Genomic DNA, 57671 nt, shown 5'->3' with positions numbered 1-57671 from the left:
CCACGTTCTCGTCCGAGCCCGCGAGCCAGTATTGCAGCGTCAGGAAATAGGCTCGCACGTCCTGCGCGGTGCCGGGAATGAAGCGCAGGATCTTGGGCAGGCGGCGCAGCATCTTCATCTGCCCCGCGCCCGAATTGGGCTTGCCGTCCTTGCCCGAAGAGCCGCGCAGCTTCTTGAGCAGCGCCAGCGGCCCCTTGGCCGGCGCATCCATGCGGTAGCCGCCCATCTTGGTGAGCCGCACCACCTCGCCCGCGCTCATCAGGCAGACCATCGCGTCGCAATCCTCGCGCCGCGCCTCGAGGCTGGGGAGGATCATGCGGATGTGATCGTCGAGGAACAGCATCGTCGCGATCACGATGTCGGCCGAGGCGATGGCGGCCTTGACCGCTTCGAGATCCTCGGCGTTGCTGCCCCATTCGCTGGCCGCGTGGAGCGAAAGGTCGATGCCTTCCTTCGCCAGCGCCTCCTCGGCCCGGTCGACCGCGCCCTTGAGGTGATTGTCGAGCGTGACGATCACCACCCGGACGGGCGCGCGCGGGTCCACCGAGGAGGCCGAGGCGACACTACCGTGCATAATGCGCCTTGGCGTCGTAGAGCGTTTCGAGATCGATCTGGCGGCGCCCCTCGGCGGCCGCGAAGTTCTCGGTGTTGCGACGGGCCTTGCCGCGCACGAAGAAGGGGATCTTCTTCAGTTCCCGCTCGGCCTCGGCGGTCCAGAGCGTGCCGACTTCCTCGGCCATGGCGGGGGCGGGGATATCCTCGACCGGGGCTTCGGAGACCGCGTCGGCCACCGGCGCCCTGCGCGGGCTGTGCGCCGCGTGGTGCGATGCGCCTGCCTCGTCCGAGAATTCGAAGTCCTCGCGGAACATGGTGAGCAGGTGCTCCTCCAGCCCCATCACCAGCGGGTGCACCCAGGTGTCGAAGATCACGTTGGCGCCCTCGAACCCCATCTGGGGCGAGTGGCGCGCGGGGAAATCCTGCACGTGCACCGGCGCGCTGATCACGGCGCAGGGGATGCCAAGGCGCTTGGCGATGTGGCGCTCCATCTGCGTGCCGAGCACCAGTTCGGGCGCAGCCGCCGCGATCGCATCCTCGACCGCGAGGTGATCGTCGGTGATCAGCGCCTCGACCCCGCACCGCGCCGCCTCGGCGCGCACGTCGCGGGCGAATTCGCGGGCGTAGCAGCCGAGGCCGCAGACCTCGAAGCCCAGTTCCTCGCGCGCTATGCGGGCGGCGGCGACGGCGTGGGTGGCGTCGCCGAAGATGAAGACGCGCTTGCCGGTCAGGTAGGTCGAATCGACCGACCGGGACCACCAGGGCATCCGGGAAGAGGTGTCGCCGAGGGCAGGCGTGGGATCTGCACCTGCCAGCTCGGCGACGTCGGCGATGAAGGAGCGGGTTGCTCCCACGCCGATAGGGACGGTCCGCACACAGGGTTGAGCGAAAGTGCGCTCGAGCCAGCGGGCGGCCTCATCTGCGATTTCGGGGTAGAGGACGATGTTGAAGTCGGCGGCGCCGATGTTCCTGATGTCCTCCGGGGTGGCGCCCAGCGGGGCGACGAGGTTCACCTCGACCCCCAGCTGGACAAGGATCTTGCGGATCTCGACCAGATCGTCGCGGTGGCGGAAGCCGAGCGCCGTCGGGCCCAGAATGTTGGCGCGCGCGGGGCGGCCCTCACGGGGTTCGCGCGTCACCGACCTGTCGGCGAGGGTGCGCACGATCTGGTAGAAGGTTTCGGCCGCGCCCCAGTTCTCCTTGCGCTGGTAGCTGGGGAGCTCGAGCGGGATCGCGGGGCAGGGCAGGCCCATCGCTTCGGCAAGGCCGGCCGGATCGTCCTGGATCAGCTCGGCGGTGCAGGACGCGCCGACGATAATCGCCTGCGGGTTGAACCGCGTCACCGCCTCGCGCGCGGCATCCTGGAAAATCTGCGCGGTGTCCTTGCCGAGATCGCGCGCCTCGAAGGTGGTGTAGGTGACCGGCGGGCGCTTGCCGCGCCGCTCGATCATCGTGAACAGCAGGTCCGCATAGGTATCGCCCTGGGGCGCGTGGAGGACGTAGTGCAGCTTCTCCATCGCCGTCGCGACCCGCATGGCTCCCACGTGGGGCGGTCCTTCATAGGTCCAGACGGCGAGCTGCATGGTCTAGACCTCCAGCAGATCACGGCGCCGTAGCGGCCGGGCGAAGAGTTCGGCGAGATCGGCGGCCTGATCGAAGCCGTGGATCGGCGAGAAGACGAGTTCGATCGCCCACTTTGTCGTGAGCCCCTCCATCTCGAGCGGGTTGGCGAGGCCTAGGCCGCAGACGGTGATGTCCGGGCGGTCAGCGCGCACGCGGTCGAGCTGGCGCTCGACATGCTGGCCTTCGGACAGGCGCACCTGCGCGCCGAAGCTTTCCAGCTCGCGTGCGAGGTGGGCGCGGTGAAGGTACGGCGTGCCGACCTCGACCAGCTCCATGCCGAGTTCGTTCTGCAGGAAGCGCGCGAGCGGCACTTCCAGCTGCGAGTCGGGCAGGAAGGTGATGCGCTTGCCCTCGAGCTGGGGGCGCAGTTTCGACAGGGCGATGCGCGCGCGTTCGCGGCCCGGAGCGATGACCTGTTCGGTCAGCGCGGGATCGACACCGAATTCACGGGCAGCGGCGCGCAGCCAGTCGGAGGTGCCCTCGACACCGAAGGGAAACAGCGCTTCGATCCGCTTCGCCCCGCGACCCTCGAGCGCCATCGCGGTGTCGCCGAGGAAGGGCTGGGCAAGGATGTAGCGGGTGTTCGGGCCCACTGCGGGAAGATCGCGGGCATTGCGCGCGGGCAGCACGCCGACGCTGGCGATGCCGAGATCGGCGAAGAGGCGCAGAAACTGGTCTTCCACGATGTCGGGAAGCGAGCCGACGATCAGCAGCTCTTTCGGCGCGTCGGCGGGGAGGGCCCGCATCACCGGCACCAGCGCAGCGAGGCAGGCATCTTCGCCCTGGGTGAAGGTCGTCTCGATCCCGCTGCCCGAATAGTTGAGGATCCGCACCCGCGGCATGTGCACCGCGCCGAGGCGCTGGGCGGCCTTGGCGAGATCGAGCTTGATCACTTCCGAGGGGCACGAGCCGACGAGGAACAGCGTCCTGATGTCCGGCCGGCGTTCGAGCAGGCGGTTCACCACCCGGTCGAGCTCGTCCTGGGCATCGACCATGCCGGCAAGGTCGCGCTCTTCCATGATCGCGGTGGCAAAGCGCGGTTCGGCGAAGATCATCACCCCGGCCGCGCTCTGGAGCAGGTGGGCGCAGGTGCGCGAGCCGACCACGAGAAAGAAGGCGTCCTGCATCTTGCGGTGCAGCCAGATGATGCCGGTGAGGCCGCAGAAGACCTCGCGCTGGCCGCGTTCGCGCAGGATCGGGCGCTGGGCGTCGGCAGCGGGGCGGGCCTGCTCGGCCGCGCAGCCATCGAGGAGGTCGAGCGCATTCATGCGGCCACCGCCTGGCGCGCGGGTGCGCCTTCCAGCCGTGCCATGCGCAGCTTCCACAGGAACTGTCCGGCGTTGATGACGTAGGCGCCGTAGCCCGCGAGCGCGACCAGCATCCGCTGTTCGAGCGTCCCCAGTCCGCCGAGCAGCATGACGAGGTAGAGCGTGTGCAGCGCCAGCACGAGCATCGAGAAGACGTCTTCCCAGAAGAACGACTCGGCGAAGAGCCACTTCCCGAACACGACCTTCTCCCAGATCGAGCCGGTGATCATGATGGTGTAGAGCACCAGCGTCTTGATCACGATCGAGACGTCGGCGGCAAAGGCGCCTTCGCCTGTCGCAAGCGTGCGGATCACGAGGCCGAGGCTGACGAGGAAGACGAGAAACTGCACCGGGGCGAGCACGCCCTGCACGACCGTCCAGACCGAAGCGTCCCGCCGTGCCCGCTCTTCCGCGGTGTAAAGTACGCGGGAATTGCCCCTTTCGTGGCCCGCCCCCTTCACCGTGGTTCCGGGTTCGACCGGGGATGCCTGATCCATCCGAGTCATTTGTCGCGTCAGCCTTTTCTCTCAGACTCGGATCATTACGCTTTCCAACTTAAGTGTCAATTGAATTGGACGTTCAGTTTTGTTGACGACTGATCCAACATGGGTAAGGCCGTTTGCGTGCCAAGCGAAAAAGGCGTAGGTAGGAGTCGCTGGCTTTTCGGGATCAGAGCCAAGGCCGTTTCCTAGGGGACGGTCACTACCTCCTGCGGAAGGTTCGTCCGCACGACCTGGGGAGGGTCTGACGAATGGGAGAGTCCAAGGCTTCGGGGATGTTCGGCGCAGGATCGGCGGTGCTGCGGGGTGTGATTTCGGCACCGCTGGAACGGGTCAGACGACGATCTTCCGCAGCTGCGGACCAGCCCGACTCGGTCAACACCATCATCGAAAGCGAGATCATCCCGCGCCTGCTGATGGCGCATTCTTCCGGGGAGAACCGCAAGCGGTCCCGTCTGCTGCGCACCATCACCCCTGACGAGGCTTCGCGCTTTGCCGTCCTGCCGCTGCGGCTCGAGGCCGCGGCCCTTCTGGAGGAGGTCGACGCCTTCATCGCCAAGGGCGCCAGCGTCGAGACCATCTGCCTCGATCTGCTCGCCCCCGCTGCCCGCCGTCTCGGCGAGCTGTGGGACAACGACGAGTGCGATTTTCTCGACGTGACAATGGGTTTGTGGCGTCTGCAGGAAGTCATGCGCGAGGTCGCTGCGCGGGCGCCGGTCGATCTGGCGGGCCTTGCCACGCCCCGTTGCGCGCTGTTCTCGCCGATGCCGGGCGATCACCACAATTTCGGCACGCTGATGATCGAGGAGGTCTTCGCCCGCGGCGGCTGGCGCAGCGAGGCGCTGGTCAAGCCCGAACGGCGCGAGCTGCTCGACCGGCTGGCCCACCAGCCCTTCGACCTCGTAGGATTGACGCTTGCCCGCGATTGTCCTAGCGCCGCGCTGAGCAATCTCATCAAGGCGGTACGCAACGTGTCCGCCAATCCTCACATCATCGTGCTGGTCGGCGGACGAATGATCAACGAGAATCCCGGAATGGCGATGGAAGTGGGGGCAGACGGCACGGGCGCGGACGCGCTCGCCGCGCTCGAACTCGCGAACGCGCTGGTGAATACTGCTGCTGCCCGTGATCTGAACCTCCGGTAGGTTCGAGAACGGCCATGCTCACCCGCAAGCACTCGATCGAAGGCAAGCACCCTTTCGGGAAGGCGGCGGAGCTGTTCAACACGCTCGATGCCGATGCGGCGATGAAGCTGGCGATGGTGGCGGGCGACGTCACCCTCGTGCTCGACGACACCGGCACGATCCTCGATGCGGCCTTCGACCCGCGCGAGTTCCCGGGCTTCGCCAACATGGTCGGGACCAACTGGATTGAGACCGTCACCGACGAATCCCGTCCGAAAATCATGGAGATGCTCGCCGCTGCCCGGCGCGGTGAGGTGCAGCACTGGCGGCAGGTCAACCACCCCTCGCGCGACGGCGACGTGCCGATCCGCTATGCCGTGCTCAGCGTCAATCGCGGCGAGCACCGCATCGCCTTCGGTCGTGACCTGCGCGAGGCGGGCAAGCTCCAGCAGCGCCTGCTGCAGGTCCAGCAGTCGCTCGAACGCGACTATCTGCGGATGCGCCAGCTCGAGGCACGCTACCGGATGCTGTTCGAGCGGTCGACCGAGCCGGTGCTGATCGTCGAGGCCGGTACGCTCCGTATCCGCGAGGCCAATCCGGCCGCTCACGCGCTGATGGGCGCCCGTCCCGCGGGGCTGCCGGGCAAGAAGCTGCTGACCTTCATCGACAAGAACTCGCACGATGCGGTGCAGGCGCTGGTCGGCGCCGCGCTGGTGTCGGACACGGTCAGCCCGGGGCGCATTCGCATCGCTCGCGGATCGCGCGAGGTGATGGCCTCGGTCAACGGCTTCACCCAGGATCGCGGGCAGTTCCTGCTGGTCCGGCTGGTGCCCGCGAGCGACCGGGCCACAGGCGAATTCTCCCCCGTTCTGGCGCTCGTCGACCAGATGCCCGACGCCTTCGTCGTCGCCGACAGCAACCTCGAGATCGTCACCGCCAATGCCGCCTTCGTCGAGATGCTCCAGGCCGCCAGCGTCGACCAGCTGCGCGGCCGGCACCTGTCGGAATCCATCGGCCGGCCGGGCATCGATCTCGACCTGATCGAAGGCCAGATCGACCAGCATGGCGCGGCGCGCAATGTCGCCACGGTGCTGCGGGTCGGCCATGATGTCGACGGCGAACCGATTGAATTGTCGGCGGTCCGCACCTCGGGCGAGGATGGCTACTATGCCTTCGTGATCCGCCCGATCGGTCGCCGCCTCCGCGACCTGCCGCCCGGTGCGCAGGATCTGCCGCGCTCGGTCGAGCAGCTCACCGACCTTGTCGGCCGCATGAGCCTCAAGGACATCGTGCGCGAGAGCACCGACCTGATCGAGCGGCTCTGCATCGAGGCGGCGCTGAGCTACACCTCGGACAACCGCGCCTCGGCCGCCGAGATCCTCGGCCTTTCGCGCCAGAGCCTCTATTCCAAGCTCCACCGCTACGGCCTCGGTAATCTCGCTGGCGACGGCGAGTAGGGCGTGCGGGCCTAGGGGCCGTTCCCAACCGCGAAGACCACCGCACGACAGCGCAAAGACGCGCCGACGACAGCGGTATGCGCGGCCCATGGCAAAGGCATGGCGGACTTCCCATGCAGGCACCTGCCGGGACTCGGGCGATGGACCCCGCGCAATCCTTTGTATTTCGACTGTCAACACGGCCTGCTTGTCCCGATGTGACATGATTTCTGCGCGTTTACGAATCTGAATGCGAAAATCGGGGTTTGGCGGAAATGTAGTGTCCAAATAAGTTGACGCTTATGCCTGTCAGGCATAGCCTCGCGATATGGAGCACTCGGTACCCTCGACTCGCACCGTGCCCAACCCGGCCCGGCGTCCCGGAGGCGCCCCGCGACCGCGCGATGTGCTCGAACTCCTCAAGCCGATCACCTGGTTCCCGCCGATGTGGGCCTTCATGTGCGGGGCCGTGTCCTCGGGCGCGGGGCTGGAGGGGCGCTGGTGGTTCGTCGCGGGCGGCGTGGTGCTGGCAGGGCCGCTGGTGTGCGGCACCTCGCAGGCCGTGAACGACTGGTTCGACCGCCATGTCGATGCCATTAACGAACCGCACCGCCCGATCCCCTCGGGCCGCATTCCGGGCCGCTGGGGGCTTTATATCGCCATCATCGCCAGCCTCGTCTCGGCGAGCGTCGGCTGGCTGCTCGGCCCCATCGTCTTCGTCGCCTCGCTGGTCGGCCTCGCCTTCGCCTGGGCCTATTCCGCCCCGCCGCTGCGCTTCAAGGCGAACGGCTGGCTCGGCCCGCTGGTGTGCGGGCTGACCTACGAGGGCCTCTCGTGGTTCACCGGCGCCACCGTGATGCTGGGCGCGATGCCCTCGGCGGAAGTGATCGCAGTGCTGGTGCTCTATTCGCTGGGTGCGCACGGCATCATGGTCCTCAACGACTTCAAGGCGGTCGAGGGCGACCGCCAGACCGGCCTCACCTCTCTGCCGGTGGTGCTGGGCGTGAGCGCGGCGGCGCGGCTCGCCTGCGTGACGATGGCCGCCGCGCAGGTGGTGGTGATCGCGCTGCTGGCGGCGTGGGGCTACACGATCTCCGCCGTGGTGGTGACCGGCGTGCTCGCCGCGCAGATCGCCGCCATGCCGCGCCTGCTGCGCGATCCGGCGAAGTATGCGCCGTGGTACAACGGGGTAGGCGTGACGCTCTACGTGCTGGGGATGCTGGCGGCGGCGCTCGGCCTCGGGGGGCAGATCTGATGCACGCCCCGCTGGCCTCGCCCGAAATCAATACCGAGAAGGGCTTCGGCTGGCTGGCGATCATCCGTATCGGGCTGGTGCAGGCTGCGATCGGCGCGCTGGTGATGCTCGCCTCGACCGTGCTCAACCGGGTGATGGTGGTGGAGCTGAAGCTGCTGGCGACGATCCCCGCCGGGCTGGTGGCGTGGCATTATGCGGTGCAGCTGGGCCGCCCCCTGTGGGGTCATGCCTCGGACAAGGGGAATAATCGCACCGTCTGGATCGTCGGCGGGCTTGCCGTGCTGGCGGCGGGGGTGGTGCTGGCGACGCAGGCGACGCTGATGATGCGGGAGTCCTTCGGCGCGGCCTTCGCGCTGGCGGTCTTCGCCTATGCGCTGATCGGCGCAGGCGTGGGCGCGGGCGGAACCTCGGCGCTGGCGCTGCTCGCGAGCGGGGTCGCGCCCGAACGGCGCGCGGCCGCCGCGGCGGTGACCTGGACGATGATGGTCGCAGGGATCGTCGCCTCGGCGATCACCGTGGGCCAGCTCCTCAAGCCCTTCAGTTTCGACCGGCTGCTGCTGGTGGCGGGCGGGCTGGCGCTGGCGATGGTGGCGCTGACGGTGCTGGCGACATGGCGGCTCGAGCGACAGGCGGGCCGCTTCGGCCATGCCGCGCGCGAGGGCGAGGTGCCCGATTTCCGCGCGGCACTCTCCGAAATCTGGCACGAGCCTGCGGCGCGGCGCTTCACGGTGTTCATCTTCGTCTCGATGATCGCCTTCTCGATGCAGGACCTGATCCTCGAGCCCTTCGCGGGGCTGATCTTCGGCCTCTCGCCGGGAGAATCGACCCAGCTGGGCGGGCAGCATCAGGGCGGCATCCTCGCCGGCATGATCCTGACCGGCGTGGGCGGCAGCGCCTTCACCGGCAAGCGGCCCGATGGCCTGCGCGCCTGGGTGATCGGCGGTTGCGTCCTCTCGGCCGCGGGGCTCGCGGCGCTGGGAGTTGCGGCGGTGAGCGGGCCGCCCTGGCCGCTCGGGATCAATGTCTTCGTGCTCGGCTTCGGCAACGGCGTCTTCGCGGTTGCCGCCATCGGCGCGATGATGGGGCTGGCCGGTGCCGGCGAGACTACCCGCGAGGGCGTGCGCATGGGCGTGTGGGGCGCGAGCCAGGCGATCGCCTTCGGGCTCGGGAACCTGCTCGGGGCGGGGGGCGTGGACTATGCCCGTCACGCGCTGGGCGCCGACGGGCCGGCCTTCCAGCTGGTCTTCGCCATCGAGGCGGCCGCCTTCGTGCTCGCGGCGCTGCTGGCGGTCAGGGCGACGGGGGGCGCAGCCTTGCGCGAGGCACGCACGGAACAAAGGGAAGGGGTCTACGCATGAACCAGACGATCTACGATGCCGTGGTGATCGGCGGCGGGCCCTCGGGTTCCACCGCCGCGACCGACCTTGCGCTGGCGGGCCATTCGGTGCTGCTGATCGAGCGCGGGGGGCGGATCAAGCCCTGCGGCGGCGCGGTGCCGCCGCGGCTGCTCGCCGATTTCGACATTCCCCAGTCGCTGCTGGTCGCCAAGGCGCGCTCGGCCCGGATGATCGCCCCCTCGGGCCGCGCGGTCGACATGCCGGTGGGCGAGATCGGCTATGTCGGCATGGTCGACCGCGAGGAATTCGACGAATGGCTGCGCGAGCGGGCCCGCCATTCCGGTGCCGAGCGCCTCACCGCGACCTTCGAGAAGATCGAGCGCGACGACAAGGCCCACCCCATCGTCACCTTCCGCCGCACACGGGGCGGCCCGCTCGAGAGCGTGCGCGCCCGCGTGGTGATCGGCGCCGACGGGGCGCGATCGGCGGTCGCCAAGCAGTGCCTTCCGGGGGCGGAGCGCGTGCCTTGCGTCTTCGCCTATCACGAGATCATCAAGTCGCCGCCCAAGAACACCGACCAGTTCGACGCCTCGCGCTGCGATGTCTTCTACCAGGGCCGCCTCTCGCCCGATTTCTACGCCTGGGTCTTCCCCCATGGCGAGACCGCGAGCATCGGGGTGGGCAGCGCCAACAAGGGCTTTTCCCTGCGCGGCGCGATCGCCACGATGCGCGACGATCTCGGGCTCGACCGCTGCGAGACGGTGCGCCGCGAAGGCGCGCCGATCCCGCTGAAGCCGCTGAAGCGCTGGGACAACGGCGCCGATGTGATCGTCGCGGGCGATGCCGCAGGGATCGTCGCGCCGGCCTCGGGCGAAGGGATCTACTACGCCATGGTCGGCGGCCGGATGGTGGCCGAGGCCAGCGCCGCCTTCCTCAGGACCGGCGAGGCGAAGCACCTGCGCTCGGCCCGCAAGGCCTTCATGAAGGAGCACGGCAAGGTGTTCTGGGTGCTCGGGGTGATGCAGTATTTCTGGTATTCGTCCGACAAGCGCCGCGAGCGCTTTGTCACCATGTGCGACGACAAGGACGTGCAGGAGCTGACCTGGCAGGCCTACATGCACAAGAAGCTGGTGCGCGCAAAGCCGCTGGCGCACATCAAGATCTTTCTCAAGGACACCGCGCACCTGCTCGGCCTGAGGCCCGCCACCTGAGGCGAGAGCGCGCGAGGGATTGCAGGTGAGGACGGCGCGACCTAGGCTCTGGTTCATGAACCGGATGATGATCATTCCGGTGACCGTCGCCACGGTCGCCGCGCTGTGCGTGGCGGCGCTGGGCGCGACCGTCACCGATCTCGGGCCGTGGTACCAGGCGCTCGCCAAGCCCGCGTGGAACCCGCCGGACGTGGTCTTCCCGATGGGCTGGACGGTGATCTACGCGCTGATCACCGTCGCCGGGATCACCGCCTGGCGCGCGGCGCCGAACACGGCGGCGGCGGAATGGGTGATCGGCCTGTTCGCATTGAACGGCTTTCTCAACATCAGCTGGTCGATCCTGTTCTTCCGCTTCCAGCGTCCCGACTGGGCGTTCTACGAGGTCGTCCTGCTGTGGCTCTCGATCCTCGCGATGATCCTCTATTGCGGGCGCTTCTCTAAGAAGGCGGCGGTGCTGCTGGTGCCCTATCTGGCATGGGTGACCTTCGCCGCCGCGCTCAACCGCGCGGTGGTCGAGCTCAACGCGCCCTTCGGCTGAGGCAGGCGCGGCGCGCATGGCAGGCCAGGGCCTCGTCGAATTGCTGTTCGAAGGCGGCCATGCGGCCGACGTGATCCTTGCCGTGCTCGCGGCCGAGGCGGTCTGGCTGCGCGCCGCGCGCGGCTGGCGGTGGAGCGCGGTGCTCGGGCTGCTGGGGCCTGCCGCGCTGATCGTGCTGGGCCTGCGCGCGGCGATGACGGGGGCGGCATGGTGGTGGATCGCGCTGCCGCTCGGCGCCTCGCTGCCGCTCCACCTCCTCGATCTGCGCGCCCGGCTGGGCTCGGCACCGCCGCCGCCCTGACCGCGCCTCCTTTCGCTTCCCATCACAGGCAAGGAAAAACCCGGCCCGGCGCTGTGCCGGACCGGGTCCATGTTCCTGCCTTATGGGGGCGGGGGAGGGGCCTTTCGGCCCCGTCCCTCACTTCTGGCCGGCCGAAGCCTGCGCCGCACCGGTCGGATCGTAGTGGATCGTGTCCGGAGCATAGTAGTGTTCCTGGGCCCACAGGTACCAGTTGTCGACCACGGTGCCGGTGAGCAGGATGCCGATGCCGCCCGTGAGGGTGGTCAGCACCGCGAACCACCAGGCCCAGCGGTGGATGGATTCGAAGGTCGCGTTGAACCCCATCACCCAGCGCCAGAACAGCGCGCCGCGTTCGGCGGCCGTCCCGCGGTCGGTGATCTGCTCGATCTCGCGCTCGCCGCCGTAGCGGCCGAGGGCCAGGATCGTCGCCCCGTGCATCGCGAACAGCACCGCCGACCCGTAGAGGAAGACGATCGAGAGCGCGTGGAACGGATTGTAGAACAGGTTCCCGTAGACCAGCGAGAAGTTGTTGGTCCAGTTGAGGTGCTCGAAGATGCCGAAGGGCACGGCTTCCGACCACTGGCCCAGCAGCATCGGGCGGATGAAGCCCAGCACCAGGTAGAGCCAGATCGCCGAGGCGAAGGCCCAGGGGATGTGCATCCCCATGCCCAGCGCCTTGGCGCGGCGGTAGGTGCGCACCCACCACAGCAGGATCGAGACCGTCAGGAAGAAGCCGGCGAGGATCCACCAGCCGCCTTCCTTCAGCGGCACGAACGGGCTGAAGCCGTATTCGGGCCCCGGGGGGTTGAGCGAGAGCCAGAAGAACTCGCGCATGAAGCCTTGCGGGCTCCAGTTCACCTGCGCCCAGAAGTTGAAGCCGATGATCAGGATCGCCAGCGTGCCGCAGACGAGGCTGAGCGTACCGGTCCAGCCGAGATAGATCGGCCCCCACTGCGCCTGGCCGATCTTGCCGAACCAGTAGGAGTAGCCCGTGGCCGGGATGCGGATGTCTTCCTCGGGCGCAAGCGGGATACCCATTTCGGGTGGCCCCTTGACCTGCACCTGCGTGAAGATGTTCTGATAAGTCGCCATGGTTCAGGTGCTCCTTACGACCAGATCGGGATCTTCGTCCAGAAATCCCAGAATTCGATCCAGCTGCCGACATACAGAGTGCCGGAGATGACGATGCAGATGGCGCTCCAGAACCCGGCGTTGAGCGCCAGGAAGAGCCCCACCCGGTGGATGCCGAGCGTGCCGACCGAATAGCCGATGAAGTCACGGAAGTAGGTGTCTTCGTATTCGGGCGACTTGACGTCGGTGCCCCCGCTCGGATTGACCGCCGACAGCACCAGGCCGCCGTGCAGCGCGAGCGCGAGACAGTTCGTGAAGAAGAACGTGATCGCGAGCATGTGCACGGGGTTGTAGTGGAAGTTGCCGAAGGCGTAGCCGACGTTCGAGACCCACTCGAGGTGGGTCCAGATCCCGTAGGGGAAGCCGTTGCCCCACGCGCCCATCCACAGCGGACGGATGACGTTGAGCGAGACATAGGCGAACACCGCCACGCTGAAGGCGATCGGCACGTGGTAGCTCATGCCGAGCTTGCGGGAGATTTCCGCCTGCCTGAGCACCCACGAGCTGAACGCGATGACCGCGCAGCAGGTGATGATCTGCCAGTATCCGCCCTCCTGGAGCGGAGCGAGGCTGAGGCCGTATTCGATCGGCGGCGGGTTGATCGAAATGAGCCAGGGGTTGAGGGTCGGACCTTGTGTGGCTGCGGCAAAGATCAGCATGGTGCCCAGAAGGGCGCTGATTGCCGTCGTCACTCCAAAGAATCCGACATAAAACGGCCCGACCCAGAAGTCGAAAAGGTCGCCGCCGATCAATGTGCCACCGCGGACGCGGTATTTCCGCTCGAAACTAAGGAGCGCCATAGGTCCATCCTCCCCGCCACTGGGGCGGGTGCTATAGGTTGTCGACGAGTGTTAGGAGGCAGGCAGGCGAACCTGCCCCCTCACATTTTCGAGACGAACTATCCCGCCGCCGGAGCTTCCGACGATTCGATAGCCGCCTGGGCCGGCGCAGCGCTGGCGTCTTCGAGCCAGTTGTAGCGTTCGGTGCTGAGCAGGATGAAGTGGATGGTGAACGCCAGGACGGCGAGACCAACGTGCAGCGCCACGAGGGTGCGGCGGATGTCGAAGTAGAACCAGAGTCTCCACATGGTGAAGTTCCTTTCAGATTTTTCGGATCACGGTTCCGACCGAAAGCGGACCGGCAAGCCGGTGGCGTTCAGCCGAACAGCCGGTCTTGGATCAGAGCGGCAGCCAGGGCTTGTTGGCCCAGAGCAGCGCATGGGCGACAAGCGCGATCACCACGTAGATGGTGAAAGTGCCCATGAAGCCCTTGTGGATTTCCTGAGCCTCTTCAGGGGTCAGGTGAGTCCCGATGCGTTCATTCATTGGGTTGTCTCCGTTCAGTTGGGTGTGAATGGAAGCCCGAAGGCCCCCGTCGGCATCCCCGCGTGATCCCCCACGTGGATTGGAGAGCCCCCGTAAGGGGGGCATGGGCTGGCGCTGCGGCGGTGATGCTCCGCAGCAGCGACAAAGGCGTGTGGCGGGCGTGCATCGTCATCATGCTCCCGCTCCTTCCAGCAGCGCCTCTTCGAGGCAGTCTGCCGTGACCGTTTCGGTTCCCCGCTGGCGCGCGGTCCGCTCCGCCGCATCGCGCAGGCGCTTGGCGGCGGAAATGCGGATCAGCACCGGCTGGGCTTCGACGAGTGTATCGAGCCGCGCCTTGGCGGCCTTGTCCCAGATCAAGGGAGCTTCCACCCGGGCGGGCGTCGCGTCGACCTTGTCCATCTCGGTCCCGAGCGGGAGGATGTGGAACAGCGCGTCGAACAGCGCATTGCACACTTCCTGCACCAGGTATGTCGCGCCGGAATAGCCCATGAAGGGCGTGCCGGTGTGGCGGCGGATCGCGGCGCCGGGGAAGCTCGCCGGGATGTACATCCCGCGCGCCCCGCACTCGGCCATGTACATCCGCTCGTTGTAGCTGCCGAACACCACCAGCGGCGGGTTGGCGCGGATCGCGGCGCGCACGTCCTCGTTCTTCGGCTTCACGCCCGCACAGCGGGAGAAGGCGAAGGCGCAGGGCAGGCCCATGTCGTCCTCGAGGAAGTGGCGGATGCCGCGCGCGTAGGTCTCGTTGGCGACGATGCCGAAGCTCGCGGTGCCGAAGAAATCCTGCGTGACCGAGCGCCACAGGTCCCACAGCGGCTTGATGGTGGTGTGCTTCTCGCGCTCGATGAAGGGCTCGGGGTCGAGGCCGAGCTCGGCGGCGAGCGCCCGCAGGAACTTGGTGGTCTGCGACAGGCCGACCGGCGCCTGGAAATAGGGCCGCTCGAGCGTCTCGCACAGGTTGCGGCCGAACTCGCGGTACATGCAGACATTCGCGTCCGCCGCGGCGAGCTTGGCGATGTCGGCCAGATGGGTGCCGAGCGGGAAGACCACGCCGACTTCCGCGCCGATGCCTTCGACCAGACGCCGGATTTCGGCAAGATCGGAGGGCATGTTGAACATGCCGTAGGACGGGCCGATGATGTTGACGACCGGCTTCTCGCCCTCGCGCCGCTCGCGCCGGGCGGGCATCTTCTTGGGGCCGAACTCCGTCCACAGCCAGGTCAGCGCGCGGTCGGCCGACTGCCACTGGTCCTCGTCGATGGTGCGCGGCAGGAAGCGCTTGATGTTGGTGCCCTCGGGCGTGACGCCGCCGCCGATCATCTCGGCGATCGAGCCGGTGACGACCACGCAGGGCAGCTCCGGATCGAGCGTCTTCCACGCCCGCTTCATCGCGCCTTCTGTGCCGGTCTTGCCGAGCTCCTCCTCGGCGAGGCCGGTGACGACGATCGGCAGCTCGTGCGGCGGCAGGGCATCGGTGTAGTGCAGCACCGAGGTGACGGGCAGGTTCTCGCAGCCCACCGGGCCGTCGATGATGACCTGCAGCCCCTTCACCGCGGTGAAGACGTAGGTGGCGCCCCAGTAGCCGCCGGCGCGGTCATGGTCGAGGACGAGCGTCATGTGCCGATCGCCTCCGATGCCTTGCGCGCGGCCTCGTTGAGGGCGGCATACTTCTTGCGGAACTTGGGCCGGTCGACCGGCACGTCTTCCCACACACCCGCGGCGTGCTCGGTGCCGACGCCCTCGAAGAAGTCGCGCATCGCGTCGAAACGCGCCTTGTTGCCCATCGCGGCGTTGATCACCGTGGCGAGGCTGCCTGCCCCAGCCGGGCCCATCAGCGGACGCGCCGAGATGAGGTTGGTGAAGTAGAGCGCCGGGATGGCCTTCGCCTTGGCGTGCTGCACCACCGGGGTGGTGCCGATGGCGAGGTCGGGGCGATATTCCTCGACCGCCGCGATATCCTGTTCGAGGCTTGCGCGGAACTGCACCTGCACGCCGCGCGCTTCGAGCCATTCGCGGTCGGCATCCGACCACTTCGTGCGCGGGCAGGCGGAGCCGACATAGCGCACATCCGCGCCACTCTCGACCAGCAGGCGGGCGACCAGCAGCTCCGAGCCCTCATAGCCCGATACCGTGATGCGGCCCTTGATCGGCATGTTCGCAAGAGCGCCCTTGCAGGCGCCGATCATCGCGTTCTTGACGCCGTCGACCTGCGCTTGCGGCAGGCCCATGACATCGCCCAGCGATTGCAGCCAGGCGGCGGTGCCGTCCGCGCCGACCGGGGCCGAGCCGATCACCGGGCGACCCGCGGCTTCGAATTCGCGGATCGAGGCGGTGTAGAAGGGGTGGATCGCGGCGACGACCGCGCAATCCAATGCGGCATAGAGCTCGCGCCATTCGCGGGTCGGGACCACGGGGCCGGCGGCAAGGCCGAGGGGCGCGAGCATCTGCCCGATCACCACCGGATCGGCCGGGAACATCTCGCCCAGCAGCGCCACGCTCGGCCGGTCGGCACGCTCGCGCGGGGCCGCGACGGGGCCGGCCATGACTTCCTCGCGCGCATATTGGAGCATCGCGCCGGCGAGGACGTCCTTCGCCTCGGCGTGAGTGGGGATGCCGAAGCCGGGCACGTCGATGCCGATGATCCGCACCCCCTTGATCTGCTTCTTCAGCAGCCTCAAGGGCACGCCGCTCGCGGTCGGCACGCACAGGTTGGTGACCACGATCGCATCGTAGAGATCGGGATCGGCCATCCCTTCGACGGCTTCCTTGATGTCCTCGAACAGCTTGCCGGTGACGAGCGTTTCCGAGGAGAAGGGCACATAGCCGACCGTCCGCCGCGCGCCGTAGAAGTGCGAGGTGAAGGTCAGGCCATAGACGCAGCAGGCCGAGCCCGAGAGCACGGTCGCAGTGCGCCGCATTCTCAGGCCCACCCGGAGTGACCCGAACGCGGGGCACATGGATTGGGGTTGGTCGTGGGGGCCGACCGGATAGTCGGCGGCATATTGATCGAGGATCTCGCTCTTGCCCGCGGCGCGCGCGGCCTCGCGCATTGTGTCCTTCGAGGCGCAGCCGCCCGCCTCCGCGCCGGGATCCAGGGCGATCCGGTCAGGGGTGCGTTCCGCGTCAAAGGCGCTGTGGTCGCTCATGCCTCGTCGTAGATCACTTCGAGGCTGGGGCGGGTTTCGAACACCCCGCCGCGCATGTCGGCCTGGGTGGCGGGGACGAGTTCGACATTGCCGCCGACGACATCGGCGCTGAACAGGCCCAGAAGGCCGTCCTGATCGAGCGGGGTGGGGCGCAGCGGCGGAGCGCTGGCGACATTTTCCGCCAGCTCCTCGAACAGGCTGCCCCATTCGCCGCCGGGATAGCCGATGATCTGGTAATTGGCGCTCTTGCGGCGGATGTCCTCGTTGGCGGGGATCGCAGTGAGCACCGGGATGCCCACGGTCTTGGCGAAGGCATGGGCCTCGCCCGTACCGTCGTCCTTGTTGACGATCATGCCCGCCACGCCGACGTTGCCGCCCATCTTGCGGAAGTATTCGACCGCCTGGCATACGTTGTTCGCCACGTAGAGCGATTGCAGGTCGTTCGATCCGACCACGATCACCTTCTGGCACATGTCGCGCGCGATCGGCAGGCCGAAGCCGCCGCACACCACGTCACCCAGAAAGTCGAGCAGGACGTAATCGAAGCCCCAGTCGTGGAAGCCCAGCTTTTCGAGCGTTTCGAAGCCGTGGATGATGCCGCGCCCGCCGCAGCCGCGGCCGACCTCGGGGCCGCCGAGCTCCATCGCGAAGACGCCGTCGCGCTGGAAGCACACATCCTCGATGCGCACTTCCTCGCCCGCGAGCTTCTTCTTCGAGGAGGTCTCGATGATCGAAGGGGTGGCCTTGCCGCCGAACAGCAGGCTGGTGGTGTCGGACTTGGGATCGCAGCCGATCAGCAGCACGCGCTTGCCCTGCTGGGCCATCATGTAGCTGAGATTGGCGAGCGCGAAGCTCTTGCCCGAGCCGCCCTTGCCGTAGATCGCGATGATCTGCGTCTCGCTCTTCACCTCGCCGGTGTGGACCGGATCGGGCTCGTGGCTTGCCTCTTCGCGAAGGTGGGCGGCCTGGGTATCAAGCACGGACATCAGCATTCGCTCCAATCGAGGACCATCTTCAGGCAATCGGGATCGCTGAAGGCTTGGGGGTAGGCGTCGAGCGCCTCTCCGGCAGGGCGCCGGTTGGTGACGAGACCCTTGAGGTCGAGCCTGCCGCATTCGATCAGCGCCCGCGTTTCGGCGAGGTCGCCCGGCTGCCATTCGGCGGCGACACGGAAATGCGCCTCGCGCATGAAGGCGGCCGGGAAGGCGAAGCTGACGCGTTCGGAATAGAAGCCCGCGAGCACGATCTCTCCGCCCTTGGAAAGGCGCATGACGAGATCGTCGATCAGGCCGGCATCCCCGCTGGCGTCGTAGATCGCGTGATAATCGCGCCGCTCGTCGGCGGCGGGGTCGATGACGGTGTAGCCGGCCGCGCCATTGCGGCGGGCGGGATTGGTTTCCCACACCGTCGGCGCCGCGCCGCCCAGGGCGAGCGTCAGACGGGCGAGCAGGCGGCCGAGCACGCCGTGCCCGACGATCAGGTCGGGCAACGACTCGCGCCGGGCAAAGCCGCCCTTGATCGCGTGGAGCGCGGTCGCGGCGAGCGCGCAGAGCACGCCGGCCTCGCCGAGGTGTTCGGGAATGGGCAGCGCCCGGGCCGAGGGCACGATCACCCGCCGCGCCGTGCCGCCGAAGAGGCCGCGCGCATCGGTGTAGCAATTGGCCCCGGGCACGAAGACCCAGTCGCCCAGCCGTGAGCGGGCATCGGGCCCGGTCTCGACGATGCGGCCGACCGATTCATAGCCCGGCACCAGCGGATAGCCGAGCCCCGGGAAGGGCGGCATGCGTCCGGTGAAGAGGAGCTTTTCGGTGCCGGTGCTGATGCCGCTCCAGGCGATCTCGACGAGAACGTCCGAGGCTTCCACCGGCTTCATTTCGAGCGACCGGAGAGCGAGGCGCTCCGGTGCTTCGAGAATGACGGCCAGCGTGTTCATGTCCTCGGTCCTCCCTGAGGGGTCAATTCGAGGCGCGAACGCCGAGTCGAAAACCCCGCAGCTACGTTCTCCCAACTGTGTGCTACGCCTTACGTTCCCGACTGTCAAACAACTTGGACAAATTATGCTCAGGCGGTGGCGATGATCACGCTTGCGTTGACCGGTTGCGCGGTCGCGACGAGGCGAGCGCGGGCAAAGCCGGCCTGGCGGCACATGGCGATGATCTCGGCCGGGCTGCGCGGGCGCCCCGAGCCCATCGCCCAGAGGTAGAGGCCGAAAAAGGCCTCGCCCATCGGTTCGGCGCCGGGGATGCGCGCCATCGGCTCGGCGATCAGCAGCCGCGCGCCGGAGGCGAGGCTGGCGCGGATATTGGCAAGCAGGCTCTGCGCGGGCGCATCGTCGTGATCGTGGAGGATCCGGATGAGCGACACCATGTCGTAGCCTTGCGGTATGGAATCGCTGAAGAAATTCCCGGGGTGCGCGGTGACGCGGTGTGGGCCGAGCGCCTCGCCCAGCACCGCGGCCCCGGTCGCGGCGACCTCCGGAAGATCGAACAGGCCGAGCTTCAGCTGCGGCCAGGCCGCGCCGATCTGCCGGAGGAAGGCGCCGTGTCCGCCGCCGACATCGAGCAGCCGCTCGACGTCGCGGAAGGTGACCGCAGCCAGCACCTCCTCGGCCACGAAGTGCTGCGAGGCGGCCATCAATGCCGAATATTCCGCCGTGTCCTCGCCCCTTTCGGTCACGCCCTGAAGCGCCCCGGCATAGGTCCAGAAGCGCGAGAGCGCCGTGGGCTCGGCCCTGTCCGCGCGCAGCAGGGCGAGCGGATCGGCAAGGTCGGCATAGAGCAGGCGGTGATGGCGCACCATCGCCTGCACGCCGGGATTGGTCGCGAAAACAGCGCCTTGCTCTCCCAGCATCCAGTGGTCCGGCACCGGCTCCTCGGACAGCATCAGCGGGCGGCCCGCGCGCAGTAGGGTGAGCGCGGCGCTCTCCGACAGGTCCATCCTTGCGGCGACATCGGCGGCGGACAGCGGGCCGTCCGTCAGCACGTCGAACAGCCCGCCTTCGACATAGGCGCGCAGGACTTGCGAGTAGGCAAAGCCTGCCAGCAGGTCGAAGGCGCCATTGGCGCGGCTGCGCGCGATCCACCGGATCAGCGGCAAGCGGGCGGCCCAGTGCTGGAATCCGGCGCTCGAGAACAGCCGGTTGCGGCGGGCCACGTAACCGAGCTTGAAGGCGGCCCAGCGGCTCACTGTCGGGGTGCTTCACGGGCCATATGTCTAAAAGATTGGACATGTAGGCGCGTAAGGTCAATGATAATCGCGGTTGTTGACGGAGCGAGGACAGGTGCACGCGCGAGTCGCCGTGATCGGAGCCGGGATCGGCGGCCTCACCAGCGCCGCCCTGCTCGCCGCGCGCGGCGCCGATGTCATCGTGCTCGAGAAGGAAGCCTGGGTCGGCGGCAAGGCACGCCGGGTCGAGGTCGATGGCGCCGCAATCGACGGCGGGCCGACGGTCTTCACCTACCGCGCCGTGTTCGACGAGGTCTTCGCCGCCTGCGGGGCGCAGCTTGATGACCATGTCACCGCCCGCCGCGCCGAGGTGATCGCCCGCCATGCGTGGGACGATGGCGGCCATCTCGATCTTTTCGCCGACCCCGAAGCGAGCGCCGCGGCCGTGGCCGCCTTCGCCGGGGAGGATGCCGCGCGGGGCTACCGCGCCTTCGCCGCCGAGGCCGCCCGGATCTTCGGCGTGCTGGAGGAACCCTTCCTGCGCGGAGACAAGGCCTCGACGCCCTTGCCGATGATGTGGCGGATCGGGCCGTGGCGGATCGGCGACGCGCTGGCGATGCGCCCCTTCGACGGGATGTGGACCGCGCTCGGAGAGCACTTCGCCGACCCGCGCCTTCGGCAATTGTTCGGGCGCTATGCAACCTATTGCGGCTCCTCGCCCTTCGCCGCGCCCGCGACGCTGATGCTCATCGCCCATCTCGAGGCGCGCGGGGTGTGGCTGATCGAGGGCGGCATCCATGCGCTGGCAAAGGCGCTCGCGGGCCTTGCCGAGCGGCAGGGCGCGCGGGTGCGCACCGGCGCGCCGGTGGCCGAGATCCTCACGGCGCAAGGACGCGCCAGCGGGGTGCGCCTTGCATCGGGCGAGGTGATCCCCGCCGACATCGTCATCTGCAACGGCGATCCCGGCGCGCTCGCCACCGGGCGCTTCGGCGAGGCGGCGGCGCGCGCGGTGCCCGCGATCCCGCAGGCCAAGCGCTCGCTCTCGGCGCTGGTGTGGTATGCCCATGCCGAGACGCGCGGCTTCGAGCTGACCCACCACAACGTCTTCTTCTCGCGCGACTACCCGCGCGAGTTCCGCGAGATCGCCGCGGGCGGCACGCCGTCCGAGCCCACGGTCTATGTCTGCGCCATCGACCGCGACGCCCAGCTTGGCGCGCCCGCGCCGCAGGGCCGCGAGCGGCTCCAGATCATCGTCAACGCCCCTGCCGACGGAGACGTCCACACCTACACACCCGAGGAGAGAGAGCGATGCACACGGGCCATGATCGCCACGCTGAAACGCTGCGGCCTGCAACTGGAAGACCCGCTGCCGCATCGGCTCATGACCCCGCAGGACTGGGAGCACCTCTTCCCGGCCACGGGCGGCGCCCTCTATGGCAGAGCGTCGCACGGCTGGGCGGCCTCCTTCCAGCGGCAGGGGCCGAAGACGCGCCTTCCCGGGCTGTACTGCACGGGCGGGGCGACCCATCCGGCGGCTGGGGTGCCCATGGCAGCCTTGTCCGGGCAGCTGGCCGCGCGGGTGATCGCGAAGGACCTCGCTTCGACGAGGACATCCCCGCGGGCGGCTACAGCTGGTGGTATGTCGACGCGATCAGCGACGACGGGCAGCACGGGCTGACGATCATCGCCTTCCTGGGCAGCGTCTTCTCGCCCTATTACAAGAAGAGCGGTCGGAGCGACCCGCTGGATCACTGTTCGCTCAACGTCGCGCTCTACGGCCCGCAGGCGCGTTGGGCGATGACCGAGCGGCGGCGCGATACGGTTGCGCGCGATGCCAGCACCCTCGCCATCGGCCCCAGCAACGTGCGCTGGGAGGGCGGGGCGCTGACCATCGACATCGTCGAAGGCGACACGCGGCTGTTCGTGCCGTGGCAGCGTCCGGTGCGCGGCACGGTGCGGGTGTGGCCCGAGATGCTCAACCGCACCGCCTTCGCGCTCGACGGGGCGGAGAGCCACATCTGGCACTGCCTTGCCCCCTGCGCGCGGATCGAGGTCGAGATGACCGCCCCGGCGCTCAGGTGGCAGGGCCGCGCCTATCTCGACCACAACCGGGGGGCCGAGCCGCTCGAGACCGGCTTCAACACGTGGCACTGGTCGCGCGCGCATCTGACGGAAGGCGCGCTGGTATGCTACGAGGGCGAACGCGGAGACGGTTCGCTGTTCGCGAGCGCGCTGCGGTTCGATGCCAGGGGCGTGCCCGAGCCGGTCGAGTTGCCGCCCATCGCGGCGCTCCCCGACAGCAAGTGGGGCATCGCCCGTCGCACCCGCTCCGACATCGGCGTCGCCGAGGTGCGCCGGACCTGGGAGGACACCCCCTTCTACGCCCGCAGCGAGCTCGCCTCGCGCTTTCTGGGCGAGGAGGTGGTGGCGGTGCAGGAAAGCCTCGACATGCGCCGCTTCGCCTCGCCGCTGGTGCAGTTCATGCTCCCCTACCGGATGCCGCGGCGCAAGGGTTAGGCGGGAGCGCCCAATGCAAAGTCCGACGCGAGGCAGTGTCGGTCAACTCTGGTCGAAGATACCGGCCTTCAATTCTTCATAGAATGGCAGGTTGGAAGTAAAGCCGGCAGGGCACAACTGGAGTGAGTTGGGATATCCCTACTTCCTCTAACACGCTCCAGATCGGCAACGGGGGAACCACCGGCTCGCTGGGCACGGGCAACATCGTCAACAACGCTGCACTGGTGTTCAACCGCTCGAACGACGCGACGTTCGGCAACCTCATCTCCGGCTCGGGCAGCCTGACGAAGCGCGGGGGCGGCACGCTCACCCTCACCGGCAACCTCTCGCAAGGGTCGGTCCAGATCGATGGCGGGACCCTGGCCCTGTCGGGAACCAACACCTTCACCGGCGGCATCACGGTCGCCGGCGGCACGCTGCGTCTGGCGAGCAACGGCGCGGCGGGCGGCGCGACCGGGGTGATCCGCACCACGGGTTCGGTGATCGACTATGCCAACGGCGTGAACATGGCGACGCCGATCGTCCTCAACTCCAGCACCACGCAGCTCCAGGTTCTCTCGGGAAGCGCGACCCAATCGGGCGTGATCTCGGAAATCGGGGGGGCGCGGCCGCTGGAGAAGATCGGCGCGGGCAACCTGCGGCTGACAGCGGCCAACACCTACTCGGGCCTGACCACCGTGTCGGCGGGCACGTTGACGATCACGAATTCCGGCGCGCTCGGGACTGCGGCGGGCGGCACGACGGTCAACAGCGGCGCGACGCTGGAGTTCAACGGCGCGGGAGTGGGCATCGGGGACGCGCTGACCATCAGCGGTACCGGAAACGGCGGGATCGGTGCGCTGCGCTTCACCTACAGCGGCTCTCCCACGTTCGACACCGCGGTTTTCAATAACGTGGTTTCGCTGGCAGCAAACGCCACCATCACCTTTACCGATCGCACCTTCCTCAACAGCATCGGCGGTTTCCAGCTGGGCAGTTCCACGCTGACAGTCGTCAGCGAGGGAGCCGGTAATTCCACGATCCGCATGACCGGTGCGATCTCGGGCACCGGCGGAATAATCCAAGAGGGTAACGGCCTTCTCGAGCTGATCGGCAACAACACCTTCACCGGTCCGGTCACGGTCAACGGGGGCGACCTGCTCCTCGAGTTCGGGGCGGCCGTGGCGGACTCGGTGGCTATCAGCATGGCTGCTGGCACCCGCCTGTTTGTCGTCGGATCGGAAACGATCGGATCACTCTCCGGTGCGGGCGCGCTCCGATTGAGCTCGAACGGCACGCTCACGACCGGGGGCAACAACGCATCGACGACGCTGTCCGGAAATGTCAGCGGCAACGGCAGCATCACCAAGGTCGGGACCGGCACCTTCACGCTGACCGGCGCGAACAGCGCGGTGGGCACCACCACGATCAGCGGCGGCACGCTTCAGATCGGCAACGGGGGAACCACCGGCTCGCTGTGCACGGGCAACGTCGTCAATAACGCTGCGCTGGTGTTCAACCGCTCGAACGACCTGACGGTCGGCAACATCATCAGCGGCACAGGGACGCTGACGAAGCAGGGCGCGGGCGTTCTGACGCTGACCGGCGCCAACACCTACACCGGCACTACCACGATCAACGACGGCACCCTCGTCATCGGCACCGGCGGCAGGCTGGGCAGCGGCAATGTGGTGAACAACAGCCTGCTCACCTTCAACAGTGCAGACGCCATCACGGTCGCCAACACGATCAGCGGCACCGGCCGGGTGTTCCAGACCGGCAGCGGCACGCTGACGCTGACCGGCGACAACAGCTACGCCCTCGGAACGCTGCTGAGCGCGGGCAACCTCGTCGTCGGCAGCAACACCGCGCTGGGAACCGGGCTGCTCACCACGCTGGGCGGCACGCTGCAGCTCGGCATCGAAACCACCCCGGGTGTCAGTGCAGGGCCGATCACGCTGGGCAACCGGATCGAGCTGCTGGGCAACACCATTGTCGATCTGGTGGGCGACACGGCAGGGGTGAACGCCTTTACCGGACTATACGACAGTGCGGGCACCAGTGCCACGCTGAACGGGGTGATCTCCGGCACCGGCAGAATGACATTCGTGGGCGCAGGCACGCTCACCCTCAACGGCAACAACACCCTGAGCGGCGGTATGAGCTTTGGTCAGGCGCTGGTCCAGATCGGCCATGCCAACGCCTTCGGCACCGGTTCGGTCGTTCTGGAGAGCACCGCCGGGCTGCGCAACACCAGCGGCGGCGCGCTGACGATCGGCAACAACATCGCCGCCACCGGCATCGGCAACACCATCGGCGGCACGGCCGATCTTACCCTGCTCGGCAACCTTTCCGGCAATGGCGTGCTGAGCAAGGTGCAGGGCGGCACGCTGTCGATCAACGGCGACGTCAACGATTTCGTCGGCGGGCTGATCATCAACGGCGGCACGGTGCTGGTCAACGGCACGATGGGCAATGCGGGCGCGGCCGTGGTCGTCGGCAGCGGCGGGACGCTCGGAGGCACCGGCACCATCGCCGGCAGCGTGAATGTGAACAGCGGCGGCACGCTCGCCGCCGGGCAGAGCCCGGGCACCATCACCATCGGCACGCTGACGCTGAATGCGGGATCGAACACGATCTTCGAACTGGCGCAGGCGGGCGTTGCCGGAGGGCCGAACAACGATCTCATCCGCGTGACGGGCAATCTGGCGCTGAACGGCGGCAGCATCAGCATCGTGCGCGGCGTCGGTTTCGGTGCCGGGCAATATACCCTGTTCGAGTTCGGTTCCCAGAGCGGGCTGCTCGGCAATCTGACCCTCAACCCGCTCGGCGGCGGGTTCGCCGGAAGCCTCGCGCTCGGTGCCAACACGGTGCTGATGAATGTCGCAGGCGCTGCCGATCAGGTGCACTGGAACGGCTCGACCCTCGCCCCGACCGGCGCGATCGTCGGCGGCAGCGGGACGTGGGACCTCACGAGCAGCAATTTCAGCAATGCCACCGGCACGGTCAGCGGACCGTGGGCGGGCAATGGCGCGCTGGCGATTTTCGGCGGCGCCACCGGCGGCACCGTCACCATCGCAGCCGACACCGTGCTGTCCCCTTCGGGTCTTCGCTTCCAGACCAATGGCTACGTCATCGCCGGAGCCAGCGCGGGCTCGGGCCTGGCCCTTGCCGGGCCGACCGGGATCGAGACGACCGCCGGCAGCGGTGCGACGATCGCCGTCGGGATCTCGGGCGCGGGATCGCTGACCAAGACCGGTCCGGGGACCCTCACGCTGACGGGTGCCAACACCTATGCGGGCAACACCAGCGTCGTCGGCGGCACGCTGCAGATCGGCAATGGCGGGACGAGCGGAACGCTGGGCGGCGGGAATGTGCTGAACGACGGCGCGCTGGTGTTCAACCGTGCAAACGACATCACCGTTGCGAACGTCATCAGCGGCAGCGGCACGCTGACGAAGCTGGGCGCGGGCACGCTGACGCTGTCGGGCGCGAACACCTACACCGGATCGACCACGGTCGCGGCCGGTACCTTGCAGATCCTCGCGGGGGGATCGCTCGCATCGGGTGTGATCAACAGTGCCAACCTGACCAACGCCGGCACGATTTCGGGCTTCGTCGTCAACTCCGGCGTGCTGGGCTCTACCGGCGTGCTGGGCCGAGGCCTGGCCAACAATGCCACGGGCAGCGCCTTTGTGTCGGGCCAGCTGATCGGGACTGTCATCAACGCGGGCAGCATCACCCTGACCGGCACCACCACCGGCATCGCCGATGTCAGCCAGAATGGGGGAACCTTCAACCTCAACGGTTTTGACACGACGATCCAGAGCCTCGCAGGCTCAGGCGGAACGCTGGCGCTGGGGAGCGCGACGCTGACCATTACCGGCACCGGTTTTCCCAGCAACACCTTCGATGGCACAATCACCGGCACGGGAAGCCTCATAAAGAACGGCCCCTCGGCCTTCTCGCTTTCGGGCGCGCAGAGCTACACCGGCCTGACCACGATCAACGGCGGTTCCCTGATCATCGGTGCAGCAGAGTCGCTCGCCGGCGCGGTCCAGAACAACGCCGGCTTCGGCAATGCCGGCACCATCGCGGGTCTGGTCACCAACGCGGGCACGCTGAGCTCGACGGGAACGCTAGCCGCCGGACTGACCAATACGGCAGGTGCGAGGGCGAACGTGCGCGGGAGCGTCAACGGCGTCATCACCAATGCCGGCACGGTGTCGCTCATGTGTGTGACAACCGGCATCACCACGCTCTCGCAGAGTGCGACCGGCGTAACCAACCTGTTCGGCTTCAACACCGCTGTCGACGCCCTGAGCGGCGGCGGGACGGTGACGTTAGGCAGCGCGATCCTTACGGTTGGAGGCACAAGCAGTTCGAGCACCTTCGGCGGAACGATCACCGGCAGTGGTGGTCTGACCAAGGTCGGCACCGGCACGCTCACCCTGTCGGGCGCGAACACCTACACGGGCGCAACCCGCATCGAGGGCGGCACGCTGGCGCTTGGCGCGAACAATGTGATCGCCAATGGCTCGGCGGTGCAGATCGCCGGCGGCACGCTGGCGCTGGGCACCTTCGCCGACACCGTCGCGAGCGTCGACCTCTCCGCGGGCAGCATCACCGGCGGCCCCGGCAGCGCGCTCGGGGTTACGGGTGATTACGTGCAGTCGGGCGGCACGCTGGCGACCGGCGCGACCGTCAATGTCGGCACCAGCGCCAGCGGCGTGATCCGCCTGTCGGGCGGGACGATTGCGGGCACGCTCAATGGCGCCCGCGCCGGGGTCGGTGCGGGGATCGTCAACGGCGGCAGCGTGCTCGTGACCGGAGGCATGGCGCTCGCCGGCAATCTCAATGTCGGCACTACCGGCACCGGCACCCTGAACATCACCGGCGGCGGCATCGTCGGCAATGCGCAGGGCTGGATCGGAGAAAGCGCCGGCTCGGTCGGCACGGTGAATGTCGCAGGCGCAGGCAGCCGCTGGGACAACAGCAGCTCACTGATAGTCGGCTTCTCGGGCACCGGTGTCCTGAGGATTTCCGATGGCGGCATCGTCACGGCAGCTGGCGGCGTCGCAGGCCTGAACGCAGGATCGGATGGCACGCTATCGGTTTCGGGCGCCGGAAGCCGCCTGGTGATCCAGAGCATCTCCTCGCCGGGACTCCTCAGCGTCGGGGACGCCGGCAATGGCCGATTGGAGCTGACGGACGGCGGCGAGATCTTGTCCGTCAACAGCTCCATAGGCCGGCTCGCCGGCGGACGGGGCTCCGCACTGGTGAGCGGGGCGGGCAGCCGCTGGACAACCTCCGCAACCTTCTTTGTCGGCGGTTTCGGCGAAGGCACACTCGACATTGTCGACGGTGGCCAGGTGGCATCTTCCAGCGCCGTGATCGGCGTGCCCGCTGGGGCGAATGGCACGGCGCGGGTTTCCGGCATTGGAAGCCGATGGGACGCTTCGGGCTCGATTTCCCTCGGCAACATCGGCACCGGGACGCTGACGATCTCGGATCGCGGGGCGGTGTCCGGCGCAAGCATGACCATCGCCAGCGATGCGCGCGGCACCGGCACGCTGATCTTCGGCGCCGCCGAAGGCAGCGCGGCGGTCGCAGCGGGCACGCTGACCACGCCCACCATCGCGATGGGGCCGGGCGCGGCGAGCATCATCTTCAACCACGCCGCGGCCGATTTCGAACTCGCCGCCGCGATCTCCGGCACGGGGACGCTGCGCCAGCTGGCAGGCGTCACCACCCTGTCCGGCGCCAGCACCTTCACGGGGCTCACCAGCGTGCTGGGCGGAACCCTGCGGGTGACGGGTTCGCTCGCGTCCGACGTGCTGATCGGAGGTGCTACGCTGGAGAACACCGGCACCATCGGCGGCCTTGTGACCAACAACGGCACGCTGGTCTCGACCGGCACGCTGGGCGGCGGTCTGGTCAACGCGGGCGGGGCCACGGCGCGGATCAGCGGCGTGCTTGCGGGCGCAGTCGACAACAGCGGGACAATCGCGCTCACGGGCGCGACCTCGGGCGGTGCGGCGCTGACGCAGAGTGTCACCGGCACGCTCGACCTTGCGGGCAACAGCCTCGAACTGGGCAGCCTTGCGGGCGAGGGTTCGGTGCGGCTGGGCAGCGGGACGCTGACCACGGGCGGCGACGACAGCTCCACCACCTTCGCGGGGGTGATCTCGGGCAGCGGCGGGCTGGTCAAGACCGGCAGCGGCATCTTCACGCTGAGCGGGGTGAACACCTTCACCGGCCTCACCACGGTCAGCGCAGGGACGCTGGCCATCGGCGCGGGCGCAGCGCTGGCGGGCGGGGCGAGCAACGCTGCGACCCTGACCAATGCCGGGACCATCGCGGGAGCCGTGAGCAACACCGGCAGCCTGACCAACACCGGCACCATCGGCGGCCTTGTGACCAACGGCGGCACGCTGGTCTCGACCGGCACGCTCGGCGGCGGCCTCGTCAACGCGGGCGGGGCGACGGCGCAGATCGCCGGCGTCGTGAGCGGCGCGGTGAGCAATGGCGGCACCATCACCCTGACCGGCACGACCACCGGGATCGGGGCCGTGACACAACTGGCCGGAGGGGTGTTCGACCTTGCCGGCTTCAGCACCACCATCGGCAGCCTTGCGGGCGAAGGATCGGTGCGGCTGGGCAGCGGGACGCTGACCACGGGCGGCGACGACAGCTCCACCACCTTCGCGGGAGTGATCTCCGGCAACGGCGGACTGGTAAAGACCGGCAGCGGCACCTTCACGCTGGTCGGGGCGAACAGCTTCACCGGCCTCACCACGGTCAGCGCGGGGACGCTGGCCATCGGCGCGAGCGGGGCGCTGGCGGGCGCGGTCCTCAACAACGCGACCCTCGCCAACGCGGGCAGCATCGCGGGCGCGGTGACCAACACGGCGGTGTTCTCGAACACCGGCAGCGTGGCCGGGCTGGTGACCAGCAGCGGCACGCTGACCAACGGCGGCACGCTCGGCGGCGGGCTGGCCAACCTCGTGGGCGGCAACGCCAGCAACACCGGCAGCATCGCAGGCGGCGTGACCAATGCGGGCACCCTTGCCAACAGCGGCACCATCGGCGGGCTGGTGACCAACAACGGCACCCTCGCCTCGACCGGCACGCTCGGTGGCGGGCTCGTCAACGCGGGCGGGGCGACGGCGCAGATCGCCGGCGTCGTGACCGGCACAGTGAGCAATGGCGGCACCATCACCCTGACCGGCACGACCACCGGGATCGGGGCCGTGACCCAGGTGGCGGGCGGGGTGTTCGACCTTGCCGGCTTCAGCACCACCATCGGCAGCCTTGCGGGCGACGGTTCGGTGCGGCTGGGCAGCGGGACGCTCACCACGGGCGGCGACGACAGCTCCACCACCTTCGCGGGGGTGATCTCGGGCAGCGGCGGGCTGGTCAAGACCGGCAGCGGCATCTTCACGCTGAGCGGGGTGAACACCTTCACCGGCCTCACCACGGTCAGCGCGGGGACGCTGGCGATCGGCGCGGGCGCGGCGCTGGCGGGCGGGGCGAGCAACGCTGCGACCCTCACCAACGCCGGGACCATCGCGGGAGCCGTGGGCAACACCGGCAGCCTGAGCAACACCGGCACCATCGGCGGCCTCGTGACCAACGGCGGCACGCTGGTCTCGACCGGCACGCTCGGCGGCGGCCTCGTCAACGCGGGCGGGGCGACGGCGCAGATCAGCGGCGTCGTGAGCGGCGCGGTGAGCAACGGCGGCACCATCACCCTGACCGGCACGACCACCGGGATCACCGGGCTGGTGCAGGTTGCAGGTGGCCGCTTCGATCTGGCCGGCTTCGCCACGACTCTGGGCGGGCTGTCGGGCGAAGGTGCCGTTCTGCTCGGCAGCGGCGATCTGACCGTCGATACCGGTGCGGGCAGCACGCGCTTTGCCGGGGTGATCTCGGGCAGCGGTGGCTTGACCAAGCGCGGTGCGCAGACCCTTGCGCTCGCAGGCGCGAACACCTTCACCGGCCTCGTCACCGTCAGCGGAGGCACGCTGCTGGTGGAGACGGGCGGATCGCTGGCGAGCGCGGTGCTCAACAACGCCGATCTCGCGAATGGCGGGACGATTGCCGGGCTGGTGACCAACAACGGGACGTTCCTCACCGCAGGGCGGGTGATCGGCGGGCTGGTCAACAATGGCTCGGTCCAGCTCGCAGGCCAGATCGACGGGGCGGTGACCAACAATGGCCGGATCACCAATATCGGCGGTGCCATGCTGCTCGGCCGCTTCACCCAGGCTGCGGGCGGTAGTCTGAACCTGTCCGGGTTCAGCAGTTCCCTCGGCAGCCTCGCAGGGGGCGGCACGATTGCGCTCGGGTCGGCTACGCTGTTCGTCGGCGGCGACAACAGCTCCTCGACCTTCGCGGGGGTGATCTCGGGGAGCGGCGGGCTGGTCAAGACCGGCAGCGGCACCTTCACGCTCGACGGCGTGAACACCTATACCGGCACGAACTTCGTCAACGCGGGCACGCTGGTGGTCGGCAGCGGAGCGGCGGTTGTGCCGGTCCCGGCTGCGGCTCCGGCTGCCGCGGCGAGCGGAGCCGCCAGCGGGGATGTTGTCCCTGCGGTCGCGGCTGCTGCCTTGCGCCCGGCCCTGTCGGCCGGTGCGAGCGAGCTGTCCGGCGGGCCTGCCCTCGTCACGCTCGGCAGGGACGGCGCCATGACGACGAGCGCTCTGGCGACCGTCGATCTGTCCGCTCCGGCCATCGACGTGCTGACGGCTCCGGCCGCAGGCGCAGCCGTGCCCGCCAGCACCACCCTGTCGGCGGCAGTGATCGCCGGCAGCGTCGTCAACAACGCCGTTCTGGTCAACAACGGCACGATCCTCGGCCAGGTGAGCAACGCGGCGGGCGCATCGGCGCGCAACCAGGGCGTGATTGCCGGCACCGTCTTCAATGACGGCAGCCTTGTGTCCACGGGTACGCTGGGCAGAGGACTGGTCAACAACGGCACCGCGCAGATCGCCGGCGTGCTCAACGGCGATGTCGTCAACGCGGGCCGCATCGATCTGACCGGCGCGACCACCGGCATCGCCATCCTCGAGCAGGCCGCGGGCGGCAGCTTCAACCTCGCCGGGTTCGACACCCGCGTCGGCGCGATCAGCGGCGCGGGGGCGATCATCCTCGGCAATGCGAGGCTGACCACCGGGACCGACGGGATCGCAACGCTGTTCGGCGGGGTGATCAGCGGCACCGGCGGGCTGACCAAGGTCGGCACCGGACGGCTCGTCCTGACCGGGACCAACACCTACACCGGCGGAACGACCATCAGCGGCGGCGTGCTGCAACTGGGGAATGGCGGAACGACCGGTGCGATTGCCGGACCGGTCGTCAACAACGGGGCGCTGGTCATCAACCGGAGCGACGCCTTCACCTTCGCCAACGTGATCAGCGGCACGGGGATCTTCGTCCAGGACGGCACCGGCACCACCACGCTGACGGGTGCCAACACCTACCGCGGCGGCACGCTGGTCAGCCGGGGCCGGCTGGTCGGCAACACCGTCTCGCTCCAGGGCCTGATCGAGAACAACGCTGCCCTCGAATTCGCCCAGACCTCGGCCGGAACCTTCGCCGGTTCGCTGGTCGGGACCGGCGTGTTCGACAAGACAGGGGCGGGCCTGCTGACCCTCACCGGGAACAGCAACGGCTTCACCGGCGGCACCTTCGTGCGCGCGGGCGAGCTGCGCGTGACAGGCGGGCTTGCCGGCTCGCGCGTCACCGTGCTCTCGGGTGCGACCCTGTCGGGCAGCGGCACCATCGGCGGGCTCACCGCGAACAGCGGCAGCATCATCGCCCACGGCGCGGACGGGCCGGGCGTGCTCGGGGTGAACGGCGCGGTCAACCTGCAGGCGGGCAGCACCCTCCAGCTCCAGATCCGTGCGAACGGGCTGTCCGACGCGATCGTGAGCAACGGCGCGGCGAGCCTCGGCGGGACGGCGGCCTTCACCAATCTCGGCGGGGTCTATGCCTTCAACTCCGAGATCGTGCTGCTCCAGGCCGATGGCGGGCGCACCGGCACCTTCAACGCCGCCACCGGGTTTGCCGGCTTCGGGATCCTCTACCGTCCCGAACTGGTCTACACCGCCACCCAGGCGCGGCTCCGCATGGCGCCCAACCTGCTGGCGAACATCGTCGGCAGCACGCCGCTCACCGCCAACCAGCGTTCGGTCGTGAACCGCATCGATGGCGCGGTGACCGCGGGCTACAACCCGCAGCCGCTGTTCAACGTCTATGCCTTGCCGACGGCCCAACTGCCGGGCGCCTTCGACCAGCTTTCCGGCGAGATCTATGCGACCGCCGCCGGGGTGGGGATGGAGCAGGAGCGGCTCGTGCGCGAAGCGGTGCTGGGGCGCGTCAATACGCTTGCCATGGCCGCCCGCGGCGCGCCGGAAGCCGGGCAGGGCGCGGGCGCCTGGGCGCAGCTGTTCGGCGGCTGGGGCGACGGCGATGGCGACGGCAACGCCGCCCGCTTCGAAGCCGACCGGATGGGCTTTGCCACCGGCATCGACTTCGGCAATGCCAACGAGAACGGCAGCTGGCGCGCGGGCCTGTTCGGGCTGCGGATCCAGAGCGATGTCACCATCGACGCGCGCGGATCGAGCGCCGAGGTCCAGCAGTCGGGCGGCGGGGCCTACGCCGCGATCAGCACCGGCGGCCTGACCGCGACGGTCGGCGGCTATCTTGCCGAGGTCGATCTCAGGGCGTTCCGCAGCATCGCCCTGCCCGGATTTGCCGAGGACAATGTCGGGACCACCGAAGGCAGGGGCCGTCAGGCCTTCGCCGAGCTGTCCTACACGCTGACCGCCGGCAAGAGCCAGTTCCGTCCCTTCGTGGGCGGGGCGATCGGATCGTTCCGGCTGGATGCGCTGACCGAAAGGGGCGGAGCGGCCGCGCTGGCCATGACCCGGCAGCGTTATTCGACCGGCTCGGTCACGGCCGGGGTCGATGCGATGGTGCCGGTCGGCAAGCGGCTGGACGTGCTCGGCACGCTGGCGGGCCGTGCACAGCTGGGCGACCGCGATCCCCGGGCACAGCTCGCTCTCGCCGCGGCCCCGCAGCAGGGCTTCGCGATCGAGGGCGTGCAGCTCGACAAGTTCGCGCTTGCCGCGCGGCTCGAGGCGAGGCTGAAGCTCGAGGACAACCTCGAGATTTCGGCCGGCTACAACGGTCTGATCGGCAGCACCATCACCGACCACGGTGCACGCGCGACGGTGCAGGTCAGGTTCTGAAGCAGCCGATTGAGGGGCAGGGCGGGTTCCGCCTTGCCCTGTCGGCTGCCGCGGAGGAAGGATCAGGCGCGGCGGCCCCGGCATCGAGGCCGCCGCGCCCCCCAAGTCTTGTAGTTAACCCGATGGTGAAGTTTCCGCGCCAATTATGCTGCGCGGCTTCGTCCCCTCATGCTCTGCCACCCGAGGACCTGACGACAATCGGCAGACCACTTGCGGGAAATGCCGGATGTTTACGGGGCAGACGGGCATGAACGGATTGAACATCTCCAACGACACGTCGCTTTTCGAAGTGCCTGCCGTGCTCAACGCAGGCGGCAAGCTGACGGATCACTGCGCCCGGGAAGCTGTCGACAAGATCGACACATACGGCTTCGTCATCTTCACCGATCTGCTGTCGCACGAGGAAGCCGATGCCGCGCTCGACATGGTCCGCCAGGCCGCCGACGATCCCGAGCGCAACCTGTGCACCTTCGCCAGCGAAACCGACAACCGCTACAAGCGCCGGGATTTCTGCTCGCTTCCCTCCACGCCGTTTCTCAACAGCTTCGCCGGCACCCTGTGCCAGCGGCTCGAAGGCGTGATCTCGGAATATTGCCGCCCGTCCCACCGGCTGCTCGAAGCGGTCACCCTGACCAGCTATCTGGGCTCGTCGCACCAGTATTTCCACCGCGATCCGCCCAACGTGCTCAGCTTCTTCGCGGCCTTCGAGGATGTCTCCGAGGACCAGGGCGGGACCGTGTTCGTGCCGGGCACCCACAAGTATGCCGGCGTCGAGAAACGGCATGGCGGCTTGGGCCTCGAGCTGATGGACCTGTTCATGGTCTGGTCGAACATCCACGTCTTCCGCCACAATTTCCGGAAGTTGTGGGACATGCGCAAGGGCCGGGGCGCGTCCCTGGCGCCGGGCGAATTCCGCGACCGGGTGTTCTCGACCAAGTGGGACGAATACCAGCCCAATATCCTGCGTTTCCTGACGAACCGGAACACGCATCTGAGCCTCAATACCTTCGGACCACGCACCTTGCGCGATCTCTATCGCCACCGCGCGGCCATCAGGGACAATTTCCACATCGTGCGGACCGCGCCGCGCAAGGGCACGGTGATCGTGTTCCGCAGCGACACGATCCATGCCGGACCCGACAACCGCTCGCCGAACCCGCGGCGTCTCTACGGCATGAGCATTTCGCGCGACATCATCGATCCCGAATACCTGTTCGACGGCTATTCGCCGCATCCCTCGCTGATCGCGCAGCCCCTGACCTTCGGCGATCTGCTGAATTTCCCGCCCCTCACGGTGCTGCCCAAGGCAGCCGAGCAGCTGGAGCAGATCCCGGCCGAGTGATCGCGCCGCCACGAAAGCCGTGGCCGGGCATCAGGCAGGAGGCGGGGCTGTGTCCTGCTCGGTCGCCTCGCGCGCGGCCTTTTCGGCGCGGGTGCGCTTGAGCTTGCGGTCCATCGCGATCCACTGCCACGCGCCGAAGCCGATCGCGAGGCCGTAGAACAGCACGATCTCGATCCAGCCGAAATTGCCCATCGCGCCGTTCCCGTTCCTAACCTTGCTCCGCGAGGAAGGCGGCGATCCGGGCTGCGGCCTCGCCGGGGGCTTCCTCGTGAGCCAAATGGCCGAGGCCGGGGAGAAGTTCCAGCCGGGCATCGGGCAGCCAGCCGGCGGCATCGCGCGCCCAGTCGGGCGGGATCGCAGGGTCGTTGGCGCCGTGCACCAGCAGCACGGGATTGCGGACGTCTCCCATCCGTTCGCGCAGGGCGGGCAGGTCCCAGTTCGCCATCATCGCCAGCGCCCCGCCAGCATGGCCGGGGTGCTTGAGCAGGGTGCGGTAACAGGCCAGCCCCGCCGGATCGATCCGCGAATGGGTCGAGCGCCACAGGAACCGCCCCGCGCCGCCGGTCAGATCGACCGTGCCGGCAAAGATGCGCGGCACCAGCGGGTTGATGAACAGCGCCTTGGCGACGGCGGGGAAGATCTGGGCGAAGGGTCCGGGGAAGGGCCGCAGCGCCGCGCTGAGGCCGACGATCGGCCCGCCATAGCCGTGATCGAGCCCGAGCTGGAGCGCGATCGCCGTCCCCGCCGAATGGCCGACGATGGCCTCGGGCGCGATCTCCAGCGCCTTCAGCAGCCCCGCGACCTCGCGCGCCATCGCGGGCAGGCTCATGGCATAGGCATCGTGGCCGGTGGTGAAGGCGTGGCGGGGCAGATCGGGGGCGATCACGGTGTAATCCGACGCCAGCAGCGGCATCAGCCCGCGCCACGAATGCACCGATGCGCCCGTGCCGTGGAGCAACAGCAGCGGCGGGCCGGATCCCATGCGCTGCACGTGCCAGCGGGTGCGCCCCACCTCGACGAAGGAACTCGCCTCGCGGTGCGGCCAGATCAGGCCCTCGGCATTCCAGTCGAGCGCGCTCATGCCGCCTTGCCGACCGGCTGGACGGCGTTGATCGCCGCCTGCAGCATCCGCGCATCGGCGCGGGGCAGGGCGAGGAAGCGGCCGCCGAGCGCCCTGGCGAGGGTCGCGCCTTCCGGGCCGGGGCGGGCGGAGATGTCGACCACCAGCGCGTCGATCCCGCGCGCCGCGATGGCCTTGGCGGCGGTCTCGGCATCGGCGGCAGCCTGCACGCGACCGGGCGAGCCGTCGGCGGCGATGTTGGCGCGGCCGTCGGTCAGGATCACCAGGGCGGCGCTGCGCCCGCGGGCGATCACCGCTTCGGCCACCTCGCGCGCGGCGTTCAGGCCCAGCGCGAGCGGCGTTCCGCCCCCGCCTGGCAGTTCCGCCAGCGTGCGCCGGGCGCGGGTGAGCGAGCGTGTGGGGGGCAGGAGCAGCTCGGCACTCGTGCCCCGGAAGGCCACGAGTGCGACCTCCGAGCGGGTTACATAGGCCTGCGCCAGCATCAGCTCGACCGCGCCCTTGGCCTCGGCCAGCCGCGCCGCCGCCGCCGAGCCGCTGGCGTCGACCGCGAAGATCGTCACGCGGGCCGCGCGCTCCTCGAAGCGGCGGATGCGCAGGTCTTCCTTGCGCATGATGATCGGGCCGGCGGTGTCCGCGCCGGTCTCGCGCCGCCTGACGGCCTGCCACGGGACGGCGGCGCGCAAGCTGTCGATCAGCGCCAGCTTCGCGCCCCCGCGCGGCATCCCGGCCCGCGCGCCGAGCGGCTTGCCGCGCGTCGCCGCCTTGCGCTTCTGCCCGGTCCCGCTCGATGAGGCGCGGCGCGGGGCTTTGCCTTGCGCGAGTTGCTCGAGCAGCCCGGCAGGGATCGCCGCGCGGGCGGCCTCGACGAGGATTTCGGAGAGGTCGGGCTCGGGCTGCTGGCGGTCGTTGTCGGATTCCGTATCGGGCGATCCATCAGGGGGCGGGGGCTCCTCGGGCGGGGCCTCGGGGGCCTCCTGCGGGGGGAGGCGGGTGGCGCGCGGGGCAAGAACAAGCCGCACCGCCCCCGCATGATCGGATGTGTTCGTAACCGAGCGCCCCGCCAGCGCTGCCAGCCCCCGCGCCGTCTCGGCAACGAACACAAGGGCGCGCAGGCTGTCGACCCCCAGCGCCTCGGCGGTCGCCGCCAGCGCCCTGAGGTCGGCCTCATCGAGCGGCCTTACCGCCGCGAGGCTCCCCCGGGCAGGCTCCAGCGTCACCCCCTGCCAGCGGCGCGAGGCGGCAAGGTCGCAGGGGAAGGCGAGCCGTTCGGTGAGGCTCGCCGGGGGCGCCTCGTCGGGCTCGGCGGCATCGTCGAGCAGGACCAGCGCCGTCCCGCCTTCGTCGAGCGCCTGGGCGAGCCGGCCGGCAACGCCTGTGTCCATCCGCTCGGCCATTCCGGCGATAAGCGCCCTGCCGCGCGCTTCCTCGATCAGGCCGGTCTGGCGGACCGGCTTTCCGGCCGCGAGGCTGGCGGCAAGATCGATCCCCCCCAGCAGCCGCTCGTCGTCGACATGGCCGGGCAGGCGGCGCAGGGGCACGGCCTCGGCGAGGGCGGCGACCAGCGCCTCGCGTGCCGGGCCGGGGCCGCGCAGGACAAGGCCCTTGAAGGTCGCGGGGGCCAGAGCGAAGAGCCGCGCCGCCAGCACCGCATCGTCGAGCGGATCGGCGGGTTCCGCGATCATCCGAACAGCTCGGCAATCGCCCGGGTGATGCGCACGGTGGAGCCGGTCTCGTCGAGCACGTCGCGGCGCAGCCGGTGCCTGAGCGCAGAGGGCGCGATGGCGACGAGGTGCTTGCGGGTGACGCTCTTCGCGCCTTCCAACGCTGCCAGCGCACGGGCGGCGCGCATCAGGGTAAGCTCGCCGCGCAAGCCGTCCGCGCCCACCGCAAGGCACAGGTTCGCAGCATCGCGCAGCACGTCCTCGCCGGGGGTGAGCTTGGGAAGCCGCGCCTTGCCCTTGGCGACGCGCTTGAGGATGGCCTCGTCCGCCTCCGCCCAGCGCGCGGCGAAGCCTTGCGGGTCGGCCTCGTTCTCGGCGACCAGCTTCATGATCGCGATGCGGGTCTCGATGTCCTTGGGGGTGCGCACCTCGACCGAGAGGCCGAAGCGGTCGAGCAGCTGCGGGCGCAGTTCGCCCTCTTCCGGGTTGCCGCTGCCGATCAGCACGAACTTGGCCGGGTGGCGCACCGACAGCCCCTCGCGCTCGACCACGTTCTCGCCCGAGGCCGCCACGTCGAGCAGCAGGTCGACCAGATGGTCTTCGAGCAGGTTGATCTCGTCGATGTAGAGGAACCCGCGGTGGGCCTTCGCCAACAGCCCCGGCTCGAACGCCTTCTCGCCCGACCGCAGCGCCCTTTCGAGATCGAGGCTGCCGATCACCCGGTCCTCGGTCGCCCCCAGCGGCATGTCGACGAAGGGGACGGGACGCTTGACCATCCTGCCGGTGCCGCAGACATCGGAATAGCGCGCCTGGTCTTCCTTCGAGCAGCCATAGGGGCAGCCCTCCGCCGCCATGATCGGCGGCAGCAGGCCGGCGAGGGCGCGGGCGGCGGTGCTCTTGCCGGTGCCGCGGTCGCCGAACACCATCACCCCGCCGATGCTCGGATCCACCGCCGCGATCAGCAGCGCCTGTTTCATCTCGTCCTGACCGACGATTGCGGAGAAAGGAAAGCGTGCCATGCGGCTCACCTTGTGAACCTTCGCGAAGGTTTGGACAAGTCCAGTGACAAGCTGGCTAGACAGTTTTCTCAGTCTCCGTTCGCCTCGAGCGAAGTCGAGAGGCCGGTTGCAAGGTAGGGTGTCTCGACTTCGCTCGACACGAAAGGAGGAGGAGTCTTACCGCTTCCCCAGCCGGTTCAGCACCAGAACCGGCAGAAGGCCCGCCGCGAGCAGGATCAGAGCCGGGATCGCTGCCTCGACCAGCCGCTCGTCGCTGGCGAGGCGGTAGGTGCGGGTGGCGAGGGTCTCGAGATTGAAGGGGCGCAAGATCAGCGTCGCGGGCAGCTCGCGCAGGGTGTCGATGAACACCAGCGCCGCAGCGCCCGCGAGGCTGGGGGCGAGGAGCGGGGCATAGATGCGCGCCAGCACCCGCGAAGGGCCCGCGCCGAGGCTCCTTGCGGCGGCATCGAGGCTGGGGGGAATGCGGGCGAGGCCGCCGCTGACGGTATTGTAGGCGACCGTCAGGAACCGCACCGAGAGGGCATAGACCAGCACGGCGCTTGTGCCCGTCAGCAGCAGTCCTCCGCTCCAGCCCAGGCTGTCCCGCGCGAACCGGGCCATGCTCACGTCGAACCCGCCCAGCGGCGCGAGCAGGCCGACCGCGAGCAGCGCGCCGGGGAGAGCATAGCCGAGCGTCGCCAGCCGGATCGCCCCCGCCGCTGCGCGCGATGCCGAGCGGGCGCGGGCGAAGGCGAGCAGGAGCGCGCAGGCAAGGCACAGCAGCGCAGTAGCGAGCCCCAGCCACAGGCTCCCCCTGAGGTAAGTCGGGAGATCCCCGGCGGCGGCGCGCGCCGTCTCGCTCATGGCGAGGCTGGCGAGCCAGGCGGCGGGCACCACGAAGCCGAGCAGCACCGGCAGAGCGCAGGCGGCGAGCGCCAGCCCCTTGCCGAGCGGCGACAGCACGACCAGCGGCTCCGCATCCACGCCCCGCGCAGCGAGCCCGTCGCGGCTGTCGCTACGCCCGCGCCGGGTGCGGGCCTCCCAGGCGACCAGTGCGATCACGAAAAGCAGCATCACCGCCGCGAGTTTCAGCGCAGCCGCCTTGTCGCCCATCGCCAGCCAGCTCCTGAAGATGCCGGTAGAGAAGGTGGGAATGGCGAAATACTCGGCCACCCCGAAGTCGGCGAGCACCTCCATCAGCACCAGCGCAAGGCCGCCCGCGATGGCGGGTCGCGCGGCGGGCAGGGCGACCCGCCAGAAGGCGCGCGAGGGGCCCGCGCCGAGGCTGCGCGCGGCGCGGAACTGGGTGAGGCTCTGGGTGGCGAAGGCGGTGCGCGCCAGCAGGTAGACATAGGGGTAGAGCACCAGCCCCAGCACCAGCGCCCCCCCGCCCAGCGAGCGGATGTCGGGGAAGGCATAGTCTTCCACCCCCCAGCCGGTCGCGGCGCGCAGCGCGCTCTGCACTGGCCCGGCGTAATCGAGGATGTCGGCATAGACATAGGCGGCGAGATAGGCGGGCAGCGCCAGCGGCAGGACCAGCGCCCAGCCCAGCACCCGGCGCCCCGGAAAGCGCGTCGCGGCGATCAGCCAGGCGCAGCCCGTCCCGGTCACCGCCGCGATCCCGCCCGCCAGCAGCATCAGCAGGGCGGTGTTGGCGATGTAGGTTGGAAGGACTGTCGCCGCGAGATCGCCGACCGTCTCGCCCGATCCGGCGCCGCCGCCGCCCGCCAGCGCCGTCCACAGCACCGCCGCGATCGGCAGACCCGCGAGCCCCGCGATTGCCAGTGCGGCGAGCGTCCAGCCGGTCCCATCCGCAGCCCTGCTTGCGGAGTCGGGCGCAATTTGCCTAAGGCGGCTCACCTCGTTTCCTGCGGACAGCGCCATTGAGCCTCGAATTTCGCCATATTGCCCATGCCTACGGTGCGGTGCGGGCGTTGGAGGACATCTCCTTCACCGCTCCGACGGGAGAGATCACCTGCCTGCTTGGCGCGTCGGGTTGCGGGAAGTCAACGCTTTTGGGGCTCGCTGCGGGCCTCCTGCGGGTGCAGCAGGGCGAGGTCGCGGTGGATGGCGCGGTGATGGCCGATGCGCGCCGCAGCCCGCCGCCCGAGGCGCGGCCCGTGGGGCTGGTGTTTCAGGACGGCGCGCTGTTCCCGCACATGACGCTGGCCGCCAATGTCGCCTTCGGCCTGCCCCGCGCACGGGCGGGCGAGGCCGATGCGTGGCTGGCGCGGGTCGGCCTTGCCGGCATGGGCGCACGCTATCCGCACGAGCTGTCGGGCGGCCAGCAGCAGCGCGCCGCGCTCGCAAGGGCGATGGCGCCGGGCCCGCAGGTGCTGCTGATGGACGAGCCTTTCGCCAGCGTCGACATCGTGCTGCGCCGGGCCCTGCGCCGCGAGTGCCGCATCCTGCTGCGCGAGGCGGGGACGACGGTGGTGCTGGTCACCCACGACCCGGCCGAGGCGCTCGACATCGCGGACCGGATCGCGGTGATGGAGGCAGGCCGCATCGTCCAGTTCGGCACCCCGCCCGAACTGCACGATGCCCCCGCCACCGCCGCCGTCGGCGCGATCTTCGGGGGCGCGCAGGTGATCGCAGGGCGACGCGCAGGCGAAGGGCTCGACACCCCCTTCGGCCTGTGGCCGCTGGCAAGCCTCGCGGGCGAGGTGCCCGATGAAGGCGCGCTCGATCTACTGGTGCAGGCCGACCGGCTGGTGCCGGTTGCCGATGTGCGCGGCTGCCGGGTGCGCGACGTCCACCCCCTCGGCGCGCGGTCGCGGGTGCTGCTCGAAGGTGCCGAGGGCGCGGGCGTGACGGTCGAGACCGCGCTGCCGGTCGATCCCGCGAAGACCTACAGCGTGGTCCCCGATCCCGGCAGCGTGCGCGCCTTTGCGCGGCATTAGGCCTTGCGCGGCATTGAATAATATTGCAAGTCATTCGCAACAAATCAGCCGAAAGCCTCTCTCCCATGAAACCGATCTTCCTCGCCGCCCTTGCCAGTATCAGCTTCGGCACGCTCGCCGCCTGTGCCGGCGAGGGTGGGGACGCGGGCGAGGCGGTGCCGATCACCGGCGAAGTCAACATCTACTCCTCGCGCCACTACGACACCGATCTGGCGCTCTACGAGGACTTCACCCGCGAAACCGGCATCAAGGTCAACCGCATCGAGGCCGATGCCGACGCGCTGATCGAGCGGATCGGGGCCGAGGGCGAGTTCAGCCCGGCGGACCTGCTGATCACCGTGGATGCCGGCCGGCTGTGGCGCGCCGAGGAGGCGGGCATCCTCGCGCCGGTCGAGTCGGCGGTGCTCAAGGAGCGCCTGCCCGCCAACCTGCGCCACCCGCAGGGCCTGTGGTTCGGCCTCTCCACCCGCGCGCGGATCATCATCTACGACAAGGCCAAGGGCGCGCCCGAGGGCCTCGCCAACTACGCCGATCTCGCCGATCCGAAGTTCAAGGGCCAGATCTGCATGAGGTCGTCCTCGAACATCTACAACATCTCGCTGCTCTCCAGCATCATCGCCCACAAGGGCGCGGACGCGGCGGAGCAATGGACAAAGGGCGTCGTGGCCAACTTCAAGCAGCCGCCGCAGGGCAACGACACCGCGATGATCGAGGCGGTCGCGGCGGGGCAGTGCCGCATCTCCGTGGTCAACACCTATTACCTCGCGCGCTATGCTGGGGGCGATGCCGGGGCAAAGGCGATCTTCGACAAGGTCGGGGTGATCTTCCCCGACCAGGCGGGCACCGGGACGCACGTCAACGTCAGCGGCGCAGGGCTGATCAAGACCGCGCCCAACCGTGAGAATGCCGTCAAGTTCCTCGAGTACCTGACCTCCGAGAGCGCCCAGCGCTACTTCGCCGACGGCAACAACGAATACCCCGCGGCCATCGGCCTCAAGGCCAATTCGGCCGTGGAGCGGCTCGGCAGCTTCAAGTCGGACACGCTGAGCGTCGCCGACATCGGCAAGGGGCAGGCCGAGGCGGTGCGGATCTTCGACCGCGCCGGCTGGAATTGATCTGGCGCAATTCAAGGCCCGCTTTCACGCCCTAACGCTAATCTGTCTTGAAGGGCGCGCGCTTGTCGTCCATTTGCGCCCCCATTTCCGGCTGCGGCATCCCCCGCGGCGCAGACCTGTATCCGAGGCCCGCTTTGAACCAGCCCATCATCGACCGCGACCAGTTCACCGAGAGCGCGGCGCTCTCCGTGGAAACGATCACCTACGTCCATCACTGGACCGAAGGGCTGTTCACGCTGAAGATGACGCGGCCCGCGAGCTTCCGCTTCCGTTCGGGCGAGTTCGTGATGATCGGTCTGCCCGGCGACAACGGCAAGCCCTTGCTGCGCGCCTATTCGGTCGCCTCGCCGTCCTATGCCGAGGAGCTGGAGTTCCTGTCGATCAAGGTGCAGGACGGCCCCCTGACCTCGCGCCTCCAGCACATCCAGGTGGGTGACCCCATCTACCTCGGCAAGAAGCCGACCGGCACGCTCGTCACCGACGCGCTGCTGCCGGGCAAGCGGCTGTTCATGCTCTCGACAGGCACCGGCCTTGCGCCCTTCATGAGCCTCGTGCGCGATCCCGAGGTCTACCAGATGTTCGAGGAAGTGATCGTCGTCCATTCGGTGCGCCACGTTGCCGAACTGGCATATCGCGAGCTGCTGGAGAGCAAGCTCGAAGGGGACCCGCTGCTCGAAGACGAAGACCGCGCGCGGATGATCTACGTGCCGACCGTGACCCGCGAGAGCTTCCGCACCCAGGGCCGCATCCAGCAGCTGATCGACGACGGGCGTCTGTTCGAACAGTCCAAGGGCCCGCAGCGCTTCGTGCCGGAAGAAGACCGGGTGATGCTGTGTGGCTCGATGGCGATGATCAAGGACCACGCCGCTGACTTGGAACGGCGCGGGTTCGAGGAGGGCGCGAACAACAAGCCGGGCCAGTTCGTGATCGAACGGGCGTTTGTGGGGTGAGCCCCCTCCCGTCGCCCCGTGCTTGACACGGAGTTTGGCTGGCTTCGAGTTGACGTTGCCAATAGGAAGCCTGGGCCCGGATCAAGTCCGGGTGTTGAGAAGATGTCCCTCAGGCTTCTCCGTTGCATTCCGCGCGCTCGATCTGCTTTGAGTGCGGATTGTAGACAATCTCGATGAGGCCACAGCCGGCATCGAGGACGAACGGCAATTCGCTGTAGCTTTCAAGCCAGCGGGACTGGCCGGCCTTGCCAATTCTTTCAGCGCGAGCCTGATCGTCGCGGACCATCTCTGCCACTTCCTCGTCGGTGCAGGGGCGCGAGTCGAAGTTCGCGAGCATTACCTCGCAACCATGGTCTTCATCGGCAACCGAGGATTCACTCGGAATGACATAGCGGGCCAAGACCTTGCCGTCGGGCCCCACAGCGTAATTCCGGGAATACTCATCGAGCGCGCCCGCACCCTCAGGCAGCACGACAGCCGCCTCTATCGCCTGCATGACTGCAGTCTGCTCTGCGGTGTGCGCCCGGCATGCCGCACCGCTGACAAGCATCAGAATTGTATAAGCTAACTTCATCACAGGATGATGGCGCAGGCGGGGATCGGAGGCAATAGTCGGAGGGGCACTCGCCACCCCCACTTTCGCGCTTGACCCTAGCGGGCGTGCGGGCTTCTATCGTGGCAAATCAAAACCCATTGCCCGGAGAGAACCCCCATGCTCGCGACCGCCCACCGCACCGCCTATAATGAAGACCACGAGGCCTTCCGCAACACCGTTCGCAAGGTCTTTGCCGAGCACCTCACGCCCAATCTCGACCAGCACGAAGCCGACGGGATCGTTCCGCGCTCGGTGTGGAAGGCGGTGGGCGAGGCGGGTCTCTTGTGCCCCACCGTCAAGGAGGAGAACGGGGGGCTCGGCCTCGATTTCGGGTTCAACTGCATTGTCGCCGAGGAACTGTCCTACCTCGGCTCGGCGGCGGGCTTCACGCTGCAATCGGACATCACGGCGAACTATTTCGAGCGCCTCGGCACCCCCGAACAGCGTCAGAAATACCTCCCCGGCATGGTCAGCGGCGACATCATCACCGCCATCGCCATGACCGAGCCGGGCGCAGGCTCCGACCTTCAGGGCATCCGCACCACGGCAAGGAAGGAAGGCAATCACCTCGTCATCAACGGCTCGAAGACCTACATCACCAACGGCCAGAATGCCGACTGCGTGATCGTGGTTGCCAAGACCGATCCCGAGAAGGGCGCCAAAGGCATTTCGCTGGTGCTGGTGGACGCCGACACCCCCGGCTTCGAGCGCGGGCGCAACCTCGACAAGATCGGGCAGCACTCTGCCGACACCTCGGAGCTGTTCTTCAACGATTGCCGCGTGCCGATGACCAATATCCTCGGCGCCGAGGGCATGGGCTTCGTGCACCTGATGGAGGAGCTGCCGCAGGAACGCCTCAGCATCGCGGTCGGCGCGCAGGCGTCGGCGCAGCGGGCCTTCGACGAGGCGGTGAAGTTCACCAAGGAACGCGCGGCCTTTGGCAAGACCGTGTTCGAGTTCCAGAACACCAAGTTCACCCTCGCGGACCTCAAGGCCAAGCTGCAGGTGGGCTGGGCGCACCTCGACTGGGCGATCCGAAAGCACCTTGCGGGTGAGCTCACCACCGACGAGGCGAGCGCGGCCAAGCTGTGGCACACCGATCTCCAGTGGGAAACCTGCGACGTTTCGCTGCAACTCCACGGCGGGGCGGGCTACATGAACGAGTATGCCATCGCCCGCCTGTGGCGCGACGCGCGCGTGACGCGGATCTTCGGCGGCACCAACGAGATCATGAAGGAAGTGATCTCGCGGAGCATCTGACCATGACCGAACCGCTCGACTTCACCGGCAAACGCGTCCTCGTCATCGGCGGGTCGAGCGGGATCGGCAATGGCATCGCCCACGGCTTCCGGCAGCGGGGCGCCAGCGTCACTGTCACCGGCACCCGGCCGGATTTCGGGGACTACCTCGAGGCCGAGGATTCGGACTTCACCGGCCTCGACTACCGCCAGCTCGACCTTACCGACCGCGAGGCGGCGGGGCGGCTCGCGGCGGATTTCGGCCCGGTCGACGTGCTGGTGCTCTGCCAGGGCACCGTCCGCTATGGCCGGCAGGAGTTCACCCGCGAGGGCTGGGACCAGGTCGTCGACATCAACCTCAATTCGGTGATGGACGCCGCGCGCGCCTTCCACCCCGCACTGGCGGATAGCAAGGGCACGATCATCATCGTCTCGTCGGTCGCCGCGTTCAAATCGACCATCGGCACGCCCGCCTATGCCGCCTCGAAAGCGGGCGCGGCGAGCCTCACCAAGACGCTGGGCGAGGCCTGGGCGCGCGACGGCATGAGGGTCAACGGCATCGCGCCGGGGCTGGTGCCGACCAAGCTCACCTCGGTCACCACCGACCACCCCGAGCGGCTCGAAGCCAGCCTCAGGAAAATCCCCCTGCGCCGCATGGGCACGCCTGAGGACATGGCCGGCGCCGCGCTGTTCCTCGCCTCGCCGCTTAGCGCCTACATCACCGGCCAGACGCTGGTGGTGGACGGGGGCTTGACGCTGTCCTGACGCGCACGGCGCCAGCTGCATCGCGGTCCTGCCCCGCCGTTGCGCCAATTGTTACACATCGCTGCAATCCAGTCACAAACGCGTCACACCGCTGCGCCACTCCGGCACCAAACCGGGGCTGGCAAACATGGATGTCGTCAATATCTTCCTGACGAGCGAACTGGGCGAAAGCCTCGAGGATTTCGTGCACGACCAGCGCCGCTTCACCTTCGACCGGCTCGGGCCGGACGGGCCGCGGCGGCTGGTCGAGGGGCCGATGTGGGCCTTCGTAGACTGGGTCATGCCCGAACTCGCGGGGCTGGAGATGTGCCGCCGGCTGCGCGCCGACCCGCGCACCGAGGATGCGCATATCACCATCGTGCTGGAGGAGGACGACGCCGAGGACCGCCGCCGCGCGCTGCGGGCCGGGGCGGATGATTATCTCGTCGGCCCGCTGACCCGCACCGCGGTGCTCGACCGGGTGCTGGCGCTGCAATCGCGCGGGGCCGAGCGGCAGGCGACGCGGCGCTTCGAGCTTGGCGCGCTGGTGATCGACATGGCCGCGCTCCAGGCGCGCTGGAACGACACTCCGATCGTGCTCAGGCCCAACGAGTTCCGGCTGCTGCGCTTCCTCGCCGAGAACCCCAACCGCGTGCTGACCCGCGAGGACCTCATCAACGGCCTCGGCAAGCGCGAACCCCCGATCGACGAGCGCACGGTGGACGTGTGGATCGGCCGCCTGCGCCGCGCGATCAAGGCTGCGGGCGGCGGCAACCCGCTGCGCACGGTGCGTTCGCTGGGCTACGTCTTCGATTTGGGGTGAGTGGGCGCAAGCGGACAAAGCGGACACCGTGTCCGCTTTACCGTCCCCGATTTTTTCTCGATAACGCAATTGCTTGATTGCGGTTGCGCGAGCGGACGGACACGGGGGCAGCGAAAGAAAACGCGCCTTCAATGGCAAACGGCGTCGCAGGCTGGACAGAACGATGTGAAAGAGCCGGGCAGATCGTAGCTGCTGACAGGGAAGTAGGAAAACGAAGCGACTGACCGTTCGTCGCCGCGTTTCCTGACACGGGGCTTGGCTGCTTTGCTGCGGGCGGCGAAGAAGAGAGAAGCCTGACCCCGTGTCAAGCACGGGGCGACGGTTCTGAGGATGGCAGCTTCCTCTATCTCGCCGCCTAATGCCGACATTCAGTAATCGACCCCATTGTGGACAGATCACGAACCCTTAGGAGGCGACAGTCGGCACCCAACCCGTTGGTAGCTGATGCCAAGGCGCTTCAGGGTTCCGCCTCGCCAGTTCCTCCTTTACCTTTCGCTCTCTCCAGACGGGACCGCCTACGTGCCATTCCGCCACCTCTTGCCCGAAGTCAGCTGTTAGTCGGGAAGGGATGTGCTGTTCGGCGTCCCAGCCAGCCATGACTTCCAGGTCCTGAATAGCAGGATCATCTACGCGGGTTTCGGTGCCCGTGCCCCCCTGATCCCAGATCGTAACCGTAAGTGTTCCTACAGGCCATTGCACCACACGCCGACCTCTCTGGAGATCGGGCACAAGCTCACAACGTCCAAGCTTCTGCCATCGACCGGAGCGAAGAGCTCGGGTGATCGATGGATAAAGCACTGACACGATCGACATAATCGGTGAGGTGACAATCGTTTCAATGACAGCGACTTCACGATCCCTGCGCCGGAAGAAGCCTACGGCTTTGTCCGTCGTGACTTGGCCGTAGTAGACCCACTCCTGTTCACCGAGGAGGGCATAAAGGGTGCCCGGCTTCAGGTCGGCACGGGCCTTCGGATTGGCTTCGAGCATCGGCACATACTTCCCGCCTGCATCGAATGGGTCAATGGCAGCAATCCACCCATCTCCGGTCATCCACCCAGCGCCGCGCCGATCCTGAAAGCGGACCCTCGTTGATCGGGATTTGCGCTGCTTGAGCGTTGCGGCTTGCCAAGCAAAAAGGCCGCCCCGGTCAGGGAGCGGCCCTTTCATATGCCTCGCGGTATGCCTCAGAACTCCGCCTTGATCCCGATCGAGAAGCTCGTGCCCACGTCGAAGGTGTTGATCTCGGCGCGGTTGCCGTTGATCTGCTGGAACTCGAAGTTGTCGCGGCCGAAGATGTTGCGCGCCTCGAGGCTCACTTCGAGCGGCAAGCCGCCGAGCTTCACTTCCGAACGCGCCACCACGTCGACCGTCAGGCCCGGGTCCTCGACCACGTCGGGCAGGGCGCCGCCGCGCAGGGTCACGCGCTCGCTGGCGTAGTTGAACAGCACGGTGAACTGCTGGACCTTGTCGTCGTCCTCGATGCCGAGCGAGAGGTTGGCGACATGGTCCGACTGGCCCACCAGCGGCGCGCCGTCGTCGAACAGCTGGCTCGCCGCCTGGCCGATCGCCCCCGGGATCGGGGCCAGATCGTTCGGCCCGACCGCGATGCTCGACTGGGTGTAGGTGTAGTTGGCGAGGATCAGGAATTGCTTGGTCTCGAAGAACCCGCCCCAGTTGGCGAGGTCGATCCCGTAGGCGAAATCGAACTCGGCGCCGTAGAGCTCGGCCTCGGGCGCGTTGGCGTAGCTGGTCTCGATGATGCCCGGGGCGGTGATCAGGAAGTTCTCGATCGGGTTGTCGATCTTCTTGAAGAAGCCCGCGAGGCTCACCCGGCGCGGGCCGCCGAAGTAATACTCGGCGCGGGCCTCGACGTTGATCAGCTCGCTGTCGATCAGGAAGGGGTTGCCGCGGAAACGGCGGTTCGATTCCGGATCGAAATAGGTCTGCTCGACCAGCTCGCGGAACTGCGGGCGGGCGATGGTCTGCGAGGCCGAGAGGCGCAGCTGGAGATCGTCGATCGCCTCCCAGGTGACCGTGGCCGAGGGCAGGAAGTAGTCGTTGGCGATCCGCGTCGGGTTGGCGAGGTTGCCGCCGCCGAAAGCGGGATCGGGCGCCGCCACCTGCAACCCGTCCTCGTAGCGCACGCCCGCCTCGAGGCTGAGCCGGTCGGTCGGCCGGTAGCGCGCGAGGCCGTAGCCCGCGTGCACTGTCAGCGCGGCGTCGAATACGGGAAAGGGGGTGGGGTCGGAGACCGTGATGTTGAAGAAGGGCTGCGCGGTGGTCGCCGGGGGGATGACCCCGGAGGCGAGCGTCGCGCCGTTGAAGATCTCGCCCGGCCGCCGCAGGCCCAGCGCGCGCAGGGCGGTGGTGAATTCGGCGGTGGAGCCGATCAGGGGGCGGATGATGAAGGACAGCGAGCGGCGCGAGGTGTCCGAATAGGCGTAGCCCGCGGTCAGCGAGAGCGTGTCGGTGACCTCGAAGGTCACGTCCGCACCGCCGAACCAGAGTTCCTCGCGCAGATCCTCGAAGCCGACCTGGATGCGCTCGGTCCCGCCGATCAGGGCGCCCACATCGACCACGAACTTGTCGCCGAAGGGATCGTTGGGGATGTTGGTGCGGATGTAGGGGACGATCGCGTTGTAGGGCGCCTCACGGTCGGTGCGGGCATAGCCGCCGCGCAGGTCGAGCTCGAAGCGGTCGAAGTTGAATTCGGCGACGAGCTGCGAGTCCATCAGCTGGCGCTCGAACCAGCCGGTCTGCTGGGTCTGGAACTCGAACGGGCGCGCGACGTCGGTGAAGCTGTCGGTGCCGGTCGCGAGGCGCGCGGTCTTGAGGGTGTCGCGGATGTAGAGGTTGGTCCAGCGGATCGTGTGCTCGCCGATGTCGAGCCCGAGGCCGATCAGGCCGTTCACCAGCACCTTGTTGTCGGTGATGAAGTTGCGCGAATCGAACAGGAGCTGGCCCGCCTCCGCGTCGCCGAACTGCTGGCTGGTGACGTTGCGGTTGCGCCAGGTGTTGGTGATCCCGGCGGTCGCAATCAGGCCGAGGTAGTTGCCGTCACCGATCTCGAAGGAGGTGCCGCCGGTCACATTGGCGCTGAAGTTGATCGGCAGCTCGTTGTTCTTCTGCAGCGTGACGAGGTTGAGCGGCATGATCTGCCCGGCGAGCTGGCGCTGCTGGGCGATCGGCAGGTCGTTGATGCGGGTGTTGCTCGCGATTGCGTCCTGCAGCGCGCTCGGGAAGTCGCGGTTGCCATTGTCGAAGCCGAAGGTGTCCCAGCGGCTGCCGAAATAGGTGAGGCCGTTCTGGAAGGTCGTCTCGGTGTCCCCGCTGCCCGAGAAGCCGACGGTGAGGAAGGTCTCGGTCGGGATCGCCTTGGTGGTGAGGTTGATCACCCCGCCACCGAATTCGCCCGGGAAGTTGGCCGAATAGGTCTTCTGCACGAGGCTGGAGGAGATCACGCTGGTCGGGAAGATGTCCAGCGGAACGACGCGGCTGAGGGGCTCGGGGCTCGGCAGCGGGAGGCCGTTGAGCAGCGCGAGCGAATAGCGGTCGCCCAAACCGCGCACGAAGACGCGGCCGTTGCCGACGAGCGAGAGGCCGCTGACGCGGGTCAGCGCGCCGGCGATGTCGCCTTCGCCGCTGCGGGCGATGTCGGCTTCCGACAGCACGCTCAGCACCTGGCCCGAGGTGCGTGCGGGATCGCGGTTGCGGCGGCCGGTGACGATGATCCCGCCGCCGGGCAGGGAGATGTCGGTATCCTGAAGGTCCTGGGCCGGGGGCTCGCCTTCGACAGCGTCGGCCAGCGGATCACCGGCCTGCTCGGTGGACGTCTCCTCGGGCGGCGTTTCCTGCGCGTGGAGAACCGACGGCATGGTCAGCGCCGTGGTGAGAAGCAGCAGGCCTGCAAGGCGCGTGCCTTTGAGCATTGGTGAGGACCCCCTCATGAATGGATCACTGAGTCTTGATGCGAATGAGGGGAGGCGCTGCGGAATGCGGCGCCTCCCCCGAAAGCCGGTTTCGGCGAACCTTAGGCCGGGTAGACCGGCAGCGAGGTGCAGGCGCCGGTCGCGCTGCTGAAGTTCTGGATCGACGAGTTGCAGGTCCAGTTGCCGAAGATGCTGGTCAGCGCCCCGGCGTTCTGGATCGCACCCACGAAAGTGCGGGTCGGGAAGAAGGTCGACCGGGTGTTGGCGTTGAACGCGGTGCGCGCCGTCTCGCCCGCGCCGTTGACCACGCCGTTGGTCAGCGTGATTGTGAAGGCGAAGTTGTTATTGGTGCCGCCATTGATGCGCGCCGCTGCGTCGGCGTTTGTCACGCCCGCACCGCCGCGGATCGGGTCGGTCGCCGGGCAGTCGCCGACCACCGAGTCCACGCCGATGATCGCCGCGAGGGTCGCGGGCTCGTCGATCTGGAAGCAGTGGTTGGTGCCGGCATCGATCACGCCGTTGGTGAGGCCGAGCGCCGCGCCGCCGCGGGCCTGCACGACCTGCGGCGCGCCCGCGCGGGTCACGAAGGTGAAGTTGTTCACCTGCAAGCGCGTCTGCGGGATCGCGTTGGAGGGGGTGCGGTCGGCGACGTTGGGCGAGTCGAGCTCGATCAGGCGGTCGCCGGTCGAGGAACGCTGCACCGCGATCACGGTGTCGAGATTGACGATCGCGCCGGTGTCCACATCGAGCGAGTCGTCCGAGGCGCCGATAATGGCGAAGTTGCGGGCATTGAAACCGCCACCGAAGAACTCGACGCCGTCATCCGAGCTGTTGAACGAGACGAGGTTCTCGATCACCGTGCCCGAGCCCGCGCCGCCGGTGGTCAGCGACTGGAGCTCGTTGTTCGGCGCCAGCTCGAAGCCCGAGAAGCGGATCTGGTTGAATCGGAACGAGCCCGAGTTGTCGGCCGCGTTGGCGCCGCCGAACGGGGTCGCGATCGCCGCGCCTTCGAGGCGGCCTTCGCAGGTCGGGTTGGCATTCGGGCTGGCGGTGGTGTTGAACACGCCGGTCGAGCAGTCGGAGATCGGCGCGCGGCCGAGCAGCACGACGCCGCCCCACTGCTGCTGGCTGTTGTCGTTGGCGAGGCCGATGATGTTGTCGCGGCTGGTCCACACGATCGGGCGATCGGCGGTGCCGTTCGACTGGATCTGGTTGCCGCGGTTGACCACCAGGTAGGAATCCTGCTGCGCGAAGAGGATCACGCCCGGCTCGATCGTGAGGGTCACGGTGCTGCCGGTGCTCGAGAAGCCGCGGTCGGCGCCGACTTCGACGCGGCCCGGGATCTCGTAAACGAGGCCGCGGATGTAGGGCAGGCTGTCGGTGGTGGTGAAGCGCGCCGGCAGGCGGCACACGCGATAGGTGCCGGTTGGGCCGGTGAGGGTGCCGCCGTCGACGAGGCCGCCGGGGGTGGCGATGGTCGGGCAGCCTGCGGCCGGGGTCACCAGCGTCTGGGTCGGCGTCGGGGTCGGGGTCGGGGTGGGCGAGGGCGGCGGGTTGTTGATGATGATGTTCCCACCGGTGCCCGGCGAAACGATTTCGTCAGCGCCGCAACCGGCCAGAGCGACCAGGCTGCAACCCAGGATCAGAGTGCGTTGGATGTTTTTCACAGCGAGCGGTCCCCTCTTGAGCCGAGAATCATAACGGCGCTTGTGTTGATGCGCTGGGGGCTCGCTAGGAGGGCTGCGTGACAGAATTCTTGCAGGATTACAGGCGTGTGTCATATTCGCGAATATGACCGAAGAAAGACAAATGTGACCGCGATTTCCGCGAGGCGTGATGCACGCCGTTCGGCGAAATGTCACAAATAGAGCGAGCAGAAACAATTAGTTGGGCTGAAAAATTACAATAGAAAGACATTGTTTCAGTTTTGTTGCATTCGGTTCCGCGCAAAGGCATCATGCCCGCTTGTAGAAGAGGAGCCATGCCCATGTCCGTCACCGCCCTTGCCGTCGCGCTGTTCGCCGCGACCCCGCTCGCAGGTGTCCCGTCGGCGGCACTTGCCGACGCCCCCGAACTCGCGGTCCGGCCGCTTGTCGCCGGGAAGGCCGAGCAGGCGCTCGCGACCCTCGAAAAGGCGAGCGCGGCCGATCCGCACGATCCGGCGGTCCTGATCAATCTCGGCATCGCCTATGCCCACGCGGGCGACGAGGCGAAGGCGCGCGCCGCCTTCGAACAGGCGCTGGCGTGTCACGAGGTGGTCGAGCTCGACACCGCCGACGGCAGCGCCACCGATTCGCGCCGCCTCGCGCGCAAGGCGATCAAAATGCTCGAGCGCGGCGAGTTCCGTCCCGCGCCCACCCGCGCCGGACAGCTGACCCTGCGCGACTAGGCGCTCACGGCCCTGCGGGTCGTGCCCCGGGGAGAGAACGGGCGGTGCCGCGCGCAGATGCGGCCCGCCCGTTTTGCCATCTGCACTCGGCCTGCCGCATCGGACGCGCACGAGGCTGTCACCTGTCTGTCATTTAGGATAGACAAAGGGGGACATTCTGGAGGGCCGAGACATGATTCTCGCCGCGGCTTGCCGCGTCATGATTGTAGCTGCCGCGATCGGGCTGGCGGTCGAGGCGCGAGCCGATGTGCTGGAGCTCGGGTCCGACGGTGCGCGCTGGGTCGCGGGGCCGCTCGCGGGCCAGCCGGCCGTGCCGGGCACCGCCGTGGCCGCCCTCGCGCCGCCCGCCGATGCAGGCCTTGACGATGCGCCGTCGCTCCCTGCGATTGCCATCGCCGATCCCGCGCGCCACGCCGCGGGCATCCCGACGCGCTATGCCGCAAAGATCGCCGAACTGGCCGCCCGCTTCGATCTCTCGCCGGCGCTGATGGAAGCCGTGGTGTGGCAGGAGAGCCGCTGGAACGAGAACGCGCGCTCGCCCGTCGGCGCGCAGGGCCTCGCCCAGCTCATGCCGGGAACGGCGCGCTATCTTGGCGTCAATCCCAACGATCCCTTCGCCAATCTCGAGGGCGGGGCGCGCTACCTGCGCGAACAGCTCGACCGCTTCGACGGGGATCTCGAGAAAGCGCTCGCCGCCTACAATGCCGGCCCGGGCCGCGTCGAGCGTGCCGGGGGCATCCCGAACATACGCGAGACCCGCCACTATGTCGCCGCCATCATGGGGCGGCTCGCCAGCCATTCGCGCCCCGCAGGTCAGTGACCCACGCGCGGCCAGCCACAAGTGAAAGAATGACACGACCAATGAACGCCCCGTTCCGCCTTCCCGCCCGCATCATGGCCGCCCTCGCGCTGGTCTCGGCCCACACCGCCGCCTTCGCGCAAGGCGCCGACCCGGCCGGCTCCGGCCCGATCAACAACGCGCTGCTCTGGCTCCAGGGCACGCTGCTCGGCACGGTCGCCACGACCGTCGCCGTCATGGCGGTCGCTGCGATCGGCTTCATGATGCTCACCGGCCGCATGAACTGGCGCTTCGGCGCGACCGTGATCGTCGGCGTGTTCATCCTGTTCGGCGCGACCACCATCGTCGCCGGCATCCAGTCGGCGGCCGGTTAGACCCGTGAGCGATCTCCTCCGCCATCCGGTGCACCGCGCGCTCACCCGCCCGCAGATGTTCGCCGGCGTGACGATGAACTTCTTCATCATCAACCTGATGGTGACGACGATCGCCTTCCTGATCCTCAAGAGCTGGTGGATCCTGCCCGTTCCGGTGGTGATGCACGTGATCGGCTATTTCGCTTCCCTGCGCGAACCACGGATCTTCGACCTGTGGATCACCAAGGTCAGCAAGTGCCCGCGCGTGCCCAATTTCAAGCGTTGGGGGTGCAACTCCTATGCCCCGTAAGTGGATCGGCGCCGCCGCCTGGAGCGCCAAGGAAGCCAGGGTCGGCGACCGCCTGCCCTATGCCCGCCTGATCGACGAGAACACCGTGCTCCTGCGCGACGGCTCGGTCATGAGCGCGATCCAGGTGCCGGGCCTGCTGTTCGAGACCGAGGATTCGGACGCATTGAACGCCCATGCCGCCACCCGCGAGGTGATGCTGCGGAGCACGCTCGATGCGCGCTTCGTGATGTATCACCACGTCATCCGCCGCCGGGTGGAGGTGGAGCTGGACGCCGAGTTCCCCGATCCCCTCTCGCGCCACATCGATGCGCGATGGAAGCAGCGGCTGGCGGGCGGATCGCTGTTCATCAACGACCAGTTCGTGACCCTCATCCGCCGCCCCGCGCGCGGCAAGACCGGCCTGCCCGAACGCCTGTCGAAGATGTTCAGCCGCGCCGGCGCCGAGGAGCTTGAGGCCGATCCCAAGGACATCCGCAGCCTCAAGGCGGCGATCACCGGTCTGGTCGCCAGCCTGCAGAACTATGGCGCGGCGGTGCTGGGGGACTATCAGGCCCCCGGATCGGGCGGCACCAATTCGGAAATGCTGGAGCTGCTCAGCGCGCTCTACAACGGCGAGATGCGCCCGGTGCGCCGCCCTTCGCCCGAAACCGACATCGGGCACATGCTCCCCTATCGCCGCGCTTCCTTCGGGCTCGATGCGATGGAGCTGCGCGGCAGCGCCGCCCCGGATTTCGCCGCGATCCTCGGCCTCAAGGACTATCCCGAGGCGACCTCACCGGGCCTGCTCGACAACCTGCTGCGCCTGCCCTTCGAGATGGTCGTAACCGAAAGCTACGCCCCCAACGAGCGCACCACCGCCAAGGAGCGGATCGACCTCGCGCTCAGGCGTTCGCGCTCGGTCGACGAGGAGGCTGCTGCTGAGCGGGCGGAGATGCTCGCCGCGCGCGATGCGCTGGGGAACGGGGCGGTCGGCTTCGGCGATCATCACCTGACCGTGCTGGTGCGCGAGACGACGCTCCCCCGCCTCGACGACGCGATGGCCGCTTGCGCCGCAGCGCTCGCCGACACCGGCGCGATCGCTGTGCGCGAGGACACCAATCTCGAACCCGCCTTCTGGGCGCAGTTCCCCGGCAACGAGGAATACATCGTGCGCCGCGCGCTGATCTCGTCCGCCAACATGGCGGGCTTCGGCAGCTTCCACGGCTTCGCGCTGGGGCAGGCGAGCGGCAACCACTGGGGCGATGCCGTGACGCTGCTGGAGACCACCAGCGCCACGCCGTTCTTCTTCAACTTCCACCACGGCGATCTCGGCAATTTCTCGGTCATCGGGCCGAGCGGTTCGGGCAAGACCGTGGTGATGAACTTCCTCGCCGCGCAGGCGCAGAAGTTCAAACCCCGCACCATCCTGTTCGACAAGGACCGCGGGGCGGAGCTGTTCATCCGCGGTATCGGCGGGCGCTATGACCGCATCGCGCCGGGGATGCCGACCGGTTTCAACCCGCTCTCGCTGCCCGACTCGCCGGCGAACCGTGCCTTCCTGCGCGACTGGCTCGCCGTGCTGCTCAAGGCGGAAGGGCCCGAGGAATTCGCCACGATCAGCGCGGCGGTCGATGCGACCTATGCCAATGATCCCTCGCTGCGGCGCCTGCGGCACTTCAAGGAACTGCTCGCGGGCGCGCGGCGTCCCGAACCGGGCGATCTGGCCGACCGGCTGGCGGCATGGATCGGCTCGCCGGGCGGTGACGGCGGGGAGCACGCCTGGCTGTTCGACAACGAGCGCGACCGGCTCGACCTCGCCGAGCGCGTGCTCGGCTTCGACATGACCGCGCTGCTCGAGAACCCGCGCCTGCGCACGCCGACGATGATGTACCTGTTCCACCGCATCGACGAGCGGCTGGACGGGCAGCCGACCATGATCTTGATCGACGAGGGCTGGAAGGCATTGGACGACGAGGTCTTCGCCGCGCGCATCCGCGACTGGCTCAAGACCCTCAGAAAGCGCAACGCGCTTGTCGGCTTCGCCACGCAATCGGCGCGCGACGCGCTCGACAGCCGCATCTCCACCGCGCTGGTCGAGCAGACCGCGACGATGGTGTTCATGCCCAACAGCCGCGCGCGGCCCGAGGACTATATCGACGGCTTCGGTCTCACCGATCACGAATTCGCCCTGATCCGCTCGCTGCCCGCGCACAGCCGCGCCTTCCTGGTGCGCCAGCCGGACGCGAGCGTGGTGGTGCGGCTCGACCTGTCGGGCGCGCCGGAGGTGCTGACGATCCTCTCGGGCCGCGAGAGCGCGGTGCGGCGGCTCGATCTGCTGCGCGAGGCTGTGGGCGATGCGCCCTCGGCCTGGTATCCGCCGCTCACCGGCAGGGCGTGGCCCGATGGCCCCGGCGACCCCGATCCCGATACCCTGTGGCAGGCCGCCGAATGAGCGCGATCTGCGATTCTGCCTCCCAGTCGATGGGCACCGGCGTCTCGGCCGCGCTGACCGCGGTCGACTGCATCGCCAGCGGCGTTTCCGAACAGGCCTTCAACCGCCTTTTCGGGACCGAGGGCCAGCTGGCGCTCGCGCTGACGATCCTGCTCGGGCTTTACGTCGGCTTCTTCGGCATCTCGCTGATGCTCGGCCGGTCGAACCTGTCGGTTCGCGCGCTGGTGCCCAAGATGATGACGCTGGGGCTGGTGCTGACCTTCGCCACCAGCTTCGTCGCCTTCTCGAGCGTGTTC

Annotated in this window: 45 protein-coding genes (2 of these 45 only partly in view); 23 read left to right on the top strand and 22 right to left on the bottom strand. The window is 68.4% G+C overall.

Annotated elements, in window-relative coordinates; genetic code table 11:
* The 4 genes in view from CBR61_RS15000 to bchF are tightly spaced (at most 3 nt apart) and all read right to left on the bottom strand, a layout consistent with a single transcriptional unit that may run on beyond the window.
* A protein-coding gene (locus tag CBR61_RS15000; protein ID WP_088915102.1) for a magnesium chelatase subunit H crosses the window boundary here: on the bottom strand, nt 1-574 show its 5' end (the start). The gene continues 3071 nt to the left of window position 1, outside the view; only the first 574 of its 3645 coding nucleotides appear in the window; the start codon lies at nt 572-574; its stop codon lies off the left edge, out of view.
* Nucleotides 564-2138 carry a ferredoxin:protochlorophyllide reductase (ATP-dependent) subunit B gene (gene bchB / locus CBR61_RS14995; RefSeq protein WP_088915101.1) on the bottom strand — a complete coding sequence of 525 codons (1575 nt, stop codon included), beginning with the start codon at nt 2136-2138 and terminating at the stop codon, nt 564-566. The genes CBR61_RS15000 and bchB overlap by 11 nt, the downstream gene beginning before the upstream one ends.
* A gap of 3 nt (nt 2139-2141) precedes the next feature.
* Entirely contained in the window at nt 2142-3446 is a 1305-nt protein-coding gene (locus CBR61_RS14990; protein ID WP_088915100.1) for a ferredoxin:protochlorophyllide reductase (ATP-dependent) subunit N, read from the bottom strand.
* Nucleotides 3443-3982, bottom strand: coding sequence for a 2-vinyl bacteriochlorophyllide hydratase (bchF, locus tag CBR61_RS14985; protein ID WP_088915099.1), 540 nt, complete (start codon nt 3980-3982; stop codon nt 3443-3445). The genes CBR61_RS14990 and bchF overlap by 4 nt, the downstream gene beginning before the upstream one ends.
* A 254-nt stretch (nt 3983-4236) precedes the next feature.
* Between bchF and CBR61_RS14980 the strand changes: the two genes are divergently transcribed.
* The 7 genes from CBR61_RS14980 (at nt 4237) to CBR61_RS14950 (ending at nt 11187) form a co-directional block, all read left to right on the top strand.
* Nucleotides 4237-5130, top strand: a complete 894-nt coding sequence (locus CBR61_RS14980) for a cobalamin B12-binding domain-containing protein (protein ID WP_233996756.1) — start codon at nt 4237-4239, stop codon at nt 5128-5130.
* Between the two features lie 14 nt (nt 5131-5144).
* Nucleotides 5145-6566: a transcriptional regulator PpsR gene (gene ppsR / locus CBR61_RS14975; RefSeq protein ID WP_088915097.1), complete on the top strand. Its 1422-nt coding sequence runs from the start codon at nt 5145-5147 to the stop codon at nt 6564-6566.
* A gap of 307 nt (nt 6567-6873) precedes the next feature.
* Nucleotides 6874-7800, top strand: a complete 927-nt coding sequence (gene chlG / locus CBR61_RS14970; RefSeq protein ID WP_233996755.1) for a chlorophyll synthase ChlG — start codon at nt 6874-6876, stop codon at nt 7798-7800.
* A complete protein-coding gene (locus tag CBR61_RS14965; protein WP_088915096.1) occupies nt 7800-9158 on the top strand; it encodes a BCD family MFS transporter in 1359 nt (452 codons plus the stop codon). Before chlG ends, CBR61_RS14965 begins: the two co-directional genes overlap by 1 nt.
* Nucleotides 9155-10348, top strand: a complete 1194-nt coding sequence (locus CBR61_RS14960; RefSeq protein ID WP_088915095.1) for a geranylgeranyl diphosphate reductase — start codon at nt 9155-9157, stop codon at nt 10346-10348. The genes CBR61_RS14965 and CBR61_RS14960 overlap by 4 nt, the downstream gene beginning before the upstream one ends.
* A gap of 55 nt (nt 10349-10403) precedes the next feature.
* Complete coding sequence (locus tag CBR61_RS14955; protein ID WP_088915094.1) at nt 10404-10886, top strand: TspO/MBR family protein; 483 nt, start codon at nt 10404-10406, stop codon at nt 10884-10886.
* Nucleotides 10887-10902: 16 nt separating this feature from the next.
* The gene (locus CBR61_RS14950; protein WP_172835978.1) at nt 10903-11187 is read left to right on the top strand and encodes a hypothetical protein; all 285 of its coding nucleotides are present in this window, start codon (nt 10903-10905) and stop codon (nt 11185-11187) included.
* A 117-nt stretch (nt 11188-11304) separates the two neighbouring features.
* Here CBR61_RS14950 and pufM read toward each other — a convergent pair whose 3' ends face one another.
* From pufM to CBR61_RS14905, 9 genes are all read right to left on the bottom strand, one after another.
* Nucleotides 11305-12279, bottom strand: a complete 975-nt coding sequence (gene pufM, locus CBR61_RS14945; protein WP_088915093.1) for a photosynthetic reaction center subunit M — start codon at nt 12277-12279, stop codon at nt 11305-11307.
* Nucleotides 12280-12293: 14 nt separating this feature from the next.
* The gene (pufL, locus tag CBR61_RS14940; RefSeq protein ID WP_088915092.1) at nt 12294-13118 is read right to left on the bottom strand and encodes a photosynthetic reaction center subunit L; all 825 of its coding nucleotides are present in this window, start codon (nt 13116-13118) and stop codon (nt 12294-12296) included.
* 98 nt (nt 13119-13216) lie between these two features.
* Entirely contained in the window at nt 13217-13405 is a 189-nt protein-coding gene (gene pufA / locus CBR61_RS14935; RefSeq protein ID WP_088915091.1) for a light-harvesting antenna LH1, alpha subunit, read from the bottom strand.
* 91 nt (nt 13406-13496) lie between these two features.
* On the bottom strand, nt 13497-13643 hold the full coding sequence (gene pufB, locus CBR61_RS14930) for a light-harvesting antenna LH1, beta subunit (protein WP_088915090.1): 147 nt from the start codon (nt 13641-13643) through the stop codon (nt 13497-13499).
* A gap of 171 nt (nt 13644-13814) precedes the next feature.
* A complete protein-coding gene (bchZ, locus tag CBR61_RS14925; RefSeq protein ID WP_088915089.1) occupies nt 13815-15260 on the bottom strand; it encodes a chlorophyllide a reductase subunit Z in 1446 nt (481 codons plus the stop codon).
* A complete protein-coding gene (bchY, locus tag CBR61_RS14920) occupies nt 15257-16789 on the bottom strand; it encodes a chlorophyllide a reductase subunit Y (RefSeq protein ID WP_088915088.1) in 1533 nt (510 codons plus the stop codon). Before bchY ends, bchZ begins: the two co-directional genes overlap by 4 nt.
* Entirely contained in the window at nt 16786-17781 is a 996-nt protein-coding gene (locus tag CBR61_RS14915; RefSeq protein WP_420705670.1) for a chlorophyllide a reductase iron protein subunit X, read from the bottom strand. The genes bchY and CBR61_RS14915 overlap by 4 nt, the downstream gene beginning before the upstream one ends.
* The gene (gene bchC / locus CBR61_RS14910; RefSeq protein ID WP_088915087.1) at nt 17775-18722 is read right to left on the bottom strand and encodes a chlorophyll synthesis pathway protein BchC; all 948 of its coding nucleotides are present in this window, start codon (nt 18720-18722) and stop codon (nt 17775-17777) included. The genes CBR61_RS14915 and bchC overlap by 7 nt, the downstream gene beginning before the upstream one ends.
* Before the next feature lie 128 nt (nt 18723-18850).
* Nucleotides 18851-19975: a methyltransferase gene (locus CBR61_RS14905; RefSeq protein WP_088915086.1), complete on the bottom strand. Its 1125-nt coding sequence runs from the start codon at nt 19973-19975 to the stop codon at nt 18851-18853.
* A gap of 94 nt (nt 19976-20069) precedes the next feature.
* Between CBR61_RS14905 and crtD the strand changes: the two genes are divergently transcribed.
* The 4 genes from crtD to CBR61_RS14885 all read left to right on the top strand — a co-directional run bounded on the left by crtD (nt 20070) and on the right by CBR61_RS14885 (nt 35053).
* Entirely contained in the window at nt 20070-21632 is a 1563-nt protein-coding gene (crtD, locus tag CBR61_RS14900; RefSeq protein ID WP_088915085.1) for a 1-hydroxycarotenoid 3,4-desaturase CrtD, read from the top strand.
* Between the two features lie 119 nt (nt 21633-21751).
* Complete coding sequence (locus CBR61_RS14895; RefSeq protein ID WP_172835977.1) at nt 21752-22471, top strand: hydroxyneurosporene dehydrogenase; 720 nt, start codon at nt 21752-21754, stop codon at nt 22469-22471.
* A 122-nt stretch (nt 22472-22593) separates the two neighbouring features.
* Nucleotides 22594-33711, top strand: coding sequence for an autotransporter-associated beta strand repeat-containing protein (locus CBR61_RS14890; protein WP_088915084.1), 11118 nt, complete (start codon nt 22594-22596; stop codon nt 33709-33711).
* A 247-nt stretch (nt 33712-33958) separates the two neighbouring features.
* Nucleotides 33959-35053: a phytanoyl-CoA dioxygenase family protein gene (locus CBR61_RS14885; RefSeq protein ID WP_157696632.1), complete on the top strand. Its 1095-nt coding sequence runs from the start codon at nt 33959-33961 to the stop codon at nt 35051-35053.
* A 30-nt stretch (nt 35054-35083) separates the two neighbouring features.
* On the opposite strand, the gene CBR61_RS16940 is transcribed toward CBR61_RS14885, so the two are convergent.
* The 5 genes from CBR61_RS16940 to CBR61_RS14865 form a co-directional block, all read right to left on the bottom strand.
* Nucleotides 35084-35245 carry a hypothetical protein gene (locus CBR61_RS16940; RefSeq protein ID WP_157696631.1) on the bottom strand — a complete coding sequence of 54 codons (162 nt, stop codon included), beginning with the start codon at nt 35243-35245 and terminating at the stop codon, nt 35084-35086.
* A gap of 16 nt (nt 35246-35261) precedes the next feature.
* The gene (gene bchO / locus CBR61_RS14880) at nt 35262-36134 is read right to left on the bottom strand and encodes an alpha/beta fold hydrolase BchO (RefSeq protein ID WP_088915082.1); all 873 of its coding nucleotides are present in this window, start codon (nt 36132-36134) and stop codon (nt 35262-35264) included.
* Nucleotides 36131-37816, bottom strand: coding sequence for a magnesium chelatase subunit D (locus CBR61_RS14875; protein WP_088915081.1), 1686 nt, complete (start codon nt 37814-37816; stop codon nt 36131-36133). Before CBR61_RS14875 ends, bchO begins: the two co-directional genes overlap by 4 nt.
* On the bottom strand, nt 37813-38814 hold the full coding sequence (gene bchI / locus CBR61_RS14870) for a magnesium chelatase ATPase subunit I (RefSeq protein ID WP_088915080.1): 1002 nt from the start codon (nt 38812-38814) through the stop codon (nt 37813-37815). The genes CBR61_RS14875 and bchI overlap by 4 nt, the downstream gene beginning before the upstream one ends.
* Nucleotides 38815-38970: 156 nt before the next feature.
* Nucleotides 38971-40653, bottom strand: coding sequence for an ABC transporter permease (locus CBR61_RS14865; RefSeq protein ID WP_233996754.1), 1683 nt, complete (start codon nt 40651-40653; stop codon nt 38971-38973).
* 23 nt (nt 40654-40676) lie between these two features.
* On the opposite strand from CBR61_RS14865, the gene CBR61_RS14860 reads away from it, so the two are divergent.
* From CBR61_RS14860 to CBR61_RS14850, 3 genes are all read left to right on the top strand, one after another.
* A complete protein-coding gene (locus CBR61_RS14860; RefSeq protein ID WP_233996753.1) occupies nt 40677-41696 on the top strand; it encodes an ABC transporter ATP-binding protein in 1020 nt (339 codons plus the stop codon).
* A gap of 65 nt (nt 41697-41761) precedes the next feature.
* Nucleotides 41762-42811: a Fe(3+) ABC transporter substrate-binding protein gene (locus CBR61_RS14855; protein ID WP_088915078.1), complete on the top strand. Its 1050-nt coding sequence runs from the start codon at nt 41762-41764 to the stop codon at nt 42809-42811.
* A 134-nt stretch (nt 42812-42945) separates the two neighbouring features.
* The gene (locus CBR61_RS14850) at nt 42946-43761 is read left to right on the top strand and encodes a ferredoxin--NADP reductase (protein WP_088915077.1); all 816 of its coding nucleotides are present in this window, start codon (nt 42946-42948) and stop codon (nt 43759-43761) included.
* A gap of 109 nt (nt 43762-43870) precedes the next feature.
* On the opposite strand, the gene CBR61_RS14845 is transcribed toward CBR61_RS14850, so the two are convergent.
* A complete protein-coding gene (locus tag CBR61_RS14845; protein ID WP_157696630.1) occupies nt 43871-44335 on the bottom strand; it encodes a hypothetical protein in 465 nt (154 codons plus the stop codon).
* Nucleotides 44336-44473: 138 nt separating this feature from the next.
* Here CBR61_RS14845 and CBR61_RS14840 point away from each other — a divergent pair, with 138 nt between their 5' ends.
* From CBR61_RS14840 to CBR61_RS14830, 3 genes are all read left to right on the top strand, one after another.
* Nucleotides 44474-45616, top strand: coding sequence for an acyl-CoA dehydrogenase family protein (locus tag CBR61_RS14840; RefSeq protein ID WP_088915075.1), 1143 nt, complete (start codon nt 44474-44476; stop codon nt 45614-45616).
* Between the two features lie 2 nt (nt 45617-45618).
* On the top strand, nt 45619-46359 hold the full coding sequence (locus CBR61_RS14835) for an SDR family NAD(P)-dependent oxidoreductase (protein WP_088915074.1): 741 nt from the start codon (nt 45619-45621) through the stop codon (nt 46357-46359).
* Between the two features lie 127 nt (nt 46360-46486).
* On the top strand, nt 46487-47161 hold the full coding sequence (locus CBR61_RS14830; protein ID WP_088915073.1) for a response regulator transcription factor: 675 nt from the start codon (nt 46487-46489) through the stop codon (nt 47159-47161).
* A 405-nt stretch (nt 47162-47566) separates the two neighbouring features.
* Here the strand turns inward: CBR61_RS14830 and CBR61_RS14825 are convergent, their stop codons facing one another.
* The 3 genes from CBR61_RS14825 to CBR61_RS14815 form a co-directional block, all read right to left on the bottom strand.
* Nucleotides 47567-48151, bottom strand: coding sequence for a hypothetical protein (locus CBR61_RS14825; protein ID WP_088915072.1), 585 nt, complete (start codon nt 48149-48151; stop codon nt 47567-47569).
* Nucleotides 48152-48348: 197 nt separating this feature from the next.
* Nucleotides 48349-51093, bottom strand: a complete 2745-nt coding sequence (locus tag CBR61_RS14820; protein ID WP_088915071.1) for a TonB-dependent receptor domain-containing protein — start codon at nt 51091-51093, stop codon at nt 48349-48351.
* Nucleotides 51094-51194: 101 nt separating this feature from the next.
* Entirely contained in the window at nt 51195-52760 is a 1566-nt protein-coding gene (locus tag CBR61_RS14815) for a hypothetical protein (protein WP_088915070.1), read from the bottom strand.
* A 320-nt stretch (nt 52761-53080) separates the two neighbouring features.
* On the opposite strand from CBR61_RS14815, the gene CBR61_RS14810 reads away from it, so the two are divergent.
* The 6 genes from CBR61_RS14810 to CBR61_RS14785 all read left to right on the top strand — a co-directional run.
* Nucleotides 53081-53482 carry a tetratricopeptide repeat protein gene (locus CBR61_RS14810; protein ID WP_157696629.1) on the top strand — a complete coding sequence of 134 codons (402 nt, stop codon included), beginning with the start codon at nt 53081-53083 and terminating at the stop codon, nt 53480-53482.
* Nucleotides 53483-53681: 199 nt separating this feature from the next.
* Entirely contained in the window at nt 53682-54302 is a 621-nt protein-coding gene (locus CBR61_RS14805; protein WP_088915068.1) for a lytic transglycosylase domain-containing protein, read from the top strand.
* A gap of 41 nt (nt 54303-54343) precedes the next feature.
* Nucleotides 54344-54655, top strand: a complete 312-nt coding sequence (locus tag CBR61_RS14800) for a TrbC/VirB2 family protein (protein ID WP_088915067.1) — start codon at nt 54344-54346, stop codon at nt 54653-54655.
* Nucleotides 54656-54659: 4 nt separating this feature from the next.
* Nucleotides 54660-54944 (top strand): type IV secretion system protein VirB3, encoded by a 285-nt coding sequence (locus CBR61_RS14795; protein WP_088915066.1) that lies wholly within the window; start codon nt 54660-54662, stop codon nt 54942-54944.
* Nucleotides 54934-57375 carry a VirB4 family type IV secretion/conjugal transfer ATPase gene (locus CBR61_RS14790; protein ID WP_088915065.1) on the top strand — a complete coding sequence of 814 codons (2442 nt, stop codon included), beginning with the start codon at nt 54934-54936 and terminating at the stop codon, nt 57373-57375. The genes CBR61_RS14795 and CBR61_RS14790 overlap by 11 nt, the downstream gene beginning before the upstream one ends.
* On the top strand, nt 57372-57671 hold the start of the coding sequence (locus CBR61_RS14785) for a type IV secretion system protein (protein ID WP_088915064.1). The gene runs 903 nt beyond the window's last position; only the first 300 of its 1203 coding nucleotides appear in the window; the start codon lies at nt 57372-57374; its stop codon lies off the right edge, out of view. The genes CBR61_RS14790 and CBR61_RS14785 overlap by 4 nt, the downstream gene beginning before the upstream one ends.

The sequence above is a fragment of the Porphyrobacter sp. CACIAM 03H1 genome, assembly GCF_002215495.1.
GTDB lineage: Bacteria > Pseudomonadota > Alphaproteobacteria > Sphingomonadales > Sphingomonadaceae > Erythrobacter.
The sequence above is the reverse complement of the archived record's forward strand: the minus strand, read 5'-3'. Positions and strand labels throughout refer to the sequence as shown.

What these genes read in the sequence shown, in the direction of transcription:
- bchB (WP_088915101.1), bottom strand. Translation starts at nt 2,138, where the DNA reads ATGCAGCTCGCCGTCTGGACCTATGAAGGACCGCCCCACGTGGGAGCC.
- CBR61_RS14990 (WP_088915100.1), bottom strand. Translation starts at nt 3,446, where the DNA reads ATGAATGCGCTCGACCTCCTCGATGGCTGCGCGGCCGAGCAGGCCCGC.
- bchF (WP_088915099.1), bottom strand. Translation starts at nt 3,982, where the DNA reads ATGGATCAGGCATCCCCGGTCGAACCCGGAACCACGGTGAAGGGGGCG.
- CBR61_RS14980 (WP_233996756.1), top strand. Translation starts at nt 4,237, where the DNA reads ATGGGAGAGTCCAAGGCTTCGGGGATGTTCGGCGCAGGATCGGCGGTG.
- ppsR (WP_088915097.1), top strand. Translation starts at nt 5,145, where the DNA reads ATGCTCACCCGCAAGCACTCGATCGAAGGCAAGCACCCTTTCGGGAAG.
- chlG (WP_233996755.1), top strand. Translation starts at nt 6,874, where the DNA reads ATGGAGCACTCGGTACCCTCGACTCGCACCGTGCCCAACCCGGCCCGG.
- CBR61_RS14965 (WP_088915096.1), top strand. Translation starts at nt 7,800, where the DNA reads ATGCACGCCCCGCTGGCCTCGCCCGAAATCAATACCGAGAAGGGCTTC.
- CBR61_RS14960 (WP_088915095.1), top strand. Translation starts at nt 9,155, where the DNA reads ATGAACCAGACGATCTACGATGCCGTGGTGATCGGCGGCGGGCCCTCG.
- CBR61_RS14955 (WP_088915094.1), top strand. Translation starts at nt 10,404, where the DNA reads ATGAACCGGATGATGATCATTCCGGTGACCGTCGCCACGGTCGCCGCG.
- CBR61_RS14950 (WP_172835978.1), top strand. Translation starts at nt 10,903, where the DNA reads ATGGCAGGCCAGGGCCTCGTCGAATTGCTGTTCGAAGGCGGCCATGCG.
- pufM (WP_088915093.1), bottom strand. Translation starts at nt 12,279, where the DNA reads ATGGCGACTTATCAGAACATCTTCACGCAGGTGCAGGTCAAGGGGCCA.
- pufL (WP_088915092.1), bottom strand. Translation starts at nt 13,118, where the DNA reads ATGGCGCTCCTTAGTTTCGAGCGGAAATACCGCGTCCGCGGTGGCACA.
- pufA (WP_088915091.1), bottom strand. Translation starts at nt 13,405, where the DNA reads ATGTGGAGACTCTGGTTCTACTTCGACATCCGCCGCACCCTCGTGGCG.
- pufB (WP_088915090.1), bottom strand. Translation starts at nt 13,643, where the DNA reads ATGAATGAACGCATCGGGACTCACCTGACCCCTGAAGAGGCTCAGGAA.
- bchZ (WP_088915089.1), bottom strand. Translation starts at nt 15,260, where the DNA reads ATGACGCTCGTCCTCGACCATGACCGCGCCGGCGGCTACTGGGGCGCC.
- bchY (WP_088915088.1), bottom strand. Translation starts at nt 16,789, where the DNA reads ATGAGCGACCACAGCGCCTTTGACGCGGAACGCACCCCTGACCGGATC.
- CBR61_RS14915 (WP_420705670.1), bottom strand. Translation starts at nt 17,781, where the DNA reads ATGCTGATGTCCGTGCTTGATACCCAGGCCGCCCACCTTCGCGAAGAG.
- bchC (WP_088915087.1), bottom strand. Translation starts at nt 18,722, where the DNA reads ATGAACACGCTGGCCGTCATTCTCGAAGCACCGGAGCGCCTCGCTCTC.
- CBR61_RS14895 (WP_172835977.1), top strand. Translation starts at nt 21,752, where the DNA reads ATGACCGAGCGGCGGCGCGATACGGTTGCGCGCGATGCCAGCACCCTC.
- CBR61_RS14885 (WP_157696632.1), top strand. Translation starts at nt 33,959, where the DNA reads ATGAACGGATTGAACATCTCCAACGACACGTCGCTTTTCGAAGTGCCT.
- CBR61_RS16940 (WP_157696631.1), bottom strand. Translation starts at nt 35,245, where the DNA reads ATGGGCAATTTCGGCTGGATCGAGATCGTGCTGTTCTACGGCCTCGCG.
- bchO (WP_088915082.1), bottom strand. Translation starts at nt 36,134, where the DNA reads ATGAGCGCGCTCGACTGGAATGCCGAGGGCCTGATCTGGCCGCACCGC.
- CBR61_RS14875 (WP_088915081.1), bottom strand. Translation starts at nt 37,816, where the DNA reads ATGATCGCGGAACCCGCCGATCCGCTCGACGATGCGGTGCTGGCGGCG.
- bchI (WP_088915080.1), bottom strand. Translation starts at nt 38,814, where the DNA reads ATGGCACGCTTTCCTTTCTCCGCAATCGTCGGTCAGGACGAGATGAAA.
- CBR61_RS14855 (WP_088915078.1), top strand. Translation starts at nt 41,762, where the DNA reads ATGAAACCGATCTTCCTCGCCGCCCTTGCCAGTATCAGCTTCGGCACG.
- CBR61_RS14845 (WP_157696630.1), bottom strand. Translation starts at nt 44,335, where the DNA reads ATGAAGTTAGCTTATACAATTCTGATGCTTGTCAGCGGTGCGGCATGC.
- CBR61_RS14840 (WP_088915075.1), top strand. Translation starts at nt 44,474, where the DNA reads ATGCTCGCGACCGCCCACCGCACCGCCTATAATGAAGACCACGAGGCC.
- CBR61_RS14835 (WP_088915074.1), top strand. Translation starts at nt 45,619, where the DNA reads ATGACCGAACCGCTCGACTTCACCGGCAAACGCGTCCTCGTCATCGGC.
- CBR61_RS14830 (WP_088915073.1), top strand. Translation starts at nt 46,487, where the DNA reads ATGGATGTCGTCAATATCTTCCTGACGAGCGAACTGGGCGAAAGCCTC.
- CBR61_RS14825 (WP_088915072.1), bottom strand. Translation starts at nt 48,151, where the DNA reads ATGCTCGAAGCCAATCCGAAGGCCCGTGCCGACCTGAAGCCGGGCACC.
- CBR61_RS14820 (WP_088915071.1), bottom strand. Translation starts at nt 51,093, where the DNA reads ATGCTCAAAGGCACGCGCCTTGCAGGCCTGCTGCTTCTCACCACGGCG.
- CBR61_RS14810 (WP_157696629.1), top strand. Translation starts at nt 53,081, where the DNA reads ATGTCCGTCACCGCCCTTGCCGTCGCGCTGTTCGCCGCGACCCCGCTC.
- CBR61_RS14805 (WP_088915068.1), top strand. Translation starts at nt 53,682, where the DNA reads ATGATTGTAGCTGCCGCGATCGGGCTGGCGGTCGAGGCGCGAGCCGAT.
- CBR61_RS14800 (WP_088915067.1), top strand. Translation starts at nt 54,344, where the DNA reads ATGAACGCCCCGTTCCGCCTTCCCGCCCGCATCATGGCCGCCCTCGCG.
- CBR61_RS14790 (WP_088915065.1), top strand. Translation starts at nt 54,934, where the DNA reads ATGCCCCGTAAGTGGATCGGCGCCGCCGCCTGGAGCGCCAAGGAAGCC.